At 41.5% G+C, this 47,739-nt stretch carries 43 protein-coding genes and 1 tRNA gene; 36 read left to right on the top strand and 8 right to left on the bottom strand.

Annotated features, from left to right (window positions below):
- From PGZ10_RS10995 to PGZ10_RS11005, 3 genes are all read right to left on the bottom strand, one after another.
- On the bottom strand, window positions 1-1,098 hold a 1,098-nt coding region (locus PGZ10_RS10995), incomplete at its 3' end, for a tyrosine-type recombinase/integrase (protein ID WP_270541450.1).
- Window positions 1,091-1,924 carry a rolling circle replication-associated protein gene (locus tag PGZ10_RS11000; RefSeq protein ID WP_270541453.1) on the bottom strand — a complete coding sequence of 278 codons (834 nt, stop codon included), beginning with the start codon at window positions 1,922-1,924 and terminating at the stop codon, window positions 1,091-1,093. The genes PGZ10_RS11000 and PGZ10_RS10995, both read right to left, overlap by 8 nt.
- Before the next feature lie 142 nt (window positions 1,925-2,066).
- Complete coding sequence (locus PGZ10_RS11005) at window positions 2,067-2,387, bottom strand: hypothetical protein (protein ID WP_005330993.1); 321 nt, start codon at window positions 2,385-2,387, stop codon at window positions 2,067-2,069.
- Window positions 2,388-2,546: 159 nt separating this feature from the next.
- Here PGZ10_RS11005 and PGZ10_RS11010 point away from each other — a divergent pair, with 159 nt between their 5' ends.
- Window positions 2,547-2,963 (top strand): helix-turn-helix domain-containing protein, encoded by a 417-nt coding sequence (locus tag PGZ10_RS11010; protein WP_005424130.1) that lies wholly within the window; start codon window positions 2,547-2,549, stop codon window positions 2,961-2,963.
- A 158-nt stretch (window positions 2,964-3,121) separates the two neighbouring features.
- On the opposite strand, the gene PGZ10_RS11015 is transcribed toward PGZ10_RS11010, so the two are convergent.
- A complete protein-coding gene (locus tag PGZ10_RS11015; protein ID WP_270358672.1) occupies window positions 3,122-3,439 on the bottom strand; it encodes a hypothetical protein in 318 nt (105 codons plus the stop codon).
- A gap of 111 nt (window positions 3,440-3,550) precedes the next feature.
- Between PGZ10_RS11015 and PGZ10_RS11020 the strand changes: the two genes are divergently transcribed.
- The 5 genes from PGZ10_RS11020 (at window position 3,551) to PGZ10_RS11040 (ending at window position 6,732) form a co-directional block, all read left to right on the top strand.
- Window positions 3,551-3,766, top strand: coding sequence for a helix-turn-helix domain-containing protein (locus PGZ10_RS11020; RefSeq protein WP_025656187.1), 216 nt, complete (start codon window positions 3,551-3,553; stop codon window positions 3,764-3,766).
- A 124-nt stretch (window positions 3,767-3,890) separates the two neighbouring features.
- Window positions 3,891-4,208 carry a hypothetical protein gene (locus PGZ10_RS11025; RefSeq protein ID WP_081023733.1) on the top strand — a complete coding sequence of 106 codons (318 nt, stop codon included), beginning with the start codon at window positions 3,891-3,893 and terminating at the stop codon, window positions 4,206-4,208.
- A gap of 47 nt (window positions 4,209-4,255) precedes the next feature.
- A complete protein-coding gene (locus PGZ10_RS11030) occupies window positions 4,256-4,924 on the top strand; it encodes a hypothetical protein (RefSeq protein WP_005345959.1) in 669 nt (222 codons plus the stop codon).
- A 267-nt stretch (window positions 4,925-5,191) separates the two neighbouring features.
- Window positions 5,192-6,070: an aldose 1-epimerase family protein gene (locus tag PGZ10_RS11035; protein WP_175306315.1), complete on the top strand. Its 879-nt coding sequence runs from the start codon at window positions 5,192-5,194 to the stop codon at window positions 6,068-6,070.
- Between the two features lie 80 nt (window positions 6,071-6,150).
- Window positions 6,151-6,732 carry a xanthine phosphoribosyltransferase gene (locus tag PGZ10_RS11040; protein ID WP_022220300.1) on the top strand — a complete coding sequence of 194 codons (582 nt, stop codon included), beginning with the start codon at window positions 6,151-6,153 and terminating at the stop codon, window positions 6,730-6,732.
- 124 nt (window positions 6,733-6,856) lie between these two features.
- On the opposite strand, the gene pepI is transcribed toward PGZ10_RS11040, so the two are convergent.
- Window positions 6,857-7,738 (bottom strand): proline iminopeptidase, encoded by an 882-nt coding sequence (gene pepI / locus PGZ10_RS11045; RefSeq protein WP_270541454.1) that lies wholly within the window; start codon window positions 7,736-7,738, stop codon window positions 6,857-6,859.
- 140 nt (window positions 7,739-7,878) lie between these two features.
- Between pepI and PGZ10_RS11050 the strand changes: the two genes are divergently transcribed.
- Window positions 7,879-7,949: transfer RNA gene (locus PGZ10_RS11050), tRNA-Gly, on the top strand.
- Window positions 7,950-8,208: 259 nt separating this feature from the next.
- Here the strand turns inward: PGZ10_RS11050 and PGZ10_RS11055 are convergent.
- Entirely contained in the window at window positions 8,209-8,301 is a 93-nt protein-coding gene (locus tag PGZ10_RS11055) for a putative holin-like toxin (protein ID WP_227120655.1), read from the bottom strand.
- Between the two features lie 621 nt (window positions 8,302-8,922).
- Between PGZ10_RS11055 and PGZ10_RS11060 the strand changes: the two genes are divergently transcribed.
- From PGZ10_RS11060 to PGZ10_RS11140, 17 genes are all read left to right on the top strand, one after another.
- Window positions 8,923-9,411 carry a QueT transporter family protein gene (locus tag PGZ10_RS11060; RefSeq protein ID WP_117835910.1) on the top strand — a complete coding sequence of 163 codons (489 nt, stop codon included), beginning with the start codon at window positions 8,923-8,925 and terminating at the stop codon, window positions 9,409-9,411.
- Between the two features lie 197 nt (window positions 9,412-9,608).
- Window positions 9,609-11,204, top strand: a complete 1,596-nt coding sequence (locus PGZ10_RS11065; RefSeq protein ID WP_117835912.1) for a response regulator — start codon at window positions 9,609-9,611, stop codon at window positions 11,202-11,204.
- Entirely contained in the window at window positions 11,191-12,915 is a 1,725-nt protein-coding gene (locus PGZ10_RS11070) for a sensor histidine kinase (RefSeq protein ID WP_270541455.1), read from the top strand. Before PGZ10_RS11065 ends, PGZ10_RS11070 begins: the two co-directional genes overlap by 14 nt.
- A complete protein-coding gene (locus PGZ10_RS11075) occupies window positions 12,902-13,921 on the top strand; it encodes a substrate-binding domain-containing protein (protein WP_118219331.1) in 1,020 nt (339 codons plus the stop codon). Before PGZ10_RS11070 ends, PGZ10_RS11075 begins: the two co-directional genes overlap by 14 nt.
- Before the next feature lie 232 nt (window positions 13,922-14,153).
- The gene (locus PGZ10_RS11080; RefSeq protein ID WP_117824391.1) at window positions 14,154-15,287 is read left to right on the top strand and encodes a galactose ABC transporter substrate-binding protein; all 1,134 of its coding nucleotides are present in this window, start codon (window positions 14,154-14,156) and stop codon (window positions 15,285-15,287) included.
- Window positions 15,288-15,424: 137 nt separating this feature from the next.
- A complete protein-coding gene (locus tag PGZ10_RS11085; RefSeq protein ID WP_195251226.1) occupies window positions 15,425-16,921 on the top strand; it encodes a sugar ABC transporter ATP-binding protein in 1,497 nt (498 codons plus the stop codon).
- Window positions 16,922-16,951: 30 nt separating this feature from the next.
- Complete coding sequence (locus PGZ10_RS11090; RefSeq protein WP_117824392.1) at window positions 16,952-18,022, top strand: galactose/methyl galactoside ABC transporter permease MglC; 1,071 nt, start codon at window positions 16,952-16,954, stop codon at window positions 18,020-18,022.
- Window positions 18,023-18,044: 22 nt separating this feature from the next.
- Entirely contained in the window at window positions 18,045-18,302 is a 258-nt protein-coding gene (locus PGZ10_RS11095) for a hypothetical protein (RefSeq protein ID WP_022220688.1), read from the top strand.
- 235 nt (window positions 18,303-18,537) lie between these two features.
- Window positions 18,538-19,236 (top strand): response regulator transcription factor, encoded by a 699-nt coding sequence (locus PGZ10_RS11100; RefSeq protein WP_117559421.1) that lies wholly within the window; start codon window positions 18,538-18,540, stop codon window positions 19,234-19,236.
- Between the two features lie 8 nt (window positions 19,237-19,244).
- Window positions 19,245-21,851, top strand: coding sequence for a histidine kinase dimerization/phospho-acceptor domain-containing protein (locus tag PGZ10_RS11105; protein ID WP_270541456.1), 2,607 nt, complete (start codon window positions 19,245-19,247; stop codon window positions 21,849-21,851).
- Window positions 21,852-21,959: 108 nt separating this feature from the next.
- Window positions 21,960-23,126 (top strand): class I SAM-dependent methyltransferase, encoded by a 1,167-nt coding sequence (locus PGZ10_RS11110; RefSeq protein WP_270541457.1) that lies wholly within the window; start codon window positions 21,960-21,962, stop codon window positions 23,124-23,126.
- A 36-nt stretch (window positions 23,127-23,162) separates the two neighbouring features.
- Window positions 23,163-25,676 carry a hypothetical protein gene (locus PGZ10_RS11115; protein WP_270541458.1) on the top strand — a complete coding sequence of 838 codons (2,514 nt, stop codon included), beginning with the start codon at window positions 23,163-23,165 and terminating at the stop codon, window positions 25,674-25,676.
- 15 nt (window positions 25,677-25,691) lie between these two features.
- Window positions 25,692-27,581 carry a fructose-1,6-bisphosphatase gene (locus PGZ10_RS11120; protein WP_270541459.1) on the top strand — a complete coding sequence of 630 codons (1,890 nt, stop codon included), beginning with the start codon at window positions 25,692-25,694 and terminating at the stop codon, window positions 27,579-27,581.
- Window position 27,582: 1 nt separating this feature from the next.
- Window positions 27,583-28,806, top strand: coding sequence for an ABC transporter substrate-binding protein (locus tag PGZ10_RS11125; protein ID WP_243000058.1), 1,224 nt, complete (start codon window positions 27,583-27,585; stop codon window positions 28,804-28,806).
- A complete protein-coding gene (locus PGZ10_RS11130) occupies window positions 28,803-30,461 on the top strand; it encodes a sensor histidine kinase (RefSeq protein ID WP_270541460.1) in 1,659 nt (552 codons plus the stop codon). Before PGZ10_RS11125 ends, PGZ10_RS11130 begins: the two co-directional genes overlap by 4 nt.
- 13 nt (window positions 30,462-30,474) lie before the next feature.
- Window positions 30,475-32,001, top strand: coding sequence for a response regulator (locus tag PGZ10_RS11135; RefSeq protein ID WP_182420325.1), 1,527 nt, complete (start codon window positions 30,475-30,477; stop codon window positions 31,999-32,001).
- Between the two features lie 98 nt (window positions 32,002-32,099).
- Entirely contained in the window at window positions 32,100-33,539 is a 1,440-nt protein-coding gene (locus PGZ10_RS11140; RefSeq protein ID WP_270541461.1) for an MFS transporter, read from the top strand.
- Between the two features lie 73 nt (window positions 33,540-33,612).
- Here the strand turns inward: PGZ10_RS11140 and PGZ10_RS11145 are convergent, their stop codons facing one another.
- A complete protein-coding gene (locus PGZ10_RS11145) occupies window positions 33,613-34,476 on the bottom strand; it encodes a methionyl aminopeptidase (RefSeq protein ID WP_270541463.1) in 864 nt (287 codons plus the stop codon).
- Window positions 34,477-34,782: 306 nt separating this feature from the next.
- Here PGZ10_RS11145 and PGZ10_RS11150 point away from each other — a divergent pair, with 306 nt between their 5' ends.
- The 8 genes from PGZ10_RS11150 (at window position 34,783) to PGZ10_RS11185 (ending at window position 42,375) form a co-directional block, all read left to right on the top strand.
- Window positions 34,783-35,859 (top strand): 6-phosphofructokinase, encoded by a 1,077-nt coding sequence (locus tag PGZ10_RS11150; RefSeq protein ID WP_173826298.1) that lies wholly within the window; start codon window positions 34,783-34,785, stop codon window positions 35,857-35,859.
- 14 nt (window positions 35,860-35,873) lie between these two features.
- Window positions 35,874-37,442 (top strand): DNA polymerase III subunit gamma/tau, encoded by a 1,569-nt coding sequence (dnaX, locus tag PGZ10_RS11155; protein ID WP_270541465.1) that lies wholly within the window; start codon window positions 35,874-35,876, stop codon window positions 37,440-37,442.
- A 21-nt stretch (window positions 37,443-37,463) separates the two neighbouring features.
- Window positions 37,464-37,814, top strand: a complete 351-nt coding sequence (locus PGZ10_RS11160) for a YbaB/EbfC family nucleoid-associated protein (RefSeq protein WP_022220696.1) — start codon at window positions 37,464-37,466, stop codon at window positions 37,812-37,814.
- A gap of 16 nt (window positions 37,815-37,830) precedes the next feature.
- Window positions 37,831-38,427: a recombination mediator RecR gene (gene recR / locus PGZ10_RS11165; RefSeq protein WP_008370967.1), complete on the top strand. Its 597-nt coding sequence runs from the start codon at window positions 37,831-37,833 to the stop codon at window positions 38,425-38,427.
- 67 nt (window positions 38,428-38,494) lie between these two features.
- Complete coding sequence (locus PGZ10_RS11170; protein ID WP_195255219.1) at window positions 38,495-39,595, top strand: LacI family DNA-binding transcriptional regulator; 1,101 nt, start codon at window positions 38,495-38,497, stop codon at window positions 39,593-39,595.
- A gap of 263 nt (window positions 39,596-39,858) precedes the next feature.
- Window positions 39,859-40,515 carry a fructose-6-phosphate aldolase gene (gene fsa, locus PGZ10_RS11175; RefSeq protein ID WP_270541466.1) on the top strand — a complete coding sequence of 219 codons (657 nt, stop codon included), beginning with the start codon at window positions 39,859-39,861 and terminating at the stop codon, window positions 40,513-40,515.
- Between the two features lie 94 nt (window positions 40,516-40,609).
- Window positions 40,610-41,446 (top strand): transketolase, encoded by an 837-nt coding sequence (locus tag PGZ10_RS11180; protein ID WP_055158468.1) that lies wholly within the window; start codon window positions 40,610-40,612, stop codon window positions 41,444-41,446.
- Window positions 41,434-42,375, top strand: a complete 942-nt coding sequence (locus PGZ10_RS11185) for a transketolase family protein (RefSeq protein ID WP_022220697.1) — start codon at window positions 41,434-41,436, stop codon at window positions 42,373-42,375. Before PGZ10_RS11180 ends, PGZ10_RS11185 begins: the two co-directional genes overlap by 13 nt.
- Window positions 42,376-42,546: 171 nt before the next feature.
- Here PGZ10_RS11185 and PGZ10_RS11190 read toward each other — a convergent pair whose 3' ends face one another.
- Window positions 42,547-43,347, bottom strand: a complete 801-nt coding sequence (locus PGZ10_RS11190) for a hypothetical protein (protein WP_270541467.1) — start codon at window positions 43,345-43,347, stop codon at window positions 42,547-42,549.
- A 193-nt stretch (window positions 43,348-43,540) separates the two neighbouring features.
- Between PGZ10_RS11190 and PGZ10_RS11195 the strand changes: the two genes are divergently transcribed.
- The 4 genes from PGZ10_RS11195 (at window position 43,541) to PGZ10_RS11210 (ending at window position 47,508) form a co-directional block, all read left to right on the top strand.
- Window positions 43,541-44,140 carry an HD domain-containing protein gene (locus PGZ10_RS11195; protein ID WP_022220699.1) on the top strand — a complete coding sequence of 200 codons (600 nt, stop codon included), beginning with the start codon at window positions 43,541-43,543 and terminating at the stop codon, window positions 44,138-44,140.
- A 66-nt stretch (window positions 44,141-44,206) separates the two neighbouring features.
- Window positions 44,207-45,340: a LysM peptidoglycan-binding domain-containing protein gene (locus PGZ10_RS11200; protein WP_118199587.1), complete on the top strand. Its 1,134-nt coding sequence runs from the start codon at window positions 44,207-44,209 to the stop codon at window positions 45,338-45,340.
- Between the two features lie 68 nt (window positions 45,341-45,408).
- The gene (locus PGZ10_RS11205; RefSeq protein ID WP_118199588.1) at window positions 45,409-46,587 is read left to right on the top strand and encodes a DUF5711 family protein; all 1,179 of its coding nucleotides are present in this window, start codon (window positions 45,409-45,411) and stop codon (window positions 46,585-46,587) included.
- Window positions 46,588-46,596: 9 nt separating this feature from the next.
- Window positions 46,597-47,508: a CvpA family protein gene (locus tag PGZ10_RS11210; protein WP_008370946.1), complete on the top strand. Its 912-nt coding sequence runs from the start codon at window positions 46,597-46,599 to the stop codon at window positions 47,506-47,508.
- Window positions 47,509-47,739: the final 231 nt, after the last annotated feature.

Here is a 47,739-nt window from a genome sequence, read left to right on the forward strand (position 1 = left end):
GCGGATTTTATGACTGGAATGATAAGGAACACCGGCTTCTTTGCAATATTTCTTCAATCGACGGTTAAAGCTGTCTGTTGTCATAATCTCACCGTTAGGTTCAAAAACATATATTCCATTTGGATTTAATTCCTTTGCTTTGTGAAGAATTTTAAGTGCTTCGTCTGTAAGGAACTGTTTACGGAATCCATGAGAAGTGTTTCCTTTCATTTGATTCACTACTTTTACTTTTCGGCTTGAGAATGTTAAATCATCATTCAATGTACGTTCACAGGTCGCCTGTCTGTGAAGATATACAAGCCTGTTATTGTAGTCAATATCTTCCCAACGGATAGCTTTTGTTTCTCCAACACGGATAAACAGATAAAAAGATAACTGTATTGCAAGAGAATATGGCTCTATGATACACCGAAGATAATTTAATAACTTATGCGTATCATCACGGGAAAATACATTGTCACTTTGTACTTCTACTGGCTTATAGGTAAATTGTTTGAAATTCACATCAGAAACAGGATTATGAGATATAATTTCTTCTTCAATCGCATAACTCATGATTCCATTCAGAACAGAACGTGCATTACTGACTCGCTTATGCGTGAACTGCCGGTCTTTTGTAGCTTCTCTGAAAAAGCGGATAAGCGTGATTGGTTTGATTTCGCCTATCTTCATTTTAACCAGTTCTGTATCTTTGAAAAATCTATTCCATTCAGATACATATTCTTGAATTGTTTTTGCTTTTACGGAAGTATAATCTCTTTTATACAAAAGCCATTCAGCATATAATTCTTCTAGTGTGACATTCTGACGGTTTTCAGCTTTCTGCTTTTCGATATAAAATCTGATGATTTCTTTTTCAAGGTTCTCTTTACTCTTCCTCTTAACAGGACGACGCTTGTTAGGTTTGGTTTCATCGGGTAAATAAGTACGCCAGCTTTTTTCTGATTCCGAGTAATAAATTTCATATTTGTGATTCTCCAAGATTTTTTTATTTGCCATAATTTTAAAATCTTTGAAGACTTCATCTGTGGTCATGTTAGCACAGGTGGCTAACGTATTCAATAATGTTATATCTGAGAACGTAACGGGATTATCCATAAGATTCCCCCTTTACGCAAGGATTTTCTTTTTTAATTTTGATGTAGATAACACTGCTGTCCTTTAAGCATGAACCAGTAGATAAGAAAGCATTGGTATCGTAAATTTGCCTTGTGTATTCTTTCTGAAAGACGATATTTTCTTTTTGTAAGTCATGTAAAATGTCTTCGGTCAGCATGACTTTTGCTTCGTGTGGAACTTTCAGATTTTGAGATTTAAAAAAGGCTTTTTTCTTATGTTCTTTCAAATCAAGGTCTTTTCCAAAATACTTGCTAAGATAACGACCTCTGTTTTCTTTGCTGTCTACATCAATGCGATTGATTTTAATAAATCCATGTGACCATAAATCCTGTAATTTTTCTTTTGCTATATACGGAAAATCAAAGAAAATAACATGATAGTGGATTGCTCCACGCTTCTGTTTCTCCCACGTTGCAAGGTATTTTAATAACTGGGTTTTGGTATGGTACAAATAATAATTTAATCGCTGGATAAAATACTTAAATTCTCGGTTAGTTATCAGGATTTCCTGAATGTTTTCTTTAAATGTCAGCGTTACAAATTTTGTTTTGTTATCAAAGTTGCAGTCAACAATACGGGCAATATCCCAACGAGCCTGTTCGTAATGCTTCTGCTTGCGTTTTAAACTGTCATATTGCTTATGAGCTGACATTTCATCAAAGTTTTTTCGTTTATTTGTGTCTGTTAAATCAGCCTTTTCTTTTGAGTGAATAAAAATAGGGTTTTCGTAAATATATACTTCTTTTGTAGTAGGAGTTTCAATGATTTTCGTATTGTATGCAAAACACTCTTTTGTTTTGCTCACGAATCTCACCTCATATCCAAATTTTTGTAATGAATGTTCCGATTGTTTTCGGAAGATGTTGTTTTATATATCAAGTATAGAGGTCAGCCAGTTCAGCACCTATGACGTTGTCCGGTACTGACTGGCTGACATAGTAGGGAAATTATTTCATTCCCACTTTTCTGATATTGGAAGCTTCTGCTTTGACAGAAAGACGTCCATTATAGAGACTAGCCCAAGTATGTAATCCATCAAATGAGACTGGAATCTGCCCTTTTTGTTCAAGTTCTTCGTTGGTAACAATCGCTGTGTTAGCTTTAATGCCTACTTTGACTTTTTCAAACTTTAATTTTGGAAGAAGAACTGTATAGTAGAATCCTAATTTTTCTTTTGTAGAAAAGTCTACCCAGTCAGAAACTTCTACTAACTGAAATTCCTCTTGCAGTTTGTCTGGATTTAAAATAAAGTCATTTCCTCTAATCATCGTTTCACCTCCTTATAGATATCTGATTATCAGATATTAAGATAATCTTATGATAAAACAAGCATTGCAGAATGTCAATAGAAAATATCTGAATATCCGATAAAAAGATTGACAGAGAAAATTTGATGAAATATAATGTGCTTATAAAGGAGGTTCGCTATGAATAAAATAAAAGAATTGCGGAAAGAAAAGAATATAACCGTTGCGGAACTTGCAAAAGAATTAGGCATTTCACAAAGTATGCTTACGAACTATGAAAATGGAAATGGAACGCCGAGAGATGAATCTATATGGGAAAAATTATCACAGATATTCGGCGTGAGTAAAAGCCACGTTATGGGATTAACTACGGATATTGAAACAGCAAATAAGACAAAACAGTTGAAAGTGGTTGTGGATACATCTCAGCCGATCTCAATACAACCGAAGAATCAGACAGACCTTGATGTATTGATAAAACTGGATTTGATAGACAGTGAAGACATGGAAGAAGTGTCAGAATTTCTTGATAAACTGTTGGCACAGGAGAAATATGAGGGACGGAGAGAATCAAACGTTAAATATGTCGTTGAGTAGAAAATGCTTCTCAGCCGACCACTTGCCCAGTCGACCCGCCGCCCTGTTAGGAACCGTCGCACTGGGCATCCTTGCGGAACGTTAGTTTGCGAAAATACGAACAAAAGAATATAAGGAGAGGGAATAGCCGATACTACTTCAAAAGCAGTAATAGAGTGCTATTCCTTTTTATTATATTCAATGGTTACAGTTCGGAACGGCTTGCTATTATTGTGCAAGTAATAAGTTGGATAATAGAGGTTGATTTCCAAGGTGGTAGGTGTACCGTTAATTTTGTTATGTTCGTTTTCAATGTCTTTGATTACTCCATCAATTCCCCAACATTTGTAAACAATTACAGTCAATTCAGTATCTCTGGCATCTGCACTGCTAAAGGACATGCTGTTAGTAATATGATAGTCCGGCAGTCTGAGATAATTATAGAGAATGGTCAGTAAACAGAGTATTGTGATTGGTGCTATGATTTTCTTTTTCATGTACATACCTCTTTCGTGTTATTAGTAGAGGGATAACTATATAGTACCTCACTATATAGTGAATTACCACATAAAGATTTAATAAATATACTTTATGTAGAGGTGCAGAACATGAACTATGGACATTTAGAATTAAGGATAGAAGAACTGTTACAAGAAAAAGGTATCAGTAAGAATACGATTTGTAAGGAACTTGACATACCGAGGTCAAATTTCAATAGATATTGCAGAAATGAATTTCAAAGACTGGACGCAAATTTAATCTGTAAACTATGCAACTATTTTGAATGTGAAATTGGTGAGTTAATTCGATATGTAAAAGAATAAAGTGATAAATGGGTATGCGGAAATAAAAAATATTCGCATACCTTTTTAATTGAATATTTTATAAAATGGAATTATACTGTGTATAACATGAAACAGACAAATCGGAATTTAAAAGGATGATGATATGATGGATAAATTAAAAAAGAACATGGTTTTCTACCTACTGTTGCTGATAGATTTTTATATCGTTCCTTGGTTTATAAAAAACACAGGAAGTGCAATGATTGTTATGTTAGTAATTATTCCTCTAATATGTTTAATAACCTCTGTTTTTTATGGGATTAGGAATGGTTTTAACTTCTGGTATATTTTGATTGTAGCAATAATGTTTGCGCCATCCATATTTATATTTTATAACTCAAGTGCATGGGTTTATGTAGTTGGATATGCTGTTATTGCATTATTGGGAAATTTAATAGCATTGCCATTAAGAAAAAGATAACTTCCGGTTTATAGAGTTAAAAAATATAAGTGAAGGAGGCATGTATTATGAAAAAAGTAATCTATCTGCTTGTATTATGTATGGTGCTAGGAATGGCTGGATGTGGAACGAATCAAGAAAATAAAGAACCTGTGTCTGGAAATGTGTCCGTAGAAATAGAAAATAAAGAAAATGATGATGTAGTACAAAATGAGCAAACAGCAGATACTGGCTCATATCCTCCATGTGTTATGGTTGATGGTGTTATATATAAAGACACAGGATATGTAGCGTCAATGCCTGGTTGCGGAACAATGGATGGAGAAATTGTGTCAACAGTGGCAGGGACAGAGTTACCATCTGAAAATAATCAATCAAATTTCGGAAGCGGATATCATTATCAAAGGAGTTCTGAAGGTCAGCTCATAGTAGTCATTGATGACGAACGAATCATATTTAGAGATATTGAAAAAGATGATACGTCTATTCCAATAGAGGTTATCAATTTTAATGCAAAAGTAAAAGAAATTACCGATGATGGAGAACTTCTTGTAACGCATGTGAGTACAGCTGAAGGCTTTTGTCAGATGAATGATGGAGAGTATTATGTATCGGCAGAAAATTTAGCGGAAGATGTTCAGGTGGGAGATATCGTTACAATATGGTTTAATGGAATGATTCAAGAAACATACCCTGCTCAATTGGGGGTAGTTTATAGAATCATTAAAACACAATAATTAGTCAAATTCCTGTTTGTATGCAACAAACGTTTGAACACTTTTTGAACACCGCAACCGTGATGAAGTCTTCAAAGCCCCTTTCTATCAGTATTTGAGATTAAGTAAAACGGTTCGATTCCGGTCTGCGGCAGTGTTTGAAAAGCAGGAGAAACGTTGAATTTACAGCATTTCTCCTGCTTTTTGTTTAACCGGGATTCTGTTAAATACGCAATTTGCCAGCGTAGAGGCAGAAAAGTAGATACAGAAAGGAATGGAGGCATAAAAATGGGAGCATATCAACTGAAAAATGAAGAACTTACACTGACTGTTATTTCAGCAGGCGCAGAAATGAAATCGCTAAAAGACAATAAGACAGAGCAGGAATATCTGTGGCAGGCAGATCCAAAGTTCTGGGGAAGAACATCACCGGTTCTTTTCCCAATCGTAGGAAATTATGCGCAGAAGCAGTCGGTATACGAAGGAAAGACATATACGCTGTCACAGCATGGTTTTGCAAGAGACATGGAATTTGATCTGGAGAGCCAGACAGAAGAAGAGATTTGGTTTGTACTGAAAGATACAGAAAGTACTTTGGAAAAATATCCATTTCATTTTATTCTGAAAGTAGGATACAGACTCTCCGGACGTCAGGTGGAAGTAATGTGGAAAGTAGAAAATCCAAATGATAAGAAGATGTATTTTTCGATCGGAGGGCATCCGGCATTTAACTGTCCTTTGAAAGAAGGAGAAAAGCAGGAGGATTGTCAGTTGATATTTGATACAGAAGGACCGCTCACGAGCAGCATCGTGAATGAAGAAGGTGCACTTTGTCCACGGACAAAAATCTTAAATCTTTTCGGAAAATGTCTGAAGCTTGAGGAACATTTATTTGATGAGGATGCACTTATTATTGAAAATCATCAGGCACAGAGGATCGGTCTTGCGGATGCAGATGGAAAGGTTTATCTGGAAGTAGAATTTGAGGCACCGCTTTTTGGAATCTGGTCTCCGGCAAAAAAACACGCACCTTTCGTATGCATTGAGCCATGGTATGGAAGAAGTGACAGAGAAGATTTTGACCATATTCTGGAAAACAGGGAGTGGGGGAATGAACTGGAACCGGGCGATATTTTTGAAAAGGATTATAAGATTCTGGTAAAATAGCGCAGAGGGTTGCGTTTCATGGCTCAGACTGATACAATGAAAAAAATACATGGAATATTAAAGGAAGAGGAGAACGTAAGATGAACTTTTTGGAAGAACGTATTGTCAAAGATGGAATCGTGAAAGAGGGAAATGTTCTTAAGGTGGACAGTTTTCTGAATCATCAGATGGATATTGAATTATTTGACCAGATCGGAGCGGAATTCAAGAAGAGATTTGCAGATAAGAATATCAACAAGATCCTGACAATCGAAGCTTCTGGTATCGGGATTGCCTGTATTGTAGCCAAGCATTTTCATGTGCCGGTTGTATTTGCAAAAAAGACACAGAGCATCAATCTGGAAGGGGAGATGTATGTAGCAGAAGTCGAATCATTTACCCACAAATGCAAGAACCAGGTAATTGTAGCAAAGAAATTTCTTTCAGAGGAAGATCATGTGCTCATTATTGATGATTTCCTTGCGAATGGATGTGCGCTGCAGGGGCTGATTCAGCTGGTTACAGAGGCAGGTGCAACTGTAGAGGGAATTGGAATTGTGATCGAAAAAGGATTCCAGTCCGGCGGAAGAATCATCCGCAACCTTGGATATCCGCTGGAATCACTTGCGATTGTAGAAGCTATGGACAGTGAGACGGGTGAGATCACTTTCAGAGAGCAGTAAAAAGTGTAAGAAGACGCATATGCCTGAACAAAAATTTTGTCGGGAATATGCGTCTTTTGCGTATATGATGAGCTAAGTGCAGATTTGTATTTTCACAGGGATCTGCACTTTTTGATAAGCAGGTTTAGTCGTTTTGCTCCATCCATTCATTTAAAAGCCTGCAATAGTGGTCGGTATCTTCAACGAAGCATACATGACGGCAGTCATCAAAAAGTTCCCAGCGTGAATTCGGGATACTGTCATACATGGTCTTTGCAACCAGTGGAGTGCACAGATCGTTGGTTCCGTTGATGATAAGTGCCGGCTCTTTGATATTTTTCAGTTTGTCACGGTACTCATAGTTGCTGAGATTTCCGATTGGCGTGTATTCATTTGGTCCCCACGCGGTGATATAAGAGTCTGTTCCAATTTTTTTTGGACGGCGCAGGCATTCAGGATCGGTGTCTTTTGGTACGCCGGCGGCATGAAGAAGCATAAAGCGTTCATTGGCTGCGAGATATGCCGGATCGTCAAAATTGCCGGTTGCTTCAGCTTTGGCAATGGCGTCCTGATCTTCCTGGGACATGAATTTGATCATCCGGTGTTGTTCATGGGCCCACAATTTGGAAGATGGGTGGGTGCTGGAAAGAATAACGGATTTGATCCCTTCTGGTTTGTGATCGCATAAGTATTCGATTGAGAGCATTCCGCCCCAGGACTGTCCGAGAAGATGAAGTTCATTAAGTCCGAGATATTTTCTGAGTTCGATCAGTTCATTCATCCATGTTTTAGAACACCAGAGTTCTGAATGTCCTTCTACATAAGAATTACCGCAGCCGAGCTGGTCGTATGAAATAATTGCACGACCTTCATCAGCAAGCCGGTCAAGTACTTCAAAGTAGTTATGTGTAGAACCAGGTCCTCCGTGAAGCAGAATGAGTGGTTTTTTATTGCCGGAGCATTCGCCTGCAATACGGTAGTAGGTTTTGTATTCAAGATAAGGCATGTAGCCTTCTGTAATTTTCATATTTAATCCCTCCTATCAGTACACTGAGTCTCTTCATTATAACATCAGAATGAAGTAAGGGAAAGAAAAAGTGGAAAAATAAAAAAAATAAAAAAATTGTTGACAAACAATTGAATGATGAATATAATAATAAGAGTCATGCGGGTGTAGTTCAATGGTAGAACACCAGCCTTCCAAGCTGGATACGTGGGTTCGATTCCCATCACCCGCTTTTGTTATGTTTTAAATCAGGAGCCCGGTCGCCAAAGTGGTGACCGGGCTCCTGATTTATAGAGAAAAATTTAGTCATTTTTGACTGGTACGTTAAAATGTCGGCTCGATTATAAGGGTAAACATTTCGTTTATCCCTTGCGTCCTGCTGCCAGATATGCTATATTTAAGACACAAAGAGGGAAACCGCAAGCGGCTACCCCCAATTGTATAGTTGACTGTTATTTATGAACAGCCGTCACTATTTGCGGTAGTGGCGGCTATTTTCGTTTACCCTTGAAAATCTCATAGCAAAGACCTACAAGGGCAACAATGAATATACTAAACTGAATCAGATCAGAATATGTAACCATCGTATCGCCCTCCTTTCTTTCGTCTGGAGGGTGCTTTTTTATCCCTCCGTAACAGAGGGTAGCCGCCTGGCTTTGGTTTCCCTGTCTGTATCTTACCATGATGGCAGCAGACAAGGCAACCATTGTATCATTATTATTTCTGAAAATCCGTTTCACTATATTTTTCAACCGGGAAATCAGCCGGCATATTCTTTAGCAATGACAATGGACTTATACAGTCATGTTTTGCCAGATACCAAAGCAGAAGAAATGCAGAAGATAGCAAATGTATTTTAGAGGGAGTGGCATCCCTCTATTTTTATTGTCTTTTGCCAGAGTTGTAGGCGTTTATATCGGTAAGATTGTAAGGCTGTTTTGGCGATTTGGTACTTTTTTGGTACTTACCTTGATTTTTCATCCCCACCATGCTATACTAACACCCGTTACAAAACCCCTAAAAACAAGGTCTTACAAGGGTTTCGCCGATTCCCGGCGTAAGGTCATATACTTACAGTATATGCCTTCCGCGGCATTCGTCAGATGTCCATGCAAGCATGGCCGCCAGACTCATTGCTGCGCGAAAATGAATCGAGTGTTCGTGACCTTCCACTCGTAAAACAAAACTAGAGGAGAGAATTTCATATGAAGAACAAGAATGTAGCATTTATGACTCAGGCAGCGATGATCGCTGCAATCTACGTGGTGCTTACTTATGTATTTGCACCATTTTCATTCGGAGAAGTACAGATACGTATTGCAGAAGCACTTACGATCCTTCCGGTATTTACACCGGCAGCGATTCCTGGACTTTTCGTTGGATGTATTGTTGGAAACATTCTCGGAGGAGCAATCCTGCCGGATATCATTTTCGGAAGCATTGCAACTTTGATCGGAGCATTTTTTACTTATCAGCTTCGTAACAAAAGCCGTTTCCTTGCACCGTTACCACCGATTATTGCTAACACAGTAATCGTTCCGTTTGTACTTCGTTACGGATATGGAGTAGCACTTCCGATTCCGTTTATGATGTTGACAGTTGGTGTCGGAGAAGTTGTCGGATGTGGTGTGCTTGGATTAGTCCTTTATACTGCATTGAATCGTTATAAAAATGTAATTTTTAAAACAGCATAAGAAGATGTAAAAAGCGGACAGACTGAAAAGCTATTCAGCCTGTCCGTTTTTTATACTATTGTTGTGTATACAATCGTAGAATTTTACAAATTTAAGTGGAAATATATTTATGGAAAAGAGGATAAGAATCTTCTATAATATAAAAAGAGAAATTGTAACCAGATGAAAGTTTGACAGTAAGTGAAAAAGGGAGAAATATGAAATATACAGTTGTTGTTGCTGATGATGAGGAGGAAATCCGAAGAAGTCTTGTTCGCAGGGTAAAGTGGGAAGAGATTGGTTTTGAAGTGGTTGGGGAAGCTGAAAATGGTGCAGACGCGCTGGAACTGGTTGAAAAGCTGGAACCAGATCTGCTCCTTACCGATATCAAGATGCCATTTTTATCGGGGATTGAGCTGGCACGGGCAGTCAGGGAAGTTCGCCCAATGGTACAGATCGCATTTTTAAGTGGATTTGATGATTTTACCTATGCGCAGCAGGCAATTCAATATAATATTGTAAGCTATATGCTGAAGCCGATTTCAGCAAAAGAGATCGAGGCGGAATTGATAAAGATTAAAAAAGCCATGGATCAGCGAGTGGAAGAATTTACAAAAGAAAGAAAAGAGAAGCTGGACATCCGCAAGACGCAATTCCTTATTCCGCTTTTGCTCGACAGCTTTCAGAATGAACGGGTGTCCGAAGAGGCACTTCTTGAGCGGGCAGAGGAATGTGAGCTGATCCGTAATCCAAAGCCGGATAATATGCAGTACGTGGTGCTTGTAACCGGAATCCGTGATGCAAATGGAAAGGATCAGACAAGCTATAGCAGTGTAAATGCAGTTGATATGATCCTGAAAAAATATGTTCATTATGTAAGCTGCCATCTGGAAGGAAGAGTGGTATCGCTGATCGCGACGACTCCGGGAGGTATGGGTAAGTATTTACATATTATTGTAGAAGAAATTGTTCAGAGTGTGGAGCGTATTATGGGATATTGCTGTCAGGTCGGGGTAAGCAGGAGTGTGAATACTCTTGGAAAATGCAGAGAGAGCTATCTGGAGGCAATGAATGCGCTCAGTTATTCCAGAAAGGATAAAAGCAGTGTCTATTTCATTTCCGATGCAGAGCACGGATCGGGATTGGAACAGGGAGAAATACAGGAAATTACAGCAACGATGGAGAATTTTTTACGTGGTGGAATGGCAGAGGATCTGGAGATTTATCTGGATGATCTGGAAAAGAAACTGCGAAATGGAGGCAAGAATACACTGGTACTTAGTACGATACTTTTGACCGAGATCGGGGCGGCAGTATATAAGGTTATTTATATGGCAATCGGGGAATGTGGTGTAGAAGTTCTTCAGAAAAAATATTCCATGCAGCAGATGCGTGAAATGGAACGTATGGCAGAGAATTTTCAGATCATAAAAATGCTGTGTATGGAGGCTAAAAAAATGCTTATGGATCAGAGAAAGAAGAGCAGCGAGGTGATCTGCGAGCAGGCAGTGCAGATCATACAGGATCGATATGCCCAACAGGATCTGTCTGTTATGATCATCAGTGAAGAGATCGGGGTGTCGCCGAATTATCTCAGCAGTCTGATAAAAAAGACGACAGGCAGTTCACTGGTTGAGATCCTGACGAAAAAACGAATTGAAAAGGCAATGGAGCTTCTGCAGTGTACCGGTATGAAGATCGGTGAGATTACAGAGCTGTGTGGTTATAAGGATCAGTATTATTTCAGCCACTGCTTCAAAAAGCTGACTGGAGTATCACCGAACAAATACAGGAGGGAACATGAACAGGCGTAAAAAAGAAGCAGATCAGCACAAGGGATGGAATATATCTATTTCCGGTGTGTTTATTGCAATGGTAATGGGAATCGTCCTGATTTCGGTAGTGGCTGCAACGCTTATTTTTGTTCAGATTTACCGGAATGCAATGGAGCAAAGTGCAGTGACAAGCAGTTCCCAGAGCTGTGAACAGGTACAGAATACGGTTGAGAATTATACACAGGATATGCGGATCATACTGGAAGGGATCGTGGCGAGAATGCGTCATGAGAATAATCATTCTGAGGAATATATCCAGAATCTGGTAAATATCCGTTCCGATGTAGTAGCGGTAACAATCTGTGGTGAAGATGGGGAGCTTCTGCGTTACTGGAACAGAGGGCAGAAGCTGAAAGAGCATTATCGCATTGTTCAGAGTACCGAAATGGAAGATGACGATGGCAGGCTGCGTATAACCAAACCATATGTGGAATCTTTGTTTGAGGGATATTATCCATGGGTTGTAACCGTTTACCAGAAGATTCAGAAAGAAGACGGAACCAGTATACAGGTAAATATTGACATCCGTTTTTCTGACATTGCCAATTATGTTGATGATGTAGGGATCGGGCAGCACGGCTATGCCTATATTGCGGACAAAAAAGGCAATCTGATCTATCATCCACAGCAGCAGCTCATTTATTCCGGGTTAAAAGAAGAGAAGGGAATGGATTTAAAAGAAGGGACACATATTCAGGAACAGGCGATCTATACTGTGAAAAATCTGGAGAACTGTGACTGGAAAATTGTAGGTGTCTGCTATGTAGATGAAATGATTACGGAGAAGGTAAGCAGTGCGGTATCCAGACTTCTGATCGTCCTGTGTCTGGTTATGGGAGCAGTCTTTCTTCTCGGATGGGCATTTTCAGAACTGTTCTCAGCACCGGTAAGGCAGCTTGCTGATGACATGCACCGGTTTGAAAAAAATGCTGAAAATTTTGTATTTGAGCCGATGGCGGGAACTACAGAGATCACGACTTTATCCAACTCATTTGAACACATGGTTGTGAAGATCCAGAAGCTGATGGAGCAGGTCAGACAGGAAGAAATCACACTGCGGAAAACAGAGCTGAAAGCGCTTCAGGCGCAGATCAATCCACATTTCCTGTATAATACACTGGATGCGATTGCATGGATGTGTGAAGACGGGAAAAATGAAGATGCAGAAGAGATGGTTACGGCACTTGCAAGGCTGTTCCGTATCAGTATCAGTAAAGGGCATGAGCTGATTCCGATCGAAAAAGAAGTGGAACATGCAAAGAGTTATCTGAAGATTGAAAATTATCGGTATAAGAACAAATTTACCTATTCATTTGAGGTGGAAGAGTCGTGTCTTTCGTATCTTTGTAACAAAATTACTTTGCAGCCAATTATCGAGAATGCAATTTATCATGGTGTAAAGCAGATGATCGATGAGGGTGAGATCTGGATCCGTATTTTTGAGGACGGAGAAGATATTATTTTCCAGGTGGAGGATAACGGAATCGGTATGACGGAAGAACAGTGCCGGGAGATTCTGCGCAAAGAGCCGGGAGACCGTACCGGAATCGGAATCAAGAATGTAAATGACCGGATCAAGATTTATTTTGGAAGCAATTATGGACTGAATATCACAAGTGAGCTGGATGAAGGGACCTGTGTGACGATCCATATGCCGAAGGTCAGGGAGGAAGAATATGAGAAAAAGTAGAAGAAAACCATTTATTGCAATTGGTGCAGGTGTGATCCTACTTGCAATTCTGTTTTTTGTCCTGACGGGTGACGGACTTTGGGAAGGAAAAGAAGGCAGTACAAATAGCGTCATCGAGAAGAAAAAAGTAGTGTTTCTGACAAAATCCATGGATTCTTCTTTCTGGCAGTCCGCATATGCGGGAGCCGGTGCGGCAAGTGCGGAATATAATCTGGATCTGGTGTGCGAAGGACCGGATGGAGACGGTGAGGAAGATTATGAGGCGCAGAATGAAATGATAGACCGGGCAATCCGGGAACAGGTAGATGCACTTCTGTTCTCTGCCATTGATTTTGAAAAGAATGCGGAAGCAATCGACCGCGCGGCAAAGGCAGGAATCAGAATTGTGGTTGTGGACAGTCCGGTAAACAGTGAGGCTGTGGAATGCTATATTGGTACAGACAATTATGAAGCCGGATGTATGGCAGGAGAAGAAGTGCTTGGTAATCCGGCGGAAAATCTAAATATCGGAATCGTAAATTTTGATAAGAGTACGGAGAACGGGCAGCTTCGTGAAAAGGGATTCCGGGATACGGTTCTTAATGATGACCGTGCAAATATTACGGCGTCCATCAATGTGAAGTCTACGATCACCGACGCAAGAGAGGGCACCGAGAGGATGTTGCTTGACAATCCGCAGATCAATGTGATCGTGACATTTAATGAATGGACAACACTTGGAGTCGGGGATGCGGTAGAAGCACTTGGCGCCGGAGAGCGGACGCAGGTTGTTGCGTTTGACAGTAACGTAAAATCTATTGGGATGCTGGAAAAAGGAAATGTAGATGCGCTGATCGTCCAAAACCCATATGCGATGGGATACCTGGGGATTGAGCAGATCAATACACTACTGAATGGTCAGAAGCCGGAAAAGAAAGAGACGGCAACCAGCAGTATTTTGGTGACAAGAGAAAATATGTATGATGATAAGAGCCAGAAGGCGCTGTTTTCATTTGAAGAAAAGTAACGGGTGGAATGTTTGTAGCTGCTCGGAAGTATAGAAGCTGTAGTCTGAAAAATATTTGGACTACAGCTTTTTAAAGAATTGGGCATTTGAAACATTTATGGACGAAATTAAGTAAAAATTTATATAAACGTTGAAATTCACAAACCCCTCGTAGTTTTTCACATGGGTATTTTATTTTCTTCTTGTTATACTCGTATCATCAAGTAAACGTTATACAAGGAGGAACGAAATTATGAAAAGAAGAATTGTAGCAGCGATGCTCGCAGGTGTGATGGCACTTGGAATGCTTGCAGGATGCGGGGGCTCCGGTAAGAGTGACAGTGATGGTGGAAGCAGTGATAAGAAATCATCAGACGCTAATATCGCAGTATTCTACTATACCTATTCTGATACTTACATCGCATCTGTCCGTACAGCACTCGATGCAAAACTTGACGAGATGGGCGTTGAATATCAGGACTATGATGGAAACAGTAACCAGACAACACAGAACGAACAGATTGATACAGCGATCCAGACAGGTGCTACAGCACTGATCGTTAACATCGTTACATCCGGTTCTGTAGATGCTTCTTCACAGATCGTTGAAAAAGCAGAAGCAGCAGGAATCCCGGTTATCTTCTTTAACCGTGCAGTCGAAGATGACAAAACAGAAGGAGATGTACTTGGAAGCTATGACAAGTGTGCATTCGTAGGAACAGACGCTCCGGAAGCAGGACATATGCAGGGCGAAATGATCGGTAACTATGTAGTAGAACATTTTGATGAAATGGATCTCAACGGAGATGGAAAAATCTCTTACGCAATGTTTATGGGACAGCTTGGAAATGCAGAAGCTATTTACCGTACACAGTTTGCTGTAGAAGATGCAGACAAGATCATCACAGAAGCTGGCAAACCGGCACTGGAATATTTCGATGCTTCTAACAGTGACAAATACCAGGTTGACCAGGATGGTAACTGGAGTGCAACAGCAGCAAACAACTATATGACAACCAACCTTTCCCAGTACAACGAAGGAAGCAATAACATGATCGAGCTTGTTATCTGCAACAACGACGGTATGGCAGAAGGCGCAATCTCTGCTCTGAATGATAAGGGATACAACCTTGGAACAGGCAAAGACGGAAAGATGATTCCGGTATTTGGTGTTGATGCTACAGATGCAGCAAAACAGCTGATCGGAGATGGCAAGATGACAGCAACTGTTAAACAGGATGCAGATGGTATGGCAGCTTGTATCGCAGATCTTGCTAAGAATGCAGCAGATGGAAAAGATCTGATGGATGGAACAGATTCTTACAACATTTCTGATAAAGTAAGCAACAAGATCTTCATTCCTTACCAGGAATACTCAGGAAAATAAAAATGTAAAAAATAAAGGTGGCGGCCAGGTGGTTGGCCAGCCACCTTTTCTAAAGTTGTGACGCAGCCGGATGGAACTGCATAGTGGCAGGTTCGAAAGGTATGCGAGATTAGAAGATGAGAGACAGGAGGACAGCTATGAAACAGGATGTTTTACTGCAGATGACGGATATCTGTAAAGAATTTCCGGGCGTAAAAGCATTAGATCATGTGTCCCTGACAGTTAAAGCAGGCACTGTCCATGCACTGATGGGTGAAAATGGAGCCGGAAAGTCAACACTGATGAAATGCCTTTTCGGAATTTATGACAAAGACAGTGGCAAGATTGAGCTGGAGGGAAAAGAGATTAATTTCAAGAATTCGAAAGAAGCTCTTGAAAATGGAGTTGCAATGGTTCACCAGGAACTGAACCAGGCGCTCAAAAGAAACGTCATGGATAATCTCTGGCTCGGACGTTACCCGAAGGTGGGCGGCGTCATGGTAAATGAGAAAAAAATCTATGACGACACAAAAAAAGTATTTGAAGAATTGAAAATTGATGTAGATCCGAAAAGGATCATGAGTACGATGCCGGTATCACAGAGACAGATGGTAGAGATCGCAAAAGCAGTATCTGTGAATGCAAAAATCATCGTATTTGATGAGCCGACTTCTTCCCTTACAGAGCAGGAAGTAGAGCATCTGTTTGATATCATTGAGATGCTGAAAAAGAGAGGATGCGGAATCATTTACATTTCACATAAAATGGCAGAGATCAAAAGGATTTCAGATGAGATCACGATCATGCGTGACGGAACCTGGGTAGCAACAGAGAAAGCAGATGATCTGGAGATGGACGATATCATCCGTCTGATGGTTGGACGTGAGCTTACCAATCAGTTCCCGCCAAAGACAAATAAACCGGGCGATGTAGCGCTTGAAGTGGAACACCTTTCCGGAATGTATTCGATCCTGAATGATGTTTCCTTCAAAGCAAGAAAAGGAGAAATTCTTGGAATTGCCGGACTTGACGGAAGTGGACGTACAGAAACTCTGGAGACAATTTTTGGAATTGCAACCAGGAAATCAGGAACGATAAAACTTGACGGAAAACAAGTCAGCAATAAGAATGCACAGGATTCGATCAAAAACGGATTTGCACTTCTGACAGAAGAGAGAAGAGCAACCGGTATCTTCGGCATCCTGAACATTCGTGAAAATACCGTTATCTCCAGCTTAAAGAGACACAAAAAAGGATTTTATCTGAGTGAAAAATCCATGAAAGAAGATACGCAGAAATATATTGATGCGCTGCGGACAAAGACACCGTCGCAGGAGACAAAGATCCGTGCACTTTCCGGTGGAAACCAACAGAAGGTTATCCTTGGAAGATGGCTTCTTACCGATCCGGAAGTACTGCTTCTGGATGAGCCGACAAGAGGAATCGATGTCGGTGCAAAGTATGAGATCTATCAGCTCATCATCGATCTTGCGAACCGCGGCAAAGTAGTTATTGTAGTTTCTTCAGAAATGCCGGAGCTTCTCGGAATCTGTGACCGTATCATGGTTATGTCCGGTGGAAGACTTGCCGGAGAGATTAACGCTGAAGAGGCGACGCAGGAACTGATCATGACTTACGCAGCAAAGTATGTGTAATTTTCAAACAAAAAGAAGGAGGCTTCCCAGATGAAAGCATTTGCAAATATAAAATCACGCTATGCAGAATACAAAGCACTGGATTCCGCAGACAAGGCAAAAGCGTGGAAAGAAGGACTTATCAATAATGCGATTTATCTTCTGATCATTATCGCAGTTATTTACACTTACACACAGAACAGCAGATTTCTGAGCGTGGCATCTATTGTTAACATTATCTCGCTGTCTGCAGCGAACATTCCGATCGCGTGTGGTATTGCAGGAACGATCGTACTTACCGGTACAGACCTTTCAGCAGGACGTGTTGTAGGTCTTACAGCATGTATTTCTGCATCACTTTTGCAGTCAGTAACTTATGCAACCAAAATTTTCCCGGATCTTCCGGTTCTTCCGATACCACTGGTTATTCTGATCGTAATCGTAGTCGGAGGTATTGTTGGATGGGTAAATGGATTCTTCGTAGCGAAATTCCACTTACATCCATTCATTGTAACACTGGCAACACAGCTGATCGTATACGGAATTCTTCTGATGTACATTATGCTGAACGGTAACAACGGACAGCCACTTTCCGGACTGGACAAATCCTTTAAGAATTTTGTAACAGGAAGTTTCTTAAAGATCCGTGGCGTTCCGATCCCGAACTATGTATGGTACGCTTGTGTCGTAGTTGTATTCATGTGGTTCATGTGGAATAAGACAACATTTGGAAAGAATATGTTCGCAGTTGGTTCCAACCCGGAAGCTGCTAATGTATCTGGTGTAAATGTTATGAGAACAACCATTCTGGTACATACACTTGCAGGATGCATGTATGGTATCACTGGATTCATTGAATCTGCACGTATCGGTTCCAACCAGGCAAATACAGGTCTGAACTACGAGTGTGATGCGATTGCTGCCTGTGTAATCGGTGGTGTATCTTTTGTAGGTGGTACCGGTAAGATCAGCGGCGTTGTTTTAGGGGTGTTCATTCTGAGAATCATCTTCGTTGCACTGCAGTTCCTGGCAGTAAGTCAGAATATGCAGTATGTGATCAAAGGTCTGATTATTCTGATCGCATGTGCAATTGATATGAGAAAATATCTGGTAAGAAAATAAAAAGAAAAGGCTGGGAAATGTTATGGACGAGAATAAGATGCCGGAGAATGACGGATGGAAGAAAAATGCAAGACTGGCGATTTATGCAATGGCCGGGTTTTATCTGCTGACACTGGCATACCAGATGTTCAGGGCGATTTCCACAAGTCATGGTAATGAACAGCTTGTTATGATCGTGGCGACGATTCTGTTTCTGATAGTTGGTGTTGGACTGATCGGGTTTGGACTGATCGCAGGATACCGCAATATAAAAGCAGATCACAGAGAAGACGAAAAGTAGAAATCATAAATATTACCTCACAAGAGAAAACTTCCGGTAAAGTAAAACTTGCCGGGAGTTTTTTTGCGTATATGATGAGTCAGGTGCAGATTGGTGCTTGCACAAGAATCTGTATCTGACAAATATAGATCATCTCGCACCACATTTTCAAATCTCAAAAAATTCTTAAGAAAATCCCGCCCTATCTCTTAAAAAATCTCTGCTAATCTTGTATAGTATAGAGGAGGTGAAAAAGATGGCGAAAATATTAGTATGTGATGATGATAAAGACATTGTAGAAGCAATAGATATTTACCTGACGCAGGAAGGATACGAAGTTCTGAAGGCGTATGATGGCGATGAAGCGATCAAGGTATTGAAAAGTAATGAAGTTGATCTTCTGATCATGGATGTGATGATGCCGCGGCTGGACGGAATCCGGGCGACACTCAAGATCCGGGAAAACATGAGCCTCCCGATTATTATTTTATCCGCCAAATCAGAGGATGCGGACAAGATTTTAGGACTGAATATCGGTGCAGATGATTACATAACCAAACCGTTCAATCCGTTGGAGCTGGTAGCAAGGGTAAAATCCCAGCTCAGACGTTACACCCAGCTTGGAAGTACGGCGAGATCTGACAACCAGAGTGAGTTCCGGACCGGGGGACTTGTGATCAGGGATGATCTGAAAGAAGTGACTGTGGACGGCGAAAAAGTGAAGTTGACACCGATTGAATACAATATATTATTGTTACTCGTTAAAAATCAGGGAAAGGTGTTCTCTATCAATCAGATTTACGAAAATATCTGGAATGAAGAAGCAATCGGAGCGGACAATACCGTTGCCGTACATATCCGCCATATCCGGGAGAAAATCGAAATCAATCCGAAAGAGCCACGTTACCTGAAGGTAGTATGGGGTGTCGGATATAAGGTAGAGAAGATCGGTTAGGAGGTCTTATGAATAACAAATGGTATCAGAGCGCACCATGTAAAGGAATCCTGATCGTACTGGAGCATATTTTAGCGGTGGTGATGATCACATGTCTGGTTTTTACATTCAGTTATCCGGGCGATAATCTGGCAGGAATCCTGTTTGAAAAGCCACATAAGAAGTATGATCAGTCAAAAGGGTTTACCGACAAGCTGATGAGTGCTGCAAATGATATTACGGCTGCGGAAGGATACGACAGCAATTTTGAAACAGAAGGAAAATATGATGAAAACAGAATTGTAGATCTGAAAGAATATGATTCAGATCGTAAGATTTCAAATGAAAATGTAAATGGGCTTGCATACCGTCTTGGTGATCTTGTGAATTACTGGGAAAACGATCAGGAGATGTACTACGCAGACGGGACCAAGATGGCAGATGGAGACAATGATGATGAGATCATCGTCTGCCAGAAGGATGACGGAACCTACCATTATTACTATGAAAAAGAATTTCGTCGGGAATTTAAAAACGGGAACCTTCAGTTTGGTAATATGGATGAGGCAAAAGATGAATATTCACTGGAAAGCACCGGAGAAGTGATCGATTCTCTGATCAATGACTGGATCGAGAACTCCGCAAGTATTTACCGCAATATTCTGGACAGTGAAAATCGCCAGGTCTACACAAAGTGCTGGCGGTATGACGGAGAAAAAGTTTCCGAAAACTGTGCACCGGTGGGCGCGAAGAATCTTCTGGAAGTTGTGAACAAGGATTCCAGATGGAACGGCAAGTTAAGTGATGCGATGTCCATGCTTGGAAATACTGTGGACAGTGTACGGGATGAATTTTTGACGTGGCAGTATGTAACGGAAGAATATAAAGAAGGTAATACCAATCTTGCATATATGATTGTAGATCTGGACAATAAAAAAGTTTATACCAACCGTCTTGCATATCAGAGATTTGATGAATGGGAAAAGAATCTGGAAAGTATGAAAAAGCTGGGAGTATATGCGGTTGCCACACCAAAGCTTACTGAGTACCAGAGTGATATTGATATGGACGGATCACAGTGGAAATCACTGATCGGTGGCAATATGTGGATGGATAATTACGAATGCGTGTTCGCGGTAGATACTTCCTATCCAATCCAGGATGACTTTTATCAGGAGAGCAAGATTTATCAGGAGTATGCACCGCAGGTAAGATTTACCTTCTGGATTGCGATTGCAACCGGATTTGCAATGCTTGTAATTCTGGCATGGCTGACAATTGTTGCAGGCAGATCAAACCGGGAAGAAGGCATTGTGTTAAATCGGGTCGATAAAATGAAGACAGAAATCTTTATTCTTTTGTTGGCTGCAGTTATGGTGATATGTATTTATGGGGAAATCAGTTTAAGTTACAGTCTGCTGAACGGAGTCTGGTTTAGCGGAGATGGTTTCAATGGCACATCGGTACTGATTTTTGCAGGGATTGTTGCGGTAAGCGTTTGCATGACAGGACTTACTTTCTGGCTTGGAATGGTAAGAAGGATCAAGGCAAAGACTTTGTGGAAGAACAGTATTTTATGTCTGATCATCAAATACGTCCGGATTGGGATCCGGCATCTGGGGGAGGTCTGGAAAGCTGCGATTTTGTTTGGAGTACTGGTTGTAGTTCACTGGATCGCGATCGCTATGTGGGAGCCGGGAATCTGGCTGTTCGTAATGCTTGCGGCAGAGGCGGGGGCATTTTTCTGCCTGATGCGCAGAGCCATCGGAAGAGCGCGGATCATCAAAGGGGTAAAAGCAATCGCAGACGGTCAGGTTGATTATCAGATTCCGTTAAATGGACTCAAAGGCGGACAGCTTGAAGCAGCAGTCAGCATCAATAAGATCGGAGATGGACTGGACCGGGCGGTAGAAGAGAGCGTAAAAAATGAACGCCTCAAAACGGATCTGATCACAAATGTATCCCATGATATCAAAACGCCGCTTACATCAATCATTAATTATGTGGACCTTTTAAAGAGAGAGGATTTTGAGGATCCGAAGATCCGGAATTATCTTCAGGTTCTGGAAGAAAAAGCATATCGTCTGAAGACACTTACCGAGGATGTGGTAGAAGCTTCCAAGGTAAGCAGTGGCAATATCAGCCTGGAAATGATGAATCTTAATCTGGTTGAGCTGGTTAACCAGACCAGTGCAGAGTTTGAAGAAAAATTTGAGGCAAGGAATCTGAAAATGATCATGAATCTTCCAACCGAACCGGCAACAATCTATGCAGACGGCAGACGAATGTGGAGAGTTCTTGCAAATGTATTTAACAATGTGGCAAAATATGCAATGGAGGGAAGCCGTGTATACGTGGATCTGGTTCAGACAGGTGAGGAAGTACAGCTTACGATCAAGAATGTATCAGAGCAGCCGCTGAATATTTCGGCAGATGAACTGACAGAAAGATTTATCCGCGGAGATGTATCCAGAAGCACGGAAGGAAGCGGGCTTGGTCTTTCGATTGCACAGAATCTGACAAAGCTTCAAGGGGGAAAATTCGAGTTATATCTCGACGGAGATCTGTTCAAGGTACTGATCCGTTTCCCGGTTCCAAAAGAAACGGAAGATGTCTATCAGGAAGTCGAACAGTAACAGGTAAATATGGGGCGTAAGGGAAATTTCCCTTGCGCTCTATTTTATTTCGCTTTACAATAAAAACTGGATTCGTACATATAACCTAAAATGTAAGGGGAAATTAAAATGGAATCATTGAATAATATCTTAAAAAAGAGTTTAAATAAAGAATTTTTATCAGCAATAATCAGCAATCCACGTGAAAAAGACGGAATTGTAAAGATTAAGATCCGCCCTGTGGAGCATAAAGACAATATTTTGTACCAGTGCGAAGAACACCGGAACAACCAGGTATTTCACCACAATCTGAATGAAGAAGAAGCAGCAGGATATATTGAAAATGCCATGCAGGAATTCAAACAGATGCAGATGGAGACCAGGAAATTCCGCTATCAGGTTCTGGTCAGCAAAAAAGGGAAAATGACGATTCAGAGACGGCTTCAGACCGGGAGGTTCAAAGAGATTGATCTGTCACACAACCGGAAGAAGCATTATATCCTGGAGGAAGGAAAAGCAGTTCCATTTTTACAGGATCTGGGAGTTATGACAAAAGAAGGGGAAATCGTGCGGACAAAGTTTGATAAGTTCCGCCAGATCAACCGTTTTCTGGAGTTTATCGAGGATGTTCTTCCGGAGCTCCCGAAGGACAGGGAAGTAACGATTCTGGATTTTGGATGCGGTAAATCCTATCTGACATTTGCAATTTATTATTATTTGCATGAGTTAAAAGGTTATGATATCCGGATCATCGGACTGGATCTGAAGACGGATGTCATTTATGCATGCAACCAGCTTGCAAAAAAATATGGCTATAGAAAATTGAAGTTTATGGAAGGAAATATTGCAGATTATACCGGCTCTGATGAAGTGGATATGGTCGTGACGCTGCATGCCTGCGATACCGCTACCGATTTTGCACTTGCAAAAGCAGTTGGCTGGAAAGCGAAGGTCATTCTTTCGGTTCCGTGCTGTCAGCATGAAGTGAACCGTCAGATTGCAAATGAAACACTTGCACCGCTGTTTTCTTACGGACTGATCAAAGAGCGAATGGCAGCTCTTGTCACGGATGCTATGCGTGCAGAATATCTCAAGAGGGAGGGATATGACACACAGATCCTGGAGTTTATCGATATGGAGCATACACCGAAGAATATTTTGATACGGGCCATTTACACGGGAAATAAAGGGAAAAATGCAGAGGCAATCCGCACATGTGAAGAAATGCTTCACATCGATCCAATGCTGGGGAGATTATTGGATCAGCAGAATGAAGAGGGAGAAAAAGGAGTATAAATTTAGCAGATTAAGATAAAGGGGACTATAATTACAATGTTTAAAAAGATAGCAATAAAGACAGGGGTACTGACTACTGTATTTATTCTTGCAGTTATCGTATCCAGTTATGTGACGAACAGAGGCAACACTGATATGAGTGCAGATATGGGAGGTGCGACACTGCCAAGAATATCCTTTATGACAGAAGGATATGAAGTGAACTCACTGCCGGGATATAAAAGCGATATGACGCTTACTTCAATGCGTGATACACTGACACTCGTTACAAATAACCAGCTGGATATGAACATTGCAAAATATGATAACCAGATCCAGAAGGTTTACTGGCAGGTATATACACTGAATGGGAAAAAATGTATTCAGGAGGGAACCATTAAAGATGTTCAGGATACAGTAACTTTAAATTTCAAGAATACGAAGATCCTGAAAGAAGAGAGGATTTTGAAAGTAACCTTGTACCTGGATAATCAAAATATTTATTTTTATACCAGGATCAAGAATTCGGCAGATTGCAACTATAAGAAAAGCCTGGATTTCGCAAATGATTTCCACAATGCGGCACTCGAAAATCAGGGTGATAAGGTCGAAAGCTATTTGGAAACAGATTCCAGTGAGGACAGCTCCACCTATCAGGAGGTTACACTTGCATCGACACAGTCACAGGTGACATGGGGTTCGCTTGCACCGCAGGTATCGGGAAATGTATACTGGGAAATTAAGGAATGCAATGAGAATTACACATCACTTGTCCTCAAATACCAGGTAAAGTGCACCGGGGATACTGATTATGCTGATCGGCTTTACAGTGTAAAGGAATTCTTCCGGATCCGCACCGGGGAAGATGCACAACAGTATCTGCTTGATTATGATCGCACGATGAATCAGAGATTTGATGGTAAGACAACTGCGCTGAACCAGAAAGGTGTTCTTGTTGGGATTGCGCCGACGGACCTGGAGTATGAGACTAATACAGATGGAACCATTGTAGCATTTATAGAGGATAACCAGCTCTGGAATTATGATAAAAAAGAGGATGAAATGTCACTGGTATTCGGCTTCGCAGATGCGGAAAACATGGATGTGCGTACATTATGCGACCTGCATGATATCCGCCTGATTTCAGTAGATGAAAAAGGCAATACCACATTTACTGTAGTGGGTTATATGAATCGCGGTGTACATGAAGGGCAGGTAGGTGTAGCAGTCTATTATTTTGACGCAGAAAAAAATTCCGTTACGGAAAAAGCATTTGTCCCTAGCGAAGACGGATATTATCTGATGAAAGAGGATCTGGGTAAATTTGTATATTACAGCAATTCTGATGAAAATCTTTATGTAATGATAGATGGTACATTGTATCTTGTGAATCTGAAGGACAACACCAGAGAGGTGCTGGTGAAAGATCTGGAGGAAGGGCAGTATCAGGTTTCACCAGACGGACATCTGCTTGCTTACCAGAGTGAGGGCGGAAAGATCAATGAGTCGCAGAAGATTATCGTGCTGAATCTGAAGACGGGCAAATCCTTTGATATTACATCCGAAGGAGACGAATATGTCAAACCGATCGGATTTATCCGGAATGATTTTGCCTATGGCACGCTGCGTGGAAGCGATGCAGGAACCAATATATCCGGACAGAGTGTGTACCCGATGTATAAAGTGGATATCATCACGCAGAAACAGGAGATAGCCAAGACCTATGAGGTACAGGATTTTTACATTCTGGATGGCTATGTGGCAGACAATATGATGACACTTAATCGGGTAAACAGAAATGAGAATACCTATATTTCGACAACGGCAGATTATATTACCAACAATCAGGAGAAGGAAGAGAGTAATATCACAGTTGAGACCTACAATGATGATCTGCGGGGAACTCTGGTTCGTCTTACTTATGAAAATGGGATCAAAGACAGCAAAGCAAAAATTTTAAAACCAAAGCAGGTATTGTTTGATAAACCGATGGTTGTCAGCTTTGATAAACCGAAGGTAAAGAATCAGTATTATGTATATGCACTTGGCAGTCTGCAGGGGGTGTATGAAAAAGCATCTTATGCGATCCAGGAAGCGGAGAAGATAAAAGGTGTGGTCATTTCTTCATCACAGGAATATGTATGGGAGTCCGGAAATACGCCGGATATTTATGAAGTAAATAATATGGATGAGTTCCGGACAGGAGAAGGTGAGAGTACACTTGCAGCGTGCCTGAACCGGATCCTGAAGCTAGAAGGCGCAGAAGATATAAATGCATCAACAGAGCTGGAAAACGGAAAGTCGCCGGCAGAAATCCTGACAGAAGCAACCGGTGGAGAAGGGTTTGATCTGACCGGATGTACACCGGAAGAAATCCGCTATACGATCAGCCATGAGACACCGGTGATCGCAATGCTCAGTGTGGATCACGCGGTACTGGTCATCGGATACACGGATGCGAAGTATGCTTATCTGGATCCGGCAGACGGAGAACGTCATTCGGCTACGCCTGAAGAGATGGCGCAAATGGTAAGCGGCAGCGGAAATGTATTTTTTGGTTATGTAAAATAAATTTGGAGGACGCAAATGAGAGACGAGAAATATTTAGAACTTCTGGCAGAAAAGTACCCGACAGAGCAGGCTGTGTGCCGGGAGATCATCAACCTGAAGGCAATCTTAAGTCTGCCGAAGGGAACCGAGCATTTCATGAGTGACCTGCACGGAGAATATGAAGCATTTTGTCATATATTAAATAACTGCTCCGGTGTGATCCGGGAAAAAGTAGATCTGTTGTTTGAAGATACTTTATCAGATCTGGACCGGGAAGAAATCTGTACGCTGATCTATTATCCAGTTGAAAAGCTTGCAATGATAAAAAAGGAAGGAAAAAATAATGAAGAGTGGTATCGTGCGATCTTAGGAGAACTAATCGATATCGCAAGATTATTTTCATCCAAATACACCCGCTCAAAAGTAAGAAAAGCGATGCCGAAGGAATATGCCTATATTCTGGATGAACTGATCCATGTACAGAAGGATGAAGATGATAATCAGCTGGTGTATCACCGCAATATCCTGAATACGCTCCTTGAACTACAGAATGCAGATGAATTTATCGAGGTGCTTGCCGGATTGATTAAACGGCTGGCAGTCGATCATCTACATATTGTCGGAGATATTTTTGACAGAGGTCCTTGTGCAGACCGGATCATGGATTTGCTTACGACTTATCACTCCATTGATATTGAATGGGGAAATCATGATATCCTGTGGATGGGGGCAGCGGCAGGAAGCAGAGCCTGCATCGCAACAGTTATCCGTAACAATCTGAAATATGATAATATGAAGATCATGGAGAATAGCTATGGGATCAGTCTGCGAAATCTGACCTTATTTGCAGAAAAGATATACCCGCAGATCGATCCGATGGAAGCGGCACTGAAAGCAATTTCTGTACTTCTTTTTAAGCTGGAAGGCCAGGTGATCCTGCGTAATCCGGATTACAAGATGGAAGATAAATTGCTGCTTCATAAAGTGGATGTGAAACGTCAGGTTGTTGAAATTGGCGGAAAAGAATATAAGATCAAGAAGGAAGAATTTCCAACTGTAAGTTTTTCAGCTGAAAGTGTGGAAGAAGTCTATCAGCTGACCGAAGAGGAAGAAAATGTAATGGAAGGTCTTCAGATGGCTTTTGTGAACAGTATCCGTCTGCGACAGCATATAGATTTCCTGTATAAAAAAGGAAGTATGTACCGGATCTTCAACGATAATCTTCTGTATCACGGCTGTGTGCCGCTGGATGAGAGCGGAAACTTTGACGGCGTTGTATTTGGGAAGAGATGCTATCGAGGAAGAGAATATCTGGACTATGCAGAGCATGTTGCCAGAAGAGCCTGGTCGAAGGAGGCGAAAGAAAAAGACAGAGACTTTATGTGGTATCTGTGGTGCGGAAGAAAGTCTCCACTTTCCGGAAGAAATACGAAAACCTTTGAGCGTACTTATGTGCTGGATGAGTCGACATGGTATGAAGAATCAAATCCATATTATAAATTTTACGAAGAAGAAAAGGTCTGCAATATGATTCTGCATGAGTTTGGCCTTTATTCCGAGCGTGCTCATATCATTAATGGGCATACACCGGTCAGAACTTCAAAAGGAGAGCATCCGGTCCGTGCGAATGGAAAATTAATGGTCATTGATGGAGGTTTCTGCAAGAGCTACCATAAGACTACCGGAATTGCCGGGTATACACTGATCTTCAATTCCCATGGTATCCGGATCAAATCCCACCAGCCTTTCCTGAGTGTGTATGCGGCACTTACGGAAAACAAGGATATCGAGTCAAAATCAGAACTGGTCGAGACCGAAAAAGAACGTTTGATGGTGCGGGATACAGATAGCGGAAAGAAGATCAAGGAGGATATTGAGGCACTTAAAATGCTGCTCCGTGCATACCGTGAAGGGGAGTTGGAATAGAGTGAAAAAGATTTTTGCATGCGCTTTATGTGTTGTCATGACAGTTAGTTTATGCAGCTGTGCAGGATGCCGGAAAAAGGAAGAAACAAAAGCGAAAGAGAAAGAAACCATTGAATTATGGCATTACTGGGATATACCGGATAATCAGAGACATCTGGAAGAGCTGGTAGAGCAGTTTAATAAGATGCAGGAGGATATTGAGATAGAAGTATCTTATATTCCGGATGAAGATTTTAAAAAACAGCTTGCCCTGGCGATGTCGGAAGAAAAGATGCCGGATATTGCCGTAGTGGACTCCTCGGACTTTCAATTTCTACATCATATGAAAGCGTTTGCTGATCTTACAGATGCTATTCCGGAATTAAAGGAATATAACGAAAAAGCATTGGAACCATGTACGATAGATGGAAGAATTTATGGGCAGCCTTTTGGTGTGAACTGTACAGGGATGTTCTATAATAAAAAACTCCTGGAAGAAAATGGATGCGAAGTTCCGGAAAGCTGGGAAGAATTTCAAGAGACAGCGGCGAAGATCAGCAATGAAGATGTAAAAGGGTTTGCGATCACTGCTTTACAGACAGAAGAAAGTATGTATGAATTTCTGCCGATCTTATGGTCAATGGGAGGGGACGTGTATAGAATTGCAGAAGAAAACAGTAAAAAGGCATTTCTTCTGCTGGATCAGATGGAAAAAGAAGGAAGTCTGAGTCTGCAGAGCATTTCTCTTACCATGGGAGATCTGACAAATCAGTTTCTAAAAGGAAAAATTGGGATCATGTTCAATTCCTCTATGGCGATTGACAGTATCAGGGAAGGAAACCCGGATCTGGAATTCGGTGTTGCACCGATTCCGGGAGGAGAGACATCGGTTTCGGTAGCCGGAGGAGAAATTCTGGCAGTAGCGGAGAATGAAAAGAAAGAGTATGCAATCCGTTTTTTAAAGTTTCTGGCAGATAAAGACCGAATGAAAGAATATATTGATGCATTTGGTTTTCTTGCACCGCGTCAGGATATTATGGAACAACAATTTGCCGAAGATCCGGAAAAGAGAACATTTATAAAAATGTATAAGGCTGCCGGGATTCGTGAGATTTCTCCGGAATGGCCACGGATTTCCCTGACACTTTCCGATACTCTGAGACAGATACTGGTGGAGGAAGAGGATCCGCAGACAATATTGAATAAAAGTGCAGAAAAGATAGAGAAAATCGGAGCAGAGAAATGAAAAAGAAAAATCTGAGACAAATTCTGATTCCTGCATTTATTATTACGGCATGCATTCCGATCACTATTTTTACAGTGATATCGCAGGCACGTCTGAAAAAAAGCACCCTTGATAATATGAACAATCAGGCAGAGGCAGATCTTCAGAAGTCAAATCAGTGTCTGAATATGACATTGGATAAGTATGAGACGATTCTGTATGATATCACTACGGCTGAAGACTTTTTAAATCTTGCGGTTACCGCGAAAGAATCTGCTGATATTATGGAGACAGATGCCTATAATATGCGAAGTGAATTTTCACATATCTGTAACAGAAATCAGGGTGTGGACGGGATTCAGCTGGTATTGGCAGATAGAAAAAGAATCTTTTATGACAGGCTTTCTTCTTCTTCGGTGAACAGTTCCTGGATTGAAAAGGTTGCAGTTCCGGAGACAGAAGAGATGCTGTCTTATACGATGGATCAAGAGAATGAAAATCCGGAAAGGATGTTTCATATCAGCCGTAAGGTAGTAAATTACTGGGATATCAGTGAAGATCTGGGAGAAGTGATTCTGTCAGTTGATGCAGATGAACTGAGTTCCGTGCTGGATGTTGGAAAAGGATCGGAAATATATCTGATAGATGACGGAAGGATCGTCGGAGCGGAAAATGAAAAATTACTGGGCAGGACGGAAGATGTTTTAGAGACGAAAAGGGTCAGTCAAAAATCCATTACAAATACCCGGAGCGGCTGGAAAATCGTATTGTGCCAGTCGCTGAGTGAATATCAGAGAGCAATCAGAGAACAGATCGTATTCTGGCTGCTGCTGGCAGTGGCAGTGTTGCTTGTTTTTGTATTTCTGATCTATAAAGTTACAGAACCGGTCATGGTATCGGTAAATGAGATTGTAGATGCGATGAAAAATCTGGAGAAAGATAATTTCAGGGAGAAGCTTGCAATCAAAGAAAATGACAGTATAGAAATACAGAAGATATCGGAAGGCTTCAATGATATGACTGAACGGATCTATCATTTGATCGGTCAGGTGAAACAATCTGCATTGGAGCAGAAGAATGCAGAAATCTCAGCGTTGGAGGCACAGATCGATCCTCATTTTCTATATAATATCCTGGATACCATCAACTGGAAAGCCATTGAAAATGAGCAGTATGAAATCAGTGAGATGTTAGTGGCGCTTGCCGAAATCCTGCGTTATGCCATTAATGATGCAGGGGAACTGACAACGATCGAAGCGGAAAAGGTATGGCTGGAAAAGTATATTCTTCTGCAGCAGGAAAAATTAGGAGAAAAAATCGAGCTGATATTTAAAATACCGGAGGAATTGAAAACTTATAAAATTCATAAAATGCTGCTTCAGCCTTTTGTGGAAAATGCGATCAAGTACAGTTTTCGCGGATGTAAGGGCGAACACCGGCTTACCATCGAAGCTGCGAAGGCAGAAGAACAATTACATCTAATCATTGTAAATAATGGGCAGTGTATTGAGAAAGTCAGATTAAAAGAACTCAATGAAGGAACGAAGATAAAGAATCATCTCGGAATTTCCAATGTGAGAAAGCGGTTGGAACTCTATTACGGAGAAGATACAGCAGTTTATTTTGAAAATATTCTTTCGGGTGGCGTGAAAGTACATTTATTTATTCCGATATAGGGAGGAAATGACGATGCGGATAGCAGTCATTGAAGACGAGAGACCGATTCGTGAGGGGCTTGTACATATTTTGAATAAAATCAGTCCGGAATACCAGGTGGTAGGAAGCGCGGAAAATGGGCGAGAAGGTTTAATTCTTCTTGAAGAACAGGATCCGGATCTGATCCTGCTTGATATCCAGATGCCGGATATGAACGGTCTGCAGATGTTAAAAGAAGCAAGAGAAAGAGGAAGTATGACTAAGGTTGTGATTCTTACGGCATACTCTGACTTTGATTATGCAAAAAAGGCAATTGCACTCGGAATAGAAAATTATCTGCTAAAGCCGGTTAATCTTACGGAACTGAAGAACACCCTTTCTAAAATCAAGGAAGAGATATTCGTAGAACAGAGAGGGAAAAATTCTCTTTCACTTGAAACGGTCATAAAAGATGCGTTAGAAGGCGAGTATGAAGAGGATTCTAGGTTAGAGGAGATGCTTTTGGAGAAATATGGTTTCTCCGGCAGAAAACAAATTTACTGTATGTATCTTTTTATGGGAAAGTATTATGATTCCGAACAAAAAGAAGCAGAGCTTTTTTTAGAAGAATTCCGGGAACATAATCCGGACAAAAAAATGTGCTGGTTATGGAGAGAGAAGAGGCAGTCTGTTTTTATCTGTTTTTATGATGTGAAAGCAAAAAAAAATTTTATACAGTATTTGAAGCAATCGGTAGTACCGGCTTTTTCTATGAGAATCCATGATCATGGGGCATTTGCGGGAAAAGAGTGTCAAGGGCTGGGAGAACTGGCGGAGATTGAAAATGCGCTGACCGAAGCATGCGGATGGCATTTAATACTTGGCAACCGGGTATTGATCAAGTGCAAAAAAATCGCGCAACTGAGGACAAAGCGTTTTACTTATCCGGCAGATCTGGAGAATCAGGCAAGGAGTGCGGTAATCCATCTGGATTATCCTGCGTTTACCCGGTGCTTTCAGCAATTTATGGAGGCAGGATTACGTGAAGTCCACAGCCCGCAGGAAATCAGAGAGGTTTGTATCCGTTTTGCTTACGCTGTGATCAATACTGCAAAAGAGTGTGGAACATTACGGGATGAAGATCTGCTTGTCCAAAAAATATTACATACGATTTTAAATGCTGTTTTCTGGGAAGAAATCATGGATGCAATGCTGGAATTATTTGTCTGCATAGAAAATGATGAAAAAAAACAGACTTCGGCAGAGCTTCTGGTACAGAAAGCTCTTTCTATTATTAAAGAATGCTACAGTGACGGAATCAATCTGGAGGAAACAGCCAGGAGACTGCATGTTACCGAACAGTATCTGGGTACACAGTTAAAAAAAGAAACAGGCTCTTCTTTTACGGAGATCATAAGGCGATATAAAATCGCACATGTAAAACAATTACTTCTGGATACGGAATTAAAGTTGAATCAGATTGCTTCAATGGCAGGTTTTTCGGATCCCAAGTACATGAGTAAGGTGTTTAAACAGGAAGTAGGGATGCTTCCGAACGAATATCGGAGGATGAATACATAATCAGTTTGTAAAATTCCTCTTTTTATAAAAAATTTCTCCTTTTTAAAAATCTGAATTTGCTATAGTAGGTTCAGAAATTGAGAAGAGGAGGAAGTAAGATGGAAGCAGTCGAAAAAATTTCCGTCGGAGTAATTAAAGAAAAAACAAAAAGTAAAGCAGTCAAAAAAGAAGCAGAAGGTATGCGGGTTTCCACCAGAGAAAAAGTCTGTTACGGAGTTGGTGATATCGGAGCAAACCTTGTGTGGACAACGGTAGCTTCATTCCTGACGATTTACTGTACAGATGTGGCAGGAATTGCAGCAGGAGTAGTCGGAACCCTGATGCTGATCGCAAGATTGTTTGATGGAGTATCCGATCTTTTTATGGGTGTTATTATCGATAAGACAAATACCAGATGGGGAAAGGCTCGTCCGTGGGTATTATGGAGTGCACCTCCGCTTGTTGTCAGTCTGATTATGATTTTTACAGTTCCGAATATCGGAGCAAACGGAAAAGCAATTTATATGCTGCTTGTATATATTTTCCTTGCAGCAGTTTGTTTTACTGCATCAAATCTTTCTTACAATACCATGCTTTCGCTGGTAACAACCGAGCAGCATGACCGAAATGTAATGAATACAATCCGGTTTGAATTTACAATGATCGCACAGCTGGTAATCAATGTGATTACGATTCCGCTGGTACATTTCCTTGGAAACGGCCAGAAGGGCTGGACCTGCATGAGTATTATTTATGCGATCGTAGCACTTGGAATGTTTATTACAACATTTGCCGGAACAAAAGAAAGATATAAACCGATCAAACCGGAAGTGACTGAAAAGAAGAAAAAACATCCGATTAAGACTATTAAAATTCTTTGCAGCAATAAATACTTTATTCTGATCACATTAGCATTTGCAATTATTTATACATCACTCGGACTTACCGGTGGATCAAGAATTTATTATGCAAAATATGTACTTGGCAATGAGATGATCAACAGTACAATGACATTATTTAACTATATCCCAACGATCCTTACGATCATGCTGATCCCTATTTTTGCAAAAAAATTTGGAAAGATCAAAGCATTATTTGTGGGCTTCCTGTTCTATGGAGCAGGACTTATTCTTGAAATTGCAGGACCGGTCAATCTTCCGATGATTTATGGAGGACTGGTTTTACAGGGAATTGGTCATGCGGCATTGTATTCCTGCCTGTTCGCAATTGTTGGAGACGTAGTGGATTACAGTGAATGGAAAGACGGAATCCGAGAAGAAGGACTTACTTACAGTGTAACCAGCTTTGGACAGAAAATCGGAACAGGTCTTGGGACAGCAGCACTTGGATGGATCCTTGCGGCAGGAAATTATAATGGAACGGCAGCTGTTCAGCCGGACAGTGCGATCTTTGCAATTAAGAGTCTGTTCTTATATCTGCCACTGGCTATCACAGTCGTTGTTTTAATCATCTGGTATTTATTTATGGGAATCGATAAGGTATATCCGACAGTCAGAAAAGAACTGGATGAACGTAGAAAAAACGCAAAACAGAATTAGAAATATAAGATAAATAGTAATAGTAAAAGGATCGGATGGCAGTTCGCCATCCGGTCCTTTTTGTAATAGAAAATTATTTTGTCATAACGACAGCGCCATCATCCGTAATGCGGACCATGTATTCTATCTGAGCAGAAAGTCCGTCATCTTCGGTATAAACCGTCCAGTCATTGTCTTCATCAACAAAGAATTCCGGACTGCCTTCGTTGATCATTGGTTCGATGGTAAAGATCATACCCGGAACCAGAAGCATTTCGCTTCCCTTTGGTGTAACATAGCTTACCCAAGGTTCTTCGTGGAATTCAAGACCAACACCATGTCCGCCGATTTCCTCTACAACAGAATAGCCATTTGCTTTTGCATGTGAATTGATCGCATCTGCAATGTCTCCGAGATGGTTCCATGGTTTTGCCTGCGCAAGTCCAAGTTCGACACATTCCTGCGTGACACGAACCAGTTTTTCGGCACGTTCGCTGACCTTGCCGATCATAAACATACGGGATGCATCTGAGAAATATCCGTCCAGAATGGTAGATACATCCACATTGATGATATCGCCTTCTTCCAGAATAATATTTTCATCCGGAATACCATGGCAGATCTCGTTGTTAATAGAAGTACACACACTCTTTGGGAATCCCTGATAATTAAGCGGTGCCGGGATTCCGCCGTGTTCGGTTGTATAGTCATAAACTAATTTATCAATTTCGGCTGTACTCATGCCTGCGTGGATATGGGCAGCTACATGATCAAGTACGGCAGTATTGAGATCTGCACTTTTCTGGATTCCTTCAATCTGAGGAATGGTCTTGAGCATATCTCTTGTCGGAACGATTTCTCCTTTATCTGCATGATATGCGATCTTTTCTTCGATCATAAGATGGCATTTTTTGTATTTTTTTCCGCTGCCACACCAGCACAATTCATTTCTTTCCATGAGAATACCTGACTTTCTTTTATAAATTTTTACGTGCAGAGTCTGATGTGATCACAAAAAATCAGATGTATGCCTGCACTAACTGTTTCACTTCTATAATATATCCATTCCGGAACAAAAAGTCAATCTGTGCTGTGCATTTCGCCAGATGTGATTCAAAATGACAGACCAGGATGCGGTATGTATCGGTTTTGAAGCAGAACTATTGCTTGTATAGGACTCGGGAATCGGTTATAATACAAAGGGATTATAACTGAAAATAACAGACTGATCTGGAAAAGATGAACAGGGAAAGGATGGACAATTATGTTTAGAATTGGAATGCTTACCAGTGGTGGGGATTGTCAGGCACTGAACGCAGCCATGCGAGGTGTTGTAAAAGGACTTTGTTCAAAACGAAACGATGTGGAAATTTATGGATTTCAAGATGGTTATAAGGGACTGATATATTCAAATTTTGATATGCTGACATCCAAGGATTTTTCGGGAATACTGACGATGGGTGGAACAATCCTCGGAACATCCAGACAGCCGTTTAAACTGATGCGCGTACCTGGACCGGATGGGATCGATAAGGTCGAAGCGATGAAGCATACTTATCACAAGTTGAACCTGAACTGCCTGGTAGTACTGGGAGGAAATGGAACACATAAGACTGCGAATCTGTTAAGAGAAGAAGGACTGAATGTGATTACACTTCCGAAGACGATCGACAACGATCTGTGGGGAACAGATATGACATTTGGCTTTCAGAGTGCGGTAGATATCGCAACGGAAGCAATTGACAGAATCCATACAACTGCAACTTCACACAGCCGTGTATTTATTGTAGAGGTTATGGGGCATAAAGTAGGATGGGTAACACTTCATGCCGGAATCGCAGGCGGAGCAGATATTATTCTTCTCCCGGAGATCCCGTATGATGTGGATAACGTAGTGCGTGCGATCAAGAGCCGTACAGAGGCAGGAAAGCATTTTACGATCATCGCGGTTGCAGAAGGCGCGATCACAAAAGAAGATGCAGCCCTTCCGAAGAAAAAATTAAAAGAAAAACAGGAAAAGAAGGGCTATCCGTCTGTGGCATATGAGCTTGCAGAGAAGATCCAGAACCGTATGGATCAGGAGGTTCGTATCACAGTGCCGGGACATACGCAGAGAGGTGGAAGCCCGTGTCCGTATGACCGTGTGCTTGCAACCAGACTTGGAGCAGCAGCAGCAGACCTGATCTTAAAAGAGGACTACGGATATATGGTAGGAATCAAGAACGGCAACATCCGCAAGGTTCCGCTTGGAGAGGTTGCCGGAAAGCTGAAGATGGTAGATCCGAAAGCGGATATCATCAAAGAAGCCAAGATTGTCGGAATCAGTTTTGGTGATGAGTAAAGGAGTAATTTAACATGTCATATACTGCCCTGTATCGTAAATTCCGTCCTGCGGAATTTGAAGACGTAAAAGGACAAGATCATATTATCACAACGCTGAAGAATCAGATAAAGGCGGACAGAATCGGACATGCATATCTGTTCTGTGGCACAAGAGGAACCGGAAAGACAACAGTAGCGAAGATTTTTGCAAAGGCAGTCAATTGCGAGCATCCGGTAGACGGAAGTCCCTGTGGGGAATGTACCATGTGCAAAAATATTGCAGCCGGTACTTCCATGAACGTCATTGAGATCGATGCGGCTTCCAACAACGGTGTGGACAATATCCGTGAGATCAGGGAAGAGGTATCCTACCGTCCGACGGAGGGAAGATATAAGGTGTATATCATCGATGAGGTGCATATGCTTTCAATAGGTGCATTTAATGCTCTGTTAAAGACTTTGGAGGAACCCCCAGAATATGTAATCTTTATCCTTGCAACGACAGAGGCACATAAGATTCCGATCACGATTTTATCCAGATGCCAGCGCTACGATTTCAAGCGTATTACGATCGATACGATCGCAGCGCGGTTGGATGAACTGATGAAAAAAGAACAAGTTGAGGTGGAAGAAAAAGCAATCCGCTATATTGCGAAAGCGGCGGACGGATCCATGCGAGATGCCCTAAGTCTTCTGGATCAGTGCATTGCGTTTTACCTCGGACAGAAGCTGACCTACGATCATGTTCTTGAGGTTCTTGGCGCGGTGGATACGGATGTGTTCAGCCGGCTTCTCAGACAGATCATCAGCCAGGATGTGGGAAAGGTACTTGCTACCGTAGAAGAGCTTGTGATGCAGGGAAGAGAACTGACGCAGCTTGCGGCAGATTTTACCTGGTATCTGCGCAACCTTCTTCTGGTGAAGACTTCGGATAATATGGAAGATGTGCTGGATGTATCGACGGAGAATCTGGCGCAGCTGAAAGAGGAAGCACAGATGATCGAATCCGGGGTGCTGCTCCGGTATATCCGTATTTTTTCCGAGCTGACAAATCAGCTCAAATACGCAACACAGAAAAGAGTGCTTCTGGAAGTAACACTGATCAAGCTTTGCAAACCGCAGATGGAGAGTACGAAGGATAGTCTTCTGGACCGGATCCGTGCACTGGAAAAACAGGTAGAAGAAGGAAGTTTTGCAGTTGCGCAGCCGCAGGAGAGGGTTGTTTATGTAAATGGTGAAGCACCGAAGCCACAGTCAAAACCGCAGCTTCCGAAAGCACTGAAGGAAGATGTAAAGCAGGTGACATCCAATTTCCGGAAGATTGCAAACGAAGCATCAGGAATGCTTAGAGGCTATCTGAAGCAAGCAAGACTCAGCGTGGACAATCAGGACAGACTTCTGATCGTTCTGCCGGATGAGATCAGCGCCAGCGTGGTAGGAAGCGAAGAACATAAGCAGGAATTAAAAGATCTGATTGAGAAAAAAATCGGCAAGACTGTGGAGATTGATGTGCGTCAGCTGGAGAACGGACGCCATTTTGAAGACAGTTTTGTGGATATAGAAAAAGTGATCAATATGGAGATCACGATTGAAGATGAATAATAATTAGGAGGATTTATAGTTATGGCAAAAAGAGGAGGATTTCCAGGAGGCGGAATGCCGGGAAATATGGCAAATTTAATGAAGCAGGCTCAGAAGATGCAGAAGCAGATGGAAGAGCAGGCAAAAGAGATGGAAGAGAAAAGTTTTACAGCAACTGCAGGCGGCGGAGCTGTAGAAGTGACCGTAAGCGGTAAAAAAGAAGTCCAGAAAGTAAAACTTCAGGAAGAAGTTGTGGATCCGGATGATGTAGAGATGCTGGAAGACCTGATCATGGCAGCAGTCAATGAAGCACTTCGTCAGGTCGATGAGGCAAATACTTCCGCTATGAGCAAGCTGACTGGCGGACTTGGCGGAATGCCGGGAATGTTCTAGAACGGGAGTGTAAAAGATGGATTATTACAGCAGTCAGATCAGTAAACTGATCGAAGAATTATCAAGACTGCCTGGTATCGGAGCAAAGTCAGCCGGAAGGCTGGCTTTTCATATCATTAATATGCCGAAGGAACAGGTAGAACAGCTTGCAGCGACACTGGTAGATGCAAGAAATAATGTAAGATACTGCAAGCAATGCTGCACGCTTACTGACAAAGAATTATGCCCAATCTGTGCCAGCGAGGAGCGGGATCATAAGACGATCATGGTTGTGGAAAATTCCCGAGATCTTGCAGCTTATGAAAAGACTGGAAAATATAACGGTGTGTACCATGTACTTCATGGCGCAATTTCCCCGATGCTTGGGATCGGACCTGGAGATATCCGGCTAAAAGAGCTGATGGAGCGTCTTCAGGGGGATGTGGATGAAGTGATCATCGCAACCAATTCCAGCCTGGAAGGGGAGACTACTGCGATGTATATCAGCAAACTGATCAAGCCGACAGGAATCAAGGTCAGCCGGATCGCAAGTGGCGTGCCGGTCGGCGGCGATCTGGAATATATTGATGAAGTGACGCTTCTGCGTGCACTGGAAGGACGTACAGCACTTTAGGTGACTTAACGTAACTTAAGGACTGCGAGGAGTGCCGGAAACGTATGCATTTGAAAGAAGTAAAGATATGAGAAAGAAGAAAGTAACCTCTTCGGATATCGCACATGCGGCAGGTGTGTCGCAGGCAACGGTATCCATGATCCTGAATAAAAAATATAATGTATCATTTTCAAAAGAAACGATCCGTAAAGTGGAACAGATCGCAGAAGAGATGGGATACGAAGTACCGAAAAGAAAGACACGCAGAGAAAGCAGGAAAGAAAAACTGATTGTCGTATTTTGTTCCAACCTCACGAACCCTTATTATGTTATGTTGCTTCAGGGGATTGAATCCCGTGCAAAGGAGCAGGGATATGGACTGTTTGTGTGCAATACCCAGAGGGATCTGAAGATGGAGGAGCGGTATCTCAGGATGATGCATGAGCTGAAACCGCTTGGCATTATCTATACCTGCAATCCAAGCCATTGTTTTATGGATACGATAGAAGAGTTGGCAGAAAAAATTCCGATCGTAATTATCAATAACCAGAATGAGCATCTGAATGTAGATGCAGTGGAACTGGATAATTCCAAACTCGGAAGGATGATGGCAAAGCATCTTCTGGATCTGGGGCATCGGAAAGTAGCGTATATTGCGCCACCTCTTACAACCAGACAGAAGCAGCGATCCAAAAGGGTGGAAGGATTTCTGAAAGAATTTGATGCTGTTGGATTAAAAGGCAATGTGATCATCAAGGCAGCAAATGAGTCGATCGATATGAGCATCCCGAATATCGATTCGGAGTATAAGATCGGATATGATCTGACGAAAGAGCTTTTGAGAGAGCATAATGATATTACTGCGATCGTCGGATTAAATGATATGATCGCATTTGGAATCCTGGATGCACTTCACGAAGAAAAATATAAAGTTCCGGCAGATATTTCCGTAATGGGATGTGATAATACACTGTTTGCGAAGATGCATAAGGTGTCGCTGACAACGATCGAGCATTTTGTCGTTTTCAAAGGGCGGGATGCCTGTGATATCATTATGAAAAAGATTCTTTCTCAGAACAGCCAGTATTCAGAGATCCAGCCGATCAGCACCTACCATGTAGAATATGAACCTCGTCTGATCGTTCGTGGAACGACGTCTTATGCGAAAACAAAAAAAGGGAAAAATTAGTTTAAATTCAAAAAATATTAGTAATATTTCATAGTTTATGTCTCTGAAAACGCTATAAAATAAAGAATTATCCAAAAACGGTATCAAAAAATTACTAATAAAATAGTTAATATTAACGTGAAAAATTACTAATAAAAACATATGGCTATTGACCTGTCAGAGTAAATTGCGATATAATTTAACCAAGTCAGGCAATCAGATAAAAAGAGAGATTCCTGATAACGGGAAATACGAATTTTCATGTTCATAAGGAGGAAAACGAAATGAGATTTTTCATCGACACAGCAAATGTGGAAGACATTAAAAAAGCTAACGATATGGGAGTTATCTGCGGAGTTACAACAAATCCGTCACTGATCGCAAAAGAGGGACGTGATTTTAAAGAAGTTATCGCAGAGATCGCATCTATCGTAGACGGACCGATCAGTGGAGAAGTAAAAGCAACAACTACTGATGCAGAAGGTATGATTGCAGAAGGTAGAGAAATCGCTAAGATCCATCCGAACATGGTAGTTAAAATTCCGATGACTGTAGAAGGACTGAAAGCTTGTAAAGCTCTTACAACTGAAGGAATCAAGACAAATGTAACACTAGTATTTACAGCAAACCAGGCACTTCTTGCAGCAAGAGCAGGGGCTACATATGTATCGCCGTTCCTTGGACGTCTGGATGATATTTCTGTACGTGGAACAGAACTGATCGAAGAAATCGCTGAGATGTTTGCAGCGGCCGGAGATATTAAGACACAGATCATCTGCGCGAGCGTCCGTAACCCAATGCACGTTACAGAATGTGCACTTGCAGGTGCTGATATTGCAACTGTTCCTTACAAAGTAATTGAACAGATGACACATCATCCGCTTACAGATGCTGGTATCGCAAAATTCCAGGCTGATTACAAAGCAGTATTCGGAGAATAAAATTTACAATCGGAATAATTTACTGTCGGAAGAGCACCAATCTGCGCTTCCGACAAAGTGACTAAAAATAAACTATTTCAGGAGGCATATTTTCATGAACAAGTCAGAACTTATGAAAACTGCAAATGAAATCCGTAAGAGCATCGTGACAGCAGTACACGCTGCCAAATCCGGACATCCGGGCGGATCTCTGTCAGCAGCAGACATCTACACATATTTATATTTTGAAGAGTTAAATATCGATCCTAAGGATCCTAAGAAAGCAGACCGCGACCGTTTCGTTCTTTCCAAAGGACATACAGCTCCGGGATATTATTCTGCACTGGCACACAGAGGATTCTTCCCTGTAGAAGACCTCAAGACACTTCGTCATACAGGATCTTACCTTCAGGGACATCCGGATATGAAGCACATCCCGGGTGTTGATATGTCAAGCGGATCTCTGGGACAGGGAATCTCAGCAGCAGTAGGTATGGCTATTTCTGCAAAATTGAGTAATGATGACTATCGTGTATACACACTTCTCGGAGATGGAGAAATTCAGGAAGGACAGGTTTGGGAAGCTTCTATGTTAGCAGGCTTCAGAAAACTGGACAATCTGGTAGTAATTGTAGATAATAACAACCTTCAGATTGACGGACGTATTGATGAAGTTAACTCACCATACCCGATCGACAAGAAATTTGAAGCATTTAACTTCCACGTAATCAATATCGATGGACATGATTTTGATCAGATTGCAGCTGCTTTCAAAGAAGCAAAAGAAACAAAAGGAATGCCGACAGCTATTATTGCCAAGACCATAAAAGGTAAAGGTGTTTCTTTCATGGAAGACCAGGCTGGATGGCATGGAAAAGCTCCGAATGATGAAGAATACAAGATCGCTATGGAAGATTTAGAGAAAGCAGGTGAAGCATTATGTCAGAAGTAAAGAAAATCGCAACAAGAGAAAGCTATGGTAATGCTTTAGTTGAACTTGGGAAACTGCATGATGATGTAGTAGTACTTGATGCTGACCTTGCCGGAGCTACAAAGACAGGAATGTTTAAGAAAGCATTCCCGGAAAGATTTATCGACTGTGGTATCGCAGAAGGCAACATGATCGGAGTTGCAGCTGGTATCGCTACAACAGGCAAAGTTCCGTTTGCAAGTACATTTGCAATGTTCGCAGCAGGACGTGCATTCGAACAGGTTCGTAACTCTGTCGGATATCCGAAGAACAATGTTAAGATCGGTGCTACACATGCAGGTATTTCCGTTGGTGAAGATGGTGCTACCCATCAGTGCAACGAAGATATCGCTCTTATGAGAACAATCCCAGGTATGGTAGTGATCAGCCCGGCAGATGATGTAGAAGCAAGAGCAGCTGTATTTGCAGCATATGAACATCAGGGACCGGTATATATGCGTTTCGGAAGACTTGCAGTGCCGGTAATCAATGATAATCCGGATTATAAGTTCGAGATCGGAAAAGGAATCGTACTTCGCGAAGGTAAAGATGTAACAATCGTTGCAACAGGACTTGAAGTGAGCGAATCTCTTGCAGCAGCTGAAAAGCTTGCAGCAGACGGAATCGATGCGAAAGTAATCAATATCCATACGATCAAACCTATTGATGAAGAACTTATTGTTGCAGCAGCAAAAGAGACAGGAAAAGTTGTTACCGTAGAAGAACATTCTGTCATCGGTGGACTTGGAAGTGCTGTATGTGATGTGCTTTCTGAAAAACTTCCTACACCTGTTCTGAAGATTGGTGTTATGGATACGTTCGGGGAATCTGGTCCGGCAGTTGAACTGATCAAGAAATACGGACTTGATGCAGACAGCATCTGCGAAAAAGTAAAAGCATTTGTAAAATAATAAAAAAGGATTCTGAGAATCTATAATAAAAATGCCAGAACCGGTGTAAATCGGGACTGGCATTTTTGTTATGGATGAAAGTTCTTGATCCGCTGTGGGAGTGAGAAGGATACAGCACCAGACCAGTGGCACTATAACCAGTTATATTTTGAGAGTGGCATATTTCCCGTTCTAGGAAAATATTTTCCGTATAATACAGCTTACAAGTCCAATTCCGCATAATGGAAGAAGGATTCCTTTCAGACTTCCATACAGCTGCAGACCGCCGGCAAGACCGGTCAGTGGTGATGGAGAAGAAGGAATCAGATTCCAGAACATTCCGGCAGCAATTACAGTTATACCGATGAACAGGAAAGAGAAAAGCCCCCGTCCGGTATCGACACGCTTTGTTCCCCTGCCTCCATAAGCACATGGTCCGGTCAGCGCCCACAGGAAGAAAATAATCTCCATAATCAGCAGAAATGCTGCGACGCCAAGGAAGGCACCGAGCGTATAATTCTTGGCATTTACCGCTGTGGCAAGTGAACCATATACCGGATAACAGCTCCAGAAATTCTTGAAAATATTAAATGCAATTACGGCGATCATCAGAAGCGTTACGCCACGGGCTCCGGTCTGCAGGAGTTTGCCGGTTATTTTTGCGCCGGTCTGCACGGTCTTTTTCACCGGAGTGGTGATGATCGAAGCGGATGGAGTGGAACGCTTTTTCCCCGAAGCTTTTGAACTGCCGTTTCCAGAGTTTCCGGAAGTACGTTTCCGGGCTTTTTTAGACCGCTCCTTTCGTGAATTCTCTGAAGGATCTTCGGTGGAAGAGTGTTCCTTCTTTTTTACTTCCTCGCTTTTGTTGGTTTTATTTACATCTCTTTGAGATTTCTTTTTACGCCTTTTTACGGTATCCCGATCCGGTACGTCATCCAGATCAATGATATCAAAGTCAGTATCGTCTGACAGGTCTTCATAAATCTGTTTCATGTTACAATCAGCCTCCTCATTTTTGTTTCGCCCTATTTTATACCAGGAATTTGAAAGAAACAATATGAATCACAGAAACATCACAAAATCATAAGGAATTCTTTAGAAAAGAATGAGGTGGAACAAAAGAAATTTTGGTATACTTAAAGTATGCCGGGAAAAGGAACACGGCAGAAAAAAGAGGGGAACCAGAATGGAAAAATTACAGAAAACGATAACTGAATTAAATGATAAATTAAAAAAGAAAAATAAAACACCGGAGGAGCAGGATGAAGAATTTGAACAGTTTTATGAATGCATCAAAGATATTGCAACCCATCCGGTAGTGCTGAGAATGAAGCTTTATCCGCATCATGGAGTGACAAACTGTTATCAGCACTGTCTTCATGTTTCTTACTATAATTATATCTGGTGTAAGGCACTTGGACTGGATGCAAGGTCAGCAGCGCGTGCGGGAATGCTGCATGATTTGTTTTTGTACGACTGGCATACCCATGCAAAGCGGACAGGGGATCATTTTCATGGGATGACGCATCCGAAAAGAGCGCTCATGAACGCAGAGAAATTTTTTGATCTGAATAGCATCGAACGGGATATTATCATCAACCATATGTGGCCGGTCACACTTTTTTCTGTGCCACGGACAAAAGAAGGATGGATTACGACACTTGCTGACAAGTATTGCGGCAGTTTTGAGACTGCACAGCGGAAGGAGAGCGATCCGGTAAAGAAAAAACGGGGAATGGACAGGATTGTCGAACGATTTTCCTATTTAGTAGACACAAAGCGATAAAAAGTGTGCTTTCTATATGATACGATAGCCTAAACTACAAAATATGCAGAATGAGGTGAGAGTATTATGGAAAACAAATTTCCAAAAAATGTACGTCAGATAGGAAATGTGAGTGATACTCCGAAGATTTACGTGGAAGATTATGTAGATACATTTCTGAATCAGATTTGTGATAAAGCAGATAAGGAACAGGCAGGTGCATTTCTGGTCGGTAAAAAAGAAGTAACAGAAGGTCAGGAGTGTCTCTATATTTTTGGCGCGATCTGCATGGAATTTTCCGATGATGAAAATGAAATCATTTCACAGGAGAATTTTGAAAAAGCAGAGCAGGAGAAAAAGGAATATTTTGAAGAGGGTACGATGATTGGCTGGATGCTCTGCAGACCGGGCGCGCGAATGGTGATAGATACGAAGATATTCAATACCCATGAAAAATATTTTTCCGAAAGAAATACTATTTTTATATTAAAAGATAATGCAGAGGTGGAAGAACAGTATTATTGTTACAAATATAAAGAGCTGATGCAGATTGGCGGGCATTATGTTTATTATGAAAAAAATGCTGCAATGCAGAGTTATATGATTACGGCACGGAAAAAGATTGGCGTGACACCCAGCGAAGTTGTGGAAGATAAGGCTGCAAAAGATTTTCGCAACCTTGTAAAAGAAAGATTTGAGGCGCAGGAGCAGAAGAAAACTTCCAGGCTGACATACGTGGCGAGCGTGTTTCTGGTAATTGTGGTTCTGATTATGGGCGTGACAACCCTGAACAATTATGGGAAAATGAAAAGTGTCCAGTCATCCCTGGAATTTATACGTAATTCGATCATGAAGCAGGGCGAAGAAAAAACGCAGAAAACCAGTGGCACAGTAAAAGAAGCAAATGAGCAACAAAATGAGAATACCGTTCAGTCAGAGCAGACGAATGATCCGCAGACAGAGGAACAGCAGGATCCGATGCCACAGCAGGGAGAGGGCTCTGATTCTGCTTCGACAGAGGAAGAAAAGGTCGATGATTCTTCGATGAGCGCAATGCAGGAAATGAGTGAAGATATTTATATTGTAGAAAAAGGCGATACGCTAGCCAAAATCAGCAAGAAAGTATACGGGGATAGTGGACATGTAGATGCGATCTGCAGAATGAACGGGTTGTCGGACGGAAACCTGATTTTTATCGGACAGAAATTGATTCTGCCGTAGTTTTCTGTACATATGAATAAAAACTGTGGTATACTAACAACAAACTAACGACAGGAAAAGGACAGGTTATGGATGTGATAGTAAAGGTACGTGATCCGGACGAAAACCTGGAAGAGAAGATAAAGGCGTACAAAGTAAAAAAGAGAATAAAGACGGCGGTAACGATTTTGGCGTTTGTGTTTGCACTGATCAGCAGCTATCTGCTTGTGAAATTGCAGACATATACAAGCTTACGGACTCTGCAAAGCTATAAAAATAAAGAGACAGAATCAAGTGATCTGAAATATTTGCAATATGCAGACGGAATGCTCAAATATGGACGGGATGGAATTGCGTATATCAATAAAAAAGGTGTAGAGCAGTGGAACCAGTCTTATCAGATTAAGGATCCGGTTATCAATGTGTCGGGAAAAGCGATGGCGGTCGCAGAGCGCGGTGGAAATGATATTTATGTTATGGATGAAAAAGGCGCGAAGGGAGAAATCCATACGAATTATCCGATCGAGAAGATAGCTGTTGCGGAAAATGGAATTGTCAGTACGATTTTAAATAACGAAAATTCACCAATGGTTGTGTGCTATGATGCGACAGGAAATGTACTGGTAGAGCACAGAGCTTCACTTACCGGAACCGGATACCCGATTGGAATCGCACTTTCGCCGAACGGAACGAGACTTCAGATTTCATATTTGTGTGTAGCGGATGGTGTCGAGGCAACAAGAGTCGGATACCTGAATTTTGATAATACAGAAGAAGCAAACAAAGAATATCAGGTTGCTGATGATGTTTACAAAAACACAATTGTTCCGACTTCGTTTTTTATAGATGAGAAGAAGTCTGTACTGGTCGGAGATCAGTCGTTTATGATCTATAAGGAAACGGACAAGCCGAAGCTTTCTAAAACAGTAAAGCTGGATAAGCAGATTAAAAGCTTTTTCCATGACGATGAATATCTTGGGTTCATACTGAAAGAAGAAAGCGGAGAATATGAGCTTCGCCTGTATGATATGGAAGGAAATCAGAAATTATCTAAAACATTTACCGGGGAATATGGAAATGTAAAGATTGCAGATGGAAATGTTATCATGTATGATGGGACTTCTTGCCTGATTTATTCCAAGCTTGGTGTGAAGCAATTTGAAGGAACGACAGAATATGAGATAAAAGAAGTAATTCCGGTTTTCGGAATCAATAAGTACCTGGTGATGAATGCAGACGGACTTGCAGAGGTACGGCTTGTAAAATAGGAGTAGAGTATGGAAGTAAATATTTTATTGGTAATTGTCGGGGGCATTATAGCAATAGGAGCCATTGTAGGATTTGCCAAAGGTGCTGTCAGGATTGCTGTATCGCTTGGGGCGACGATCCTTACACTGGCGGTTGTGTATTTTGCAACGCCGTATGTCAGCAAGGCAATTTATTCGCTTACACCGATTGATGAGATGGTAGAACAGCAGTGTATAAAAACGATGACAAAAGCCTTCACGGGAGAAGCGGATACAAATTCGGGATTTACGGAAGAGCAGGTACGGGGAATCCTCTCGGCGGCAGGTGTATCTGAGCAGACATTGGAAGCAGCAGGAATTACCGTGGAAGATATTGTAAATGGTAATGTGTCAGATGAGATGCTGCAGCAGTATGGAATTTCACCCGATATCTTCGATGGACATGTGTCAACGGAAGAGGCAGAGCAGTCGATCATGGAGGCTGAGGTTCCAAAGCAAATGCAGATAGTGGCAATCGAGGGGGCAGATCTTCCGGATGTATTTAAGAATCTTCTTCTGGAAAATAATAACAGTGAAGTTTATCAGAAGCTTGGGGTAACGACATTTGCGGAATATGTAAGCAAATATTTTGCAAAGCTGGTTATCGAGATTGTCGCGTTTCTGGTAACATTCCTGTTTGCAACCATTGTGATAAGAGCAGTTGTGTTTGCGCTTGATTTTGTGACAGCACTTCCGGTTCTGGGAATTCTGAACAGGCTGGCAGGAGTTCTGGTAGGGTCGACGATTTCATTTATTATAGTAGGGATCCTGTTTATTGTAATTACGCTTCTGTATACAACAACGATAGGAAAGCAGGCAATGGGAATGATCAGAGAAGATCAGATCCTTAGTTTTTTATATGATAATAATATAATTATGAAAATTGCAACAATGTTGAGATAAAAGGCTTGACAATAGAAACTGATAATGGTATTATAAAAATCTGTCACGGAAAAGTGATGGATTTTTATTTATAATAAGGGATGTAAGGTAGCCTTTGAAAATAAAAATAAAAACCTCAAAAAATGTGTTGACAAAACAAAATACACATGATATTATATAGAGGTTGTCGCTGATAAAAATAAAAAGCGACAAAAAAATAATTTAAAAAAAGTTGTTGACAAACATGAAACA

Source organism: Coprococcus sp. AF102-57 (genome assembly GCF_027686195.1).
GTDB lineage: Bacteria > Bacillota > Clostridia > Lachnospirales > Lachnospiraceae > Allocoprococcus > Allocoprococcus comes.

Excerpts from the sequence above, each read along its gene's own strand:
- PGZ10_RS11140 (WP_270541461.1), top strand. The coding sequence starts at position 32,100 with ATGGAAGCAGTCGAAAAAATTTCCGTCGGAGTAATTAAAGAAAAAACA.
- PGZ10_RS11100 (WP_117559421.1), top strand. The coding sequence starts at position 18,538 with ATGGCGAAAATATTAGTATGTGATGATGATAAAGACATTGTAGAAGCA.
- PGZ10_RS11085 (WP_195251226.1), top strand. The coding sequence starts at position 15,425 with ATGAAACAGGATGTTTTACTGCAGATGACGGATATCTGTAAAGAATTT.
- PGZ10_RS11025 (WP_081023733.1), top strand. The coding sequence starts at position 3,891 with ATGATGGATAAATTAAAAAAGAACATGGTTTTCTACCTACTGTTGCTG.
- PGZ10_RS11135 (WP_182420325.1), top strand. The coding sequence starts at position 30,475 with ATGCGGATAGCAGTCATTGAAGACGAGAGACCGATTCGTGAGGGGCTT.
- PGZ10_RS11130 (WP_270541460.1), top strand. The coding sequence starts at position 28,803 with ATGAAAAAGAAAAATCTGAGACAAATTCTGATTCCTGCATTTATTATT.
- PGZ10_RS11020 (WP_025656187.1), top strand. The coding sequence starts at position 3,551 with ATGAACTATGGACATTTAGAATTAAGGATAGAAGAACTGTTACAAGAA.
- PGZ10_RS11180 (WP_055158468.1), top strand. The coding sequence starts at position 40,610 with ATGAACAAGTCAGAACTTATGAAAACTGCAAATGAAATCCGTAAGAGC.
- PGZ10_RS11160 (WP_022220696.1), top strand. The coding sequence starts at position 37,464 with ATGGCAAAAAGAGGAGGATTTCCAGGAGGCGGAATGCCGGGAAATATG.
- PGZ10_RS11170 (WP_195255219.1), top strand. The coding sequence starts at position 38,495 with ATGAGAAAGAAGAAAGTAACCTCTTCGGATATCGCACATGCGGCAGGT.
- PGZ10_RS11205 (WP_118199588.1), top strand. The coding sequence starts at position 45,409 with ATGGATGTGATAGTAAAGGTACGTGATCCGGACGAAAACCTGGAAGAG.
- PGZ10_RS11030 (WP_005345959.1), top strand. The coding sequence starts at position 4,256 with ATGAAAAAAGTAATCTATCTGCTTGTATTATGTATGGTGCTAGGAATG.
- PGZ10_RS11075 (WP_118219331.1), top strand. The coding sequence starts at position 12,902 with ATGAGAAAAAGTAGAAGAAAACCATTTATTGCAATTGGTGCAGGTGTG.
- PGZ10_RS11145 (WP_270541463.1), bottom strand. The coding sequence starts at position 34,476 with ATGGAAAGAAATGAATTGTGCTGGTGTGGCAGCGGAAAAAAATACAAA.
- PGZ10_RS11095 (WP_022220688.1), top strand. The coding sequence starts at position 18,045 with ATGGACGAGAATAAGATGCCGGAGAATGACGGATGGAAGAAAAATGCA.
- PGZ10_RS11005 (WP_005330993.1), bottom strand. The coding sequence starts at position 2,387 with ATGATTAGAGGAAATGACTTTATTTTAAATCCAGACAAACTGCAAGAG.
- PGZ10_RS11185 (WP_022220697.1), top strand. The coding sequence starts at position 41,434 with ATGTCAGAAGTAAAGAAAATCGCAACAAGAGAAAGCTATGGTAATGCT.
- PGZ10_RS11150 (WP_173826298.1), top strand. The coding sequence starts at position 34,783 with ATGTTTAGAATTGGAATGCTTACCAGTGGTGGGGATTGTCAGGCACTG.
- PGZ10_RS11105 (WP_270541456.1), top strand. The coding sequence starts at position 19,245 with ATGAATAACAAATGGTATCAGAGCGCACCATGTAAAGGAATCCTGATC.
- PGZ10_RS11070 (WP_270541455.1), top strand. The coding sequence starts at position 11,191 with ATGAACAGGCGTAAAAAAGAAGCAGATCAGCACAAGGGATGGAATATA.
- PGZ10_RS11200 (WP_118199587.1), top strand. The coding sequence starts at position 44,207 with ATGGAAAACAAATTTCCAAAAAATGTACGTCAGATAGGAAATGTGAGT.
- recR (WP_008370967.1), top strand. The coding sequence starts at position 37,831 with ATGGATTATTACAGCAGTCAGATCAGTAAACTGATCGAAGAATTATCA.
- PGZ10_RS11190 (WP_270541467.1), bottom strand. The coding sequence starts at position 43,347 with ATGAAACAGATTTATGAAGACCTGTCAGACGATACTGACTTTGATATC.
- PGZ10_RS11055 (WP_227120655.1), bottom strand. The coding sequence starts at position 8,301 with ATGGTTACATATTCTGATCTGATTCAGTTTAGTATATTCATTGTTGCC.
- PGZ10_RS11110 (WP_270541457.1), top strand. The coding sequence starts at position 21,960 with ATGGAATCATTGAATAATATCTTAAAAAAGAGTTTAAATAAAGAATTT.
- PGZ10_RS11065 (WP_117835912.1), top strand. The coding sequence starts at position 9,609 with ATGAAATATACAGTTGTTGTTGCTGATGATGAGGAGGAAATCCGAAGA.
- PGZ10_RS11015 (WP_270358672.1), bottom strand. The coding sequence starts at position 3,439 with ATGAAAAAGAAAATCATAGCACCAATCACAATACTCTGTTTACTGACC.
- PGZ10_RS11060 (WP_117835910.1), top strand. The coding sequence starts at position 8,923 with ATGAAGAACAAGAATGTAGCATTTATGACTCAGGCAGCGATGATCGCT.
- dnaX (WP_270541465.1), top strand. The coding sequence starts at position 35,874 with ATGTCATATACTGCCCTGTATCGTAAATTCCGTCCTGCGGAATTTGAA.
- PGZ10_RS11010 (WP_005424130.1), top strand. The coding sequence starts at position 2,547 with ATGAATAAAATAAAAGAATTGCGGAAAGAAAAGAATATAACCGTTGCG.
- PGZ10_RS11040 (WP_022220300.1), top strand. The coding sequence starts at position 6,151 with ATGAACTTTTTGGAAGAACGTATTGTCAAAGATGGAATCGTGAAAGAG.
- PGZ10_RS11115 (WP_270541458.1), top strand. The coding sequence starts at position 23,163 with ATGTTTAAAAAGATAGCAATAAAGACAGGGGTACTGACTACTGTATTT.
- PGZ10_RS11090 (WP_117824392.1), top strand. The coding sequence starts at position 16,952 with ATGAAAGCATTTGCAAATATAAAATCACGCTATGCAGAATACAAAGCA.
- PGZ10_RS11120 (WP_270541459.1), top strand. The coding sequence starts at position 25,692 with ATGAGAGACGAGAAATATTTAGAACTTCTGGCAGAAAAGTACCCGACA.
- fsa (WP_270541466.1), top strand. The coding sequence starts at position 39,859 with ATGAGATTTTTCATCGACACAGCAAATGTGGAAGACATTAAAAAAGCT.
- PGZ10_RS11080 (WP_117824391.1), top strand. The coding sequence starts at position 14,154 with ATGAAAAGAAGAATTGTAGCAGCGATGCTCGCAGGTGTGATGGCACTT.
- pepI (WP_270541454.1), bottom strand. The coding sequence starts at position 7,738 with ATGAAAATTACAGAAGGCTACATGCCTTATCTTGAATACAAAACCTAC.
- PGZ10_RS11195 (WP_022220699.1), top strand. The coding sequence starts at position 43,541 with ATGGAAAAATTACAGAAAACGATAACTGAATTAAATGATAAATTAAAA.
- PGZ10_RS11210 (WP_008370946.1), top strand. The coding sequence starts at position 46,597 with ATGGAAGTAAATATTTTATTGGTAATTGTCGGGGGCATTATAGCAATA.
- PGZ10_RS11035 (WP_175306315.1), top strand. The coding sequence starts at position 5,192 with ATGGGAGCATATCAACTGAAAAATGAAGAACTTACACTGACTGTTATT.